The organism is Kitasatospora sp. NPDC018619, from assembly GCF_044391605.1.
Lineage (GTDB): Bacteria > Actinomycetota > Actinomycetes > Streptomycetales > Streptomycetaceae > Kitasatospora.
On record NZ_JBISAI010000022.1, the window covers coordinates 1 to 48,226 of the forward strand.

General features: G+C 75.3%; 40 protein-coding genes and 1 pseudogene. 20 read left to right on the plus strand and 21 right to left on the minus strand.

The genetic code is table 11. The features are described from left to right. A pseudogene (locus ACH5AR_RS28210) lies at window positions 1–2,532 on the plus strand (internalin); the annotation flags it as partial. An 885-nt stretch (window positions 2,533–3,417) separates the two neighbouring features. Next, window positions 3,418–6,120 (plus strand): LuxR C-terminal-related transcriptional regulator, encoded by a 2,703-nt coding sequence (locus ACH5AR_RS28215; RefSeq protein WP_396304336.1) that lies wholly within the window; start codon window positions 3,418–3,420, stop codon window positions 6,118–6,120. A 75-nt stretch (window positions 6,121–6,195) separates the two neighbouring features. Here ACH5AR_RS28215 and ACH5AR_RS28220 read toward each other — a convergent pair whose 3' ends face one another. After that, window positions 6,196–7,134 (minus strand): aegerolysin family protein, encoded by a 939-nt coding sequence (locus ACH5AR_RS28220; RefSeq protein ID WP_396304337.1) that lies wholly within the window; start codon window positions 7,132–7,134, stop codon window positions 6,196–6,198. A gap of 99 nt (window positions 7,135–7,233) precedes the next feature. Further along, the gene (locus ACH5AR_RS28225; protein WP_396304338.1) at window positions 7,234–7,542 is read right to left on the minus strand and encodes a hypothetical protein; all 309 of its coding nucleotides are present in this window, start codon (window positions 7,540–7,542) and stop codon (window positions 7,234–7,236) included. Between the two features lie 284 nt (window positions 7,543–7,826). On the opposite strand from ACH5AR_RS28225, the gene ACH5AR_RS28230 reads away from it, so the two are divergent. Then, entirely contained in the window at window positions 7,827–8,804 is a 978-nt protein-coding gene (locus tag ACH5AR_RS28230; RefSeq protein ID WP_396304339.1) for a LuxR family transcriptional regulator, read from the plus strand. A gap of 63 nt (window positions 8,805–8,867) precedes the next feature. Here the strand turns inward: ACH5AR_RS28230 and ACH5AR_RS28235 are convergent, their stop codons facing one another. The 10 genes from ACH5AR_RS28235 to ACH5AR_RS28280 all read right to left on the minus strand — a co-directional run bounded on the left by ACH5AR_RS28235 (window position 8,868) and on the right by ACH5AR_RS28280 (window position 18,349). Continuing rightward, window positions 8,868–9,827 carry an aldo/keto reductase gene (locus tag ACH5AR_RS28235; RefSeq protein WP_396304340.1) on the minus strand — a complete coding sequence of 320 codons (960 nt, stop codon included), beginning with the start codon at window positions 9,825–9,827 and terminating at the stop codon, window positions 8,868–8,870. Beyond that, entirely contained in the window at window positions 9,802–10,791 is a 990-nt protein-coding gene (locus ACH5AR_RS28240) for a YbhN family protein (protein WP_396304341.1), read from the minus strand. The genes ACH5AR_RS28235 and ACH5AR_RS28240 overlap by 26 nt, the downstream gene beginning before the upstream one ends. After that, window positions 10,788–11,786: a glycosyltransferase family 2 protein gene (locus ACH5AR_RS28245; RefSeq protein ID WP_396304342.1), complete on the minus strand. Its 999-nt coding sequence runs from the start codon at window positions 11,784–11,786 to the stop codon at window positions 10,788–10,790. Before ACH5AR_RS28245 ends, ACH5AR_RS28240 begins: the two co-directional genes overlap by 4 nt. Beyond that, window positions 11,779–12,957, minus strand: coding sequence for an endonuclease/exonuclease/phosphatase family protein (locus tag ACH5AR_RS28250; RefSeq protein WP_396304343.1), 1,179 nt, complete (start codon window positions 12,955–12,957; stop codon window positions 11,779–11,781). Before ACH5AR_RS28250 ends, ACH5AR_RS28245 begins: the two co-directional genes overlap by 8 nt. Next, complete coding sequence (locus tag ACH5AR_RS28255; protein ID WP_396304344.1) at window positions 12,951–13,943, minus strand: decaprenyl-phosphate phosphoribosyltransferase; 993 nt, start codon at window positions 13,941–13,943, stop codon at window positions 12,951–12,953. Before ACH5AR_RS28255 ends, ACH5AR_RS28250 begins: the two co-directional genes overlap by 7 nt. A 20-nt stretch (window positions 13,944–13,963) precedes the next feature. Then, window positions 13,964–15,049, minus strand: coding sequence for an NAD-dependent epimerase/dehydratase family protein (locus ACH5AR_RS28260; protein WP_396304345.1), 1,086 nt, complete (start codon window positions 15,047–15,049; stop codon window positions 13,964–13,966). Continuing rightward, on the minus strand, window positions 15,046–16,080 hold the full coding sequence (locus ACH5AR_RS28265; RefSeq protein ID WP_396304346.1) for a glycosyltransferase family A protein: 1,035 nt from the start codon (window positions 16,078–16,080) through the stop codon (window positions 15,046–15,048). Before ACH5AR_RS28265 ends, ACH5AR_RS28260 begins: the two co-directional genes overlap by 4 nt. An 11-nt stretch (window positions 16,081–16,091) precedes the next feature. Next, entirely contained in the window at window positions 16,092–17,696 is a 1,605-nt protein-coding gene (locus ACH5AR_RS28270; RefSeq protein WP_396304347.1) for a Rieske 2Fe-2S domain-containing protein, read from the minus strand. Window positions 17,697–17,835: 139 nt separating this feature from the next. Continuing rightward, complete coding sequence (locus ACH5AR_RS28275) at window positions 17,836–18,174, minus strand: hypothetical protein (protein ID WP_396304348.1); 339 nt, start codon at window positions 18,172–18,174, stop codon at window positions 17,836–17,838. Window positions 18,175–18,208: 34 nt separating this feature from the next. Then, a complete protein-coding gene (locus ACH5AR_RS28280) occupies window positions 18,209–18,349 on the minus strand; it encodes a hypothetical protein (protein ID WP_396304349.1) in 141 nt (46 codons plus the stop codon). 340 nt (window positions 18,350–18,689) lie between these two features. Between ACH5AR_RS28280 and ACH5AR_RS28285 the strand changes: the two genes are divergently transcribed. From ACH5AR_RS28285 to ACH5AR_RS28295, 3 genes are all read left to right on the plus strand, one after another. After that, on the plus strand, window positions 18,690–19,139 hold the full coding sequence (locus tag ACH5AR_RS28285) for a hypothetical protein (RefSeq protein ID WP_396304350.1): 450 nt from the start codon (window positions 18,690–18,692) through the stop codon (window positions 19,137–19,139). Between the two features lie 165 nt (window positions 19,140–19,304). Beyond that, entirely contained in the window at window positions 19,305–20,960 is a 1,656-nt protein-coding gene (locus ACH5AR_RS28290; RefSeq protein ID WP_396304351.1) for a multicopper oxidase family protein, read from the plus strand. 255 nt (window positions 20,961–21,215) lie between these two features. After that, complete coding sequence (locus ACH5AR_RS28295) at window positions 21,216–23,225, plus strand: amino acid transporter (protein ID WP_396304352.1); 2,010 nt, start codon at window positions 21,216–21,218, stop codon at window positions 23,223–23,225. A 68-nt stretch (window positions 23,226–23,293) separates the two neighbouring features. On the opposite strand, the gene ACH5AR_RS28300 is transcribed toward ACH5AR_RS28295, so the two are convergent. Then, window positions 23,294–23,896, minus strand: a complete 603-nt coding sequence (locus tag ACH5AR_RS28300) for a transglycosylase family protein (protein ID WP_396304353.1) — start codon at window positions 23,894–23,896, stop codon at window positions 23,294–23,296. Between the two features lie 423 nt (window positions 23,897–24,319). Between ACH5AR_RS28300 and ACH5AR_RS28305 the strand changes: the two genes are divergently transcribed. Further along, complete coding sequence (locus ACH5AR_RS28305; RefSeq protein ID WP_396304354.1) at window positions 24,320–25,927, plus strand: purple acid phosphatase family protein; 1,608 nt, start codon at window positions 24,320–24,322, stop codon at window positions 25,925–25,927. Between the two features lie 283 nt (window positions 25,928–26,210). After that, on the plus strand, window positions 26,211–28,373 hold the full coding sequence (locus ACH5AR_RS28310; RefSeq protein WP_396304355.1) for a glycoside hydrolase domain-containing protein: 2,163 nt from the start codon (window positions 26,211–26,213) through the stop codon (window positions 28,371–28,373). A 100-nt stretch (window positions 28,374–28,473) separates the two neighbouring features. Here the strand turns inward: ACH5AR_RS28310 and ACH5AR_RS28315 are convergent, their stop codons facing one another. Next, complete coding sequence (locus tag ACH5AR_RS28315) at window positions 28,474–28,887, minus strand: peptidase inhibitor family I36 protein (RefSeq protein ID WP_396304356.1); 414 nt, start codon at window positions 28,885–28,887, stop codon at window positions 28,474–28,476. A gap of 363 nt (window positions 28,888–29,250) precedes the next feature. Between ACH5AR_RS28315 and ACH5AR_RS28320 the strand changes: the two genes are divergently transcribed. Then, a complete protein-coding gene (locus tag ACH5AR_RS28320) occupies window positions 29,251–29,877 on the plus strand; it encodes a hypothetical protein (protein ID WP_396304357.1) in 627 nt (208 codons plus the stop codon). Here ACH5AR_RS28320 and ACH5AR_RS28325 read toward each other — a convergent pair. Further along, window positions 29,865–30,329, minus strand: coding sequence for a hypothetical protein (locus ACH5AR_RS28325; RefSeq protein WP_396304358.1), 465 nt, complete (start codon window positions 30,327–30,329; stop codon window positions 29,865–29,867). The two genes, ACH5AR_RS28320 and ACH5AR_RS28325, sit on opposite strands and share 13 nt — an antisense overlap. 586 nt (window positions 30,330–30,915) lie before the next feature. Beyond that, entirely contained in the window at window positions 30,916–31,401 is a 486-nt protein-coding gene (locus tag ACH5AR_RS28330) for a universal stress protein (protein WP_396304359.1), read from the minus strand. A gap of 431 nt (window positions 31,402–31,832) precedes the next feature. On the opposite strand from ACH5AR_RS28330, the gene ACH5AR_RS28335 reads away from it, so the two are divergent. The 6 genes from ACH5AR_RS28335 (at window position 31,833) to ACH5AR_RS28360 (ending at window position 37,053) form a co-directional block, all read left to right on the plus strand. Then, entirely contained in the window at window positions 31,833–32,027 is a 195-nt protein-coding gene (locus ACH5AR_RS28335) for a hypothetical protein (protein WP_396304360.1), read from the plus strand. A 62-nt stretch (window positions 32,028–32,089) separates the two neighbouring features. Further along, a complete protein-coding gene (gene lysA, locus ACH5AR_RS28340; protein ID WP_396304361.1) occupies window positions 32,090–33,448 on the plus strand; it encodes a diaminopimelate decarboxylase in 1,359 nt (452 codons plus the stop codon). Between the two features lie 93 nt (window positions 33,449–33,541). Next, window positions 33,542–34,327: a DUF2785 domain-containing protein gene (locus ACH5AR_RS28345; protein WP_396304362.1), complete on the plus strand. Its 786-nt coding sequence runs from the start codon at window positions 33,542–33,544 to the stop codon at window positions 34,325–34,327. A 251-nt stretch (window positions 34,328–34,578) separates the two neighbouring features. Continuing rightward, window positions 34,579–35,361: a hypothetical protein gene (locus ACH5AR_RS28350; RefSeq protein ID WP_396304363.1), complete on the plus strand. Its 783-nt coding sequence runs from the start codon at window positions 34,579–34,581 to the stop codon at window positions 35,359–35,361. Window positions 35,362–35,408: 47 nt separating this feature from the next. Next, window positions 35,409–36,668: a radical SAM protein gene (locus ACH5AR_RS28355; protein WP_396304364.1), complete on the plus strand. Its 1,260-nt coding sequence runs from the start codon at window positions 35,409–35,411 to the stop codon at window positions 36,666–36,668. A 28-nt stretch (window positions 36,669–36,696) separates the two neighbouring features. After that, entirely contained in the window at window positions 36,697–37,053 is a 357-nt protein-coding gene (locus tag ACH5AR_RS28360) for a substrate-binding domain-containing protein (RefSeq protein ID WP_396304365.1), read from the plus strand. A 6-nt stretch (window positions 37,054–37,059) separates the two neighbouring features. Here ACH5AR_RS28360 and ACH5AR_RS28365 read toward each other — a convergent pair whose 3' ends face one another. Next, on the minus strand, window positions 37,060–37,896 hold the full coding sequence (locus tag ACH5AR_RS28365) for a DeoR/GlpR family DNA-binding transcription regulator (RefSeq protein WP_396304366.1): 837 nt from the start codon (window positions 37,894–37,896) through the stop codon (window positions 37,060–37,062). Between the two features lie 161 nt (window positions 37,897–38,057). On the opposite strand from ACH5AR_RS28365, the gene galT reads away from it, so the two are divergent. Beyond that, the gene (gene galT / locus ACH5AR_RS28370; protein WP_396304367.1) at window positions 38,058–39,164 is read left to right on the plus strand and encodes a galactose-1-phosphate uridylyltransferase; all 1,107 of its coding nucleotides are present in this window, start codon (window positions 38,058–38,060) and stop codon (window positions 39,162–39,164) included. Next, a complete protein-coding gene (gene galK / locus ACH5AR_RS28375; protein WP_396304368.1) occupies window positions 39,161–40,288 on the plus strand; it encodes a galactokinase in 1,128 nt (375 codons plus the stop codon). The genes galT and galK overlap by 4 nt, the downstream gene beginning before the upstream one ends. A 6-nt stretch (window positions 40,289–40,294) precedes the next feature. Here galK and ACH5AR_RS28380 read toward each other — a convergent pair whose 3' ends face one another. Then, entirely contained in the window at window positions 40,295–40,957 is a 663-nt protein-coding gene (locus ACH5AR_RS28380) for an NADPH-dependent F420 reductase (RefSeq protein WP_396304369.1), read from the minus strand. A gap of 153 nt (window positions 40,958–41,110) precedes the next feature. Here ACH5AR_RS28380 and ACH5AR_RS28385 point away from each other — a divergent pair, with 153 nt between their 5' ends. Together ACH5AR_RS28385 and ACH5AR_RS28390 are read left to right on the plus strand one after the other, a co-directional pair. Further along, complete coding sequence (locus ACH5AR_RS28385; RefSeq protein WP_396304370.1) at window positions 41,111–41,881, plus strand: SDR family NAD(P)-dependent oxidoreductase; 771 nt, start codon at window positions 41,111–41,113, stop codon at window positions 41,879–41,881. A 103-nt stretch (window positions 41,882–41,984) separates the two neighbouring features. Further along, window positions 41,985–42,830, plus strand: coding sequence for a helix-turn-helix domain-containing protein (locus ACH5AR_RS28390; protein ID WP_396304422.1), 846 nt, complete (start codon window positions 41,985–41,987; stop codon window positions 42,828–42,830). 199 nt (window positions 42,831–43,029) lie between these two features. On the opposite strand, the gene ACH5AR_RS28395 is transcribed toward ACH5AR_RS28390, so the two are convergent. The 3 genes from ACH5AR_RS28395 to ACH5AR_RS28405 all read right to left on the minus strand — a co-directional run bounded on the left by ACH5AR_RS28395 (window position 43,030) and on the right by ACH5AR_RS28405 (window position 45,627). Next, on the minus strand, window positions 43,030–43,239 hold the full coding sequence (locus ACH5AR_RS28395) for a hypothetical protein (RefSeq protein WP_396304371.1): 210 nt from the start codon (window positions 43,237–43,239) through the stop codon (window positions 43,030–43,032). 310 nt (window positions 43,240–43,549) lie between these two features. Beyond that, on the minus strand, window positions 43,550–44,224 hold the full coding sequence (locus tag ACH5AR_RS28400; protein WP_396304423.1) for a response regulator: 675 nt from the start codon (window positions 44,222–44,224) through the stop codon (window positions 43,550–43,552). A 53-nt stretch (window positions 44,225–44,277) separates the two neighbouring features. Next, on the minus strand, window positions 44,278–45,627 hold the full coding sequence (locus tag ACH5AR_RS28405; RefSeq protein ID WP_396304372.1) for a sensor histidine kinase: 1,350 nt from the start codon (window positions 45,625–45,627) through the stop codon (window positions 44,278–44,280). A 221-nt stretch (window positions 45,628–45,848) separates the two neighbouring features. Here ACH5AR_RS28405 and ACH5AR_RS28410 point away from each other — a divergent pair, with 221 nt between their 5' ends. After that, on the plus strand, window positions 45,849–48,059 hold the full coding sequence (locus ACH5AR_RS28410; RefSeq protein WP_396304373.1) for an MMPL family transporter: 2,211 nt from the start codon (window positions 45,849–45,851) through the stop codon (window positions 48,057–48,059). The last annotated feature ends 167 nt before the right edge of the window (window positions 48,060–48,226 follow it).

Below are 48,226 nucleotides of genomic sequence, written 5' to 3' on the forward strand. Positions count from 1 at the left end.
CACGAGACGGGCTGGTACACGTTCTCCAAGGCCGCGGACCCCACGTCCGGCTCGACCGTGCAGGTCGGTGACAAGGTCACCTACACCGTCACCGTGAACCAGCACGGCGCGGGCGCCGTCACCGGCGCGACCGTCACGGACGACCTGGCGAAGGTCCTGGACGACGCCACCTACAACGGCGACGTCAAGGCCAGCACCGGCACGGCCGAGGTCAAGGACGGCAGGCTCACCTGGACCGGCGACCTGTCGGCCGGCGGCACCGCCACGATCACCTACTCCGTGACCGTCACCGGCGGTGGAGACGGCAAGCTGCACAACTCCGTCTCTTCCACCGACCGGCGCGGCACCTGCGAGCAGCAGACCGGCTGCGAGACCGACCACACCTACGGGACGTACGTCTTCGGCAAGTCCGCGGACCCGAAGTCGGGTTCGACGGTGCAGGTCGGTGACAAGGTCACCTACACCGTCACCGTGAAGCAGCAGGGCGCGGGCGCCGTCACCGGCGCGACCGTCACGGACGACCTGGCGAAGGTGCTGGACGACGCCGCCTACAACGGCGACGTCAAGGCCAGCACCGGCACGGCCGAGGTGACGGACGGCAGGCTCGCCTGGACCGGTGACCTGCCGGTCGGCGGCACCGCCACGATCACCTACTCCGTGACCGTGACGGGCGGTGGTGACGGCAGGCTCGGCAACGCCGTCACCACGCCGGACGGCAAGCGCGGCACCTGCGACACCGCCGTCGGCTGCACGACCGAGCACACCTACGGGACCTACGTCTTCGGCAAGTCCGCGGACCCGAGGTCGGGGTCGACGGTGCAGGTGGGTGACAAGGTCACCTACACCGTCACCGTCGCCCAGAAGGGCGCGGGCGCCGTCACCGGCGCCACCGTCACCGACGACCTGGCGAAGGTCCTCGACGACGCCACCTACAACGGCGACGTCAAGGCGTCGTCGGGCACGGCCGAGGTGAAGGACGGCAGGCTCGCCTGGACCGGTGACCTGCCGGTCGGCGGCACCGCCACGATCACCTACTCCGTGACCGTGACGGGCGGTGGTGACGGCAGGCTCGGCAACGCCGTCACCACCCCCGACGGCAAGCGCGGCCACTGCGAGGCCGACAAGGCCTGCGAGACCGAGCACGCCTACGGGACGTACGTCTTCGCCAAGTCCGCGGACCCCGCGTCGGGTTCTGCGGTGAAGACCGGTGACAAGGTCACCTACACCGTCACCGTCGCCCAGAAGGGCGCGGGCGCCGTCACCGGCGCCACCGTGACCGACGACCTGTCGAAGGTGCTGGACGACGCCACGTACAACGGCGACGCCAAGGCCAGCACCGGCACGGCCGAGGTCAAGGACGGCAGGCTCGCCTGGACCGGTGACCTGCCGGTCGGCGGCACCGCCACCGTCACCTACTCCGTGACCGTCACCGGCACCGGTGACGGCAGGCTGCACAACGTCGTCACCACCCCCGACGACAAGCGCGGCACCTGCGACACCGGGAAGGCCTGCGAGACCGACCACCCCTACGGCTCGTACGTCTTCGCCAAGGCCGCCGACCCCACGTCCGGCTCGACCGTGCAGGTCGGTGACAAGGTCACCTACACCGTCACCGTCACCCAGCACGGCAAGGCCGCGATCCAGGGCGCGACCGTCACCGACGACCTGTCGAAGGTCCTGGACGACGCCACGTACAACGGCGACGCCAAGGCCAGCACCGGCAAGGCCGAGGTCAAGGACGGCAGGCTCACCTGGACCGGCGACCTGCCGGCCGGCGGCACCGCCACCGTCACCTACTCCGTGACCGTCACCGGCACCGGTGACGGCAAGCTCCACAACTCCGTCACCTCCACCGACCAGCGCGGCCACTGCGAGCAGCAGACCGGCTGCGAGACCGACCACACCTACGGGACGTACGTCTTCGGCAAGTCCGCGGACCCGAAGTCGGGTTCGACGGTGCAGGTCGGTGACAAGGTCACCTACACCGTCACCGTGAAGCAGCAGGGCGCCGGCGCCGTCACCGGCGCGACCGTCACCGACGACCTGTCGAAGGTCCTGGACGACGCCACGTACAACGGCGACGCCAAGGCCAGCACTGGCACGGCCGAGGTCAAGGACGGCAGGCTCACCTGGACCGGTGACCTGCCGGTCGGCGGTACCGCCACGATCACCTACTCCGTGACCGTCACCGGCAGCGGTGACGCCCGGCTGCACAACGTCGTCACCACCCCCGACGACAAGCGCGGCCACTGCGAGGCCGACAAGGCCTGCGAGACCGACCACCCGCTGCCCGGGGCCACCCCGCCGCCCACCGAGCCCCCGGCTCCCGGCAACCCCGAGCCCGGCAACCCCGAGCCCGGCAACCCCGAGCCCGGCCCGCAGAACCCGGCGGCCCCCGCGCCGAGCGGACCCTCGGGCATCCTCGCCCGCACCGGTACCGCCGTCCTCGCCGCAGCAGGCACCGGCGCAGCCCTGCTGATCCTCGGCGCACTCGCCCTCACCCTCAGCAGGCGCCGCCGCAACAACAGCTGAGGCAGCAGCACCACCCGACAGGGGTGTCCGTGGCAGCCAGCCACGGACACCCCTTCGCCTTTTTCGCGGCACCCGCCGCCGGCCGGGCCGCCTCGTCCCTCACCAGGTCTCCTGCCGGGCGCCTTTCCGGTCCCTTCCGCGGCAGGCCCTTCTTGCAGCCCCGCCAGGGCACACCCGGTCCCAGCGGGGACCTTGCGATCGGCGATGGACGGCAGACCGCGGAGTGGCGGGTACTCTGTCCCGCCGTGCACCGACCACCCCTTGCCGTTGCCAGCCGTTCGACGGCGGCCAGGGCGCCCCTGCGGTCCCGGTCCAGCGCAGGGCTCGCTGAACACGAGGACCGGGGCGGCGTGTCCCGGACTCCCGGTTCCGCCACCACGAGCGGCGTGGCTGTGAGTGATGTCCAGGCCCGGGGGTGACGGGCCCATGGAGGATCAGCAGTCGGCCGCCACGGGCCCGCAGCAGCTCCATCCGCAGCAGGCGCGGTGATGGGCGCCGAGCCTCGGACCGGTCCCCGGAATACGCCACGGCCCATGCCGATCATTTCCGCGAGCCCGCAGGAAACGGGTGAGTAGGGGACGTCGAGGATGAGCTTCACAACCGCAGGCGGGCCCGGAGCGGCAGGGCCGCCTCGCCGAGGGCGGATAGTTCGTGTGTGAAACGTGATAAAAGCGGCGGGATCAGGCTCCCGGACGATCGTGATCGCGCCGTTTTCGGTGCGGCGAGTCGGTTCGTGTCGATACTGGGTGAGGATCGAGACGGGAAGGGTCGGTGCGGCTTTTCCCCCGCGAATCCGGCTCCGGTGAATGCCGGCGGGACGTGTCCGGACGGGGAGGCGGGCCCGGGTGGGGCCCGCCGGACGGAACAGGGTGGGAAGGGGAACGGATGCTCCTTGAGCGCGACGAGGTATTTGACATGGCCGCGTCGGCAGGAGAATCGGCGCGGGCGGGCGGCGGGCGCTGGCTCCTGCTCTCGGCGCCGGTGCCCGGCATGGGACGGACCAGCGCGCTGGAGGCGATCGTCCGCCGGCAGGCCGCCGACGGTGCCATGCGCGTCATCCGGGCGCGCGGCGTACCGGAGGAGAGCGCGTTCCCGTTCGGGCTCGTCCGGCAGCTCTTCGCCGACGGGGCCGTGCCCTTCTCCGCTCCGGCCGGGCCGGAGGAACAGCGGCTGTTCCACCGGCTGGTGACGCGGCTGGCCCGCTCGGCCGCCGAGCGGCCGGTCCTGCTCGCGGTGGACGACCTCCAGCACGCCGACGCGCCGTCCCGGCGCTGGATCGGCTACCTCGCCCGCCGCCTCGCCGAACTCCCCGTCCTGCTGCTGGCCACCGAGCGCGCCGACCCGAGCGGTGCGGCTGCCCTCCCGCCCGCCACCGGCGCGTCCGCCACCCTCCGACCGCTCAGCGCCCGCGCGGTGCTGCGGATCGCCCGGGCCGCGGGCCTGGACCAGCGGTCCGCCGCGACCTGCGTCGAGGCGGGCGTCGGCAACCCGGCCCTGGTGCGGGCGCTCGTCGCCGACCTCGGCGGCGACCGGCCGCCCGGCCCGCCGTCCGCCCGGGCGCACCACCACTACCGCGCCACCATCGCCGACTGGCTGCGGCGGGCGGATCCGTGCCTGCGCCAGGCCTGCCTGGCCCTCGCCGTCGCGGCCGGGGAGGGCCTGCCGGCCGGCCCGGACCTGCGGCGGCACCTCCCGCGGCTGTGCCCGTCCCGGCGCTCCCCGGGCGAACGGTCGGTGCGCCGGGCGGCCAGGCTGCTGGGCCACCCCCTCGCCCGGGAGGCCGTCCTGGCCGCCGCGGCCCCGGAGGAGGTCGCCGCACTGCACGGCCGCGTCGCGGAACTGCTCGACGAGAGCGGCGCGCCGGCCACGGCCGTGGCCGCCCGGCTGCTGCTGGTGGACCGGCCCGGCGAGGTGTGGATGGTCCGCGCGCTGGCCGACGCCGCCGAGGAGGCGGTGCGGGCCGGCCGCGTCGCGGAGTCCGCCGCCTACCTGCGCCACGCGCTGAGCGGCCCGCTCGACCCGCAGCGGCGCGCCGACCTCGCCCTGCGCCTCGGTGCCCTGGAGCTCCCGAACAACGCGACCGCCGGGATCCGCAGGCTCCACACCGGCCTGGAGCTGCACACCGACCTCCGGGACCGGGCCGGCGCCGCGGCGGCGCTCAGCGCGGCCCTCGTCGCGCGGCGGGACGCGGACGGCGCCCTGCGGGTGCTGCGCCGGGCCGGCCGGGCCGCCGACGACGAGCAGCTCGTCCAGGTGCTGGAGGTCCTCGGCGCGCTCGTCTCCTCGCACGACAACGACGCGTGGCGCGCCGCCGTGGCCGGCCTGCGCGCGCTCGCCCCGACGGCGCCCCCGTCCGTCGAACCGCTGGTGTGCGGGCTGATCACCGAGTACGAGGCGGGCGCCGGCCTCTGCTCGGCGCAGGAGGCGCTCGCCCGGATCCGGCCGCGGCTGGCGGCGCCGGTGGACCCGCGCCTGCGCACCGCCTGGCTCGGCAGCGCGGCCACCCTGCTGCAGTGGGCGGACCGCCTGGAGGAGGCCCGCGAGCTGGCCGGCCTGTGCCTGCCCGCCCCGCCCGTCCCCCCGGACCTGACGGACGTCGGCGTGCAGTGCCTGCTCAGCGTCCGCGCGGAGGCGGCGCTGTGGGCGGGGCAGTTCGAGCGCGTCATCGCCGAGAACGCCCCGCTGGTGGAGGGGACCGCCGGGCAGGGCGTCCGACTGCCGCACCTGGCGGCCATGGTGGCGACGGCCCGGTGCGAGAGCGGCCGGCGCGCCGCCGCCTGGGAGGCCGTGGCCCTGGTCGGCCCGTCCGGCGGCGACGACTCCTGGGAGTGGAACGAACTCGGCTACACCCGCGCCCTGTTGCACGCGGCGGACGGCAACTGGCAGGCGGCGCTGGACGAGTACCTGGCCTGCGGGGCCGGCCAGGGCGCCCACGACTTCGTCAGCCCCGTCGCCACGCCGTGGCGTTCCGGGGCGGCGCTCGCCCTGGTGCGGCTCGGGCGGCGGGAGGAGGCCCGCGGACTCGCCGAGGAGGAGCTGCGCCACGCCCGGACCTGGGGCACCGCGCGCACCGTCGGCCGGGCGCTGCGGGCGTACGCCGCGGCCGTGGGCGGCAGGCTGGCGCTGGGCGCGCTGGTCGAGGGCGCCGAACTGCTCAGGCCGGGCACCGCGCCGGTGGAGCTCGCGGAGGTCCTGGTCGACCTCGGCCGGGCCCACCTCGAAGCGGGCAACGGCCGCAAGGGCCGGGACTGCCTGCGCGAGGCGCACGCCGTGGCCCTGCGGCTGGCCGTGCCCGCCGTGCCCGCCGTGCCCGCCGCGCCGGGCGTCGGGCCGGGCGTCGGCGGCCGGCTGCTCGGCCTCACGGAGCGGGCGCTGCGCGAGGGCGGGGTGCGCAGCAGCGGCGGCGGGCGCCGACTCACCGCCGCCGAACGGCGGGTGGCCGAACTCGCGGCGGCCGGGCACACCAACGCCCAGATCTCCGCCGCGCTCTGCCTCACCCGCCGCACCGTGGAGACCCACCTCACCAGTGCCTACCGGAAGCTGCGGATCGCCCGGCGCACCCAACTGGTGTCCGTACTGGGCCGGTAGCGGGCCGCCCGCCCCCCGCCCGGGTGCGCGGCCACGCGGCCCGGGCGGGGGTTGCGCCGCTGCGGCGCGGTGCGATCAGGACTTGGACAGGGTGAAGGAGACCGAGGCGTTGTTGCCGCCGCCGCCCTGCCAGGTGCACGAGTACCCGGCCGGGGCGTCACAGCTGTAGCTGTTGCTGCCCGCGTACGGGTTGTTCCAGTGCACCCTCACCTTGTTCTGCTCCCCGAGCACGTCGAAGGTGACGGAGCCCTCCGTGCCGGTCATGAAGCCCTCCGACTCGCTGGCCCACTTCGCGGTGACGCCGGGCTGGACGATGGACGGCGGCATCCCGTTGTCGGACCAGATGCCCCACTGGAGGCTCGCACCCGAACGGGTGAGCAGCTTCCCGGAGTTGTTGGTCAGGTTGACGGACGTGCTGCGGGCGGCGGAGGTGAGGCTGGGCGCCTCGGCGGCGTCCGCGGCGGCGGCCCGGTACGCGTGACCGACGGTGAACGTCACCGAGGCGTTGTCCCCGCTGCCGCCGCTCCGGTAGCAGACGTACCCGGCCGGGACATCGCAGCTGTAGCCGTTGCTGCCCCAGTAGGGGTTGTTCCAGTGCAGCCTGACCTCGCCGGCGCCGTTCGCCAGCGCGTAGGTGAGGCTCCCCTCCGTCCCGGTCGCGAAGCCGCAGGACTCGCTCTGCCAGGTGGCCGACTTGCCGGCGGGCACGTAGTCGGAGGGCAGCATGTCGTTCGTCCAGCAGCCGTGGTCGAGCTTCTCCCACGTCTTCGTCAGGCCCGACCCGGTGGAGTTGGCGAGGGTGACGGAGGTGGAGCGCTGCGCGGCGAGCTGCGGCACGCCCGCCGACTCGCTCCCGGCGGCCGGCTGCTGCGCCGCGGAGGCCTGCGGCCCGGGCTGTCCGGTCGCGGCCTGCGCGGACGGGGCGAGGGCGACCGCACCGGCGGCCAGCAGCAGGGCGGTGAGGGCGCCGGCGGCCGTACGGCCCAGGGCTGTCGTGGAGGTCGTGCGCTGCATGTCTACCTGCTCTCTTCGAGGTCGGGCGGGCGGACGGGTGTCACGCTCGCCGGGCTTCCGTCCGGAGGGGCGTCGCGGCGCGGGGCCGCCGCCCGGGGGTCACTGGATGTACAGGTCGTACTGCCATCCCCGGTCGATCCAGACCTGCTCGATCTTGTTCTGAACGGCGCCCCCGAGGCCGTAGAGCACCCAGTACGCCGCCTGCGCCGCCGCGTACGACTCGTACCGGCCGGCCCACCGCCAGATGTCGATCGCCTGCGCCGACGCGCCCTCCTGGACGGCCGGTGCGGTGGCGGCGCGCGCCGGGGCGGGAGAGGCCGCGGCGGCGTTGGCCTGGGTGGTGGCGCCGACGAGGATCGCGGCGGCGAGGGCGGCGCAGAGCGAAGCCGCACCGATTCTCCTGTTCATGACAATCTCCTCCTGGTGGACGCTCCCCGTGGACGGCCGTTCGCCCGGGGCGGACCGGTCCGCCCGGGCCGGGCGGCGGGGGTGCGGTGTTGGTCACAGACTGGCACGCGGCCACCACGCCCGGGCATCGTGGAAAACCGTGAACTTGGCACGGTGCGCGCCCCCGTCGGGACGGGCGGGATCCGGCCGGCCCGGCGGAAGTCCCCGAAAATTGGTATAGACCTAGTCCGCGAGCTGGCTTAGCCTCCCTGAGGGATCGAGCAGGATCACACGGGGGAAGTGCTGTGCTTGAGGTGCTGGGCATCGAACCGTCGGCCGAGGCGGTGTACCGGTTGCTGGTGGACGAACCGGGGTTCCGGGTCGCCGACATGGCCGAACGGCTGGGATGGAGCGAGGAGAGGGTGCGTTCGGCACTGAACCAGCTGGCCGAACTGGACCTGGTGGACCTGGCGGACGGCTGCGTGGACGCGGTGCCGTTCAACCCGGACGTCGGCTTCGGGTTCCTGCTCTCGCGGGCCACCGCGGACCTCAGCCGGCGCCAGCGGCAGATCGAGTCCGCCGAGCAGGCGGTGACGGCGCTGAGCGCCCGGTTCAACGCCAACCGGGCCTCGCGGCACGAGATCATCCACCGGCTGGAGGGGCTGGACGCCGTCCGCGGACGGCTGGAGGACCTGGCCTCCACCGCCGCGCGCGAGTGCCTGTCCCTGCTGCCCGGCGGCGCCCAGCTGCCGGACACCATGGACGCCAGCGAGCCGTTGGACCGTCAGGCGCTGGAGCGCGGGGTGCGGATCAGGAGCGTGTACCAGGAGAGCTTCCGCAACGACCCGGCGACGCTGGACTACGTCCGCTGGTTCACCCGCCTCGGCGGCGAGGCCCGTACGGTGCCCGTCCTGCCGCTGCTGCTGGTCGTGGTGGACCGGGAGACGGCGCTGGTGCCGATCGACCCGCGGGACGGCCGCGCGGGCGCGCTGGAGGTCCGGACCCCGGGGGTGGTGGGCGCGCTGGCCCTGCTGTTCGAGGAGTTCTGGGCGGCGGGCACGCCGTTCGGCCAGGAGCCGACCCGCGACGAGCACGACCTGACGCCCCAGGAGAGGGAGTTGCTGCTCCTGCTCAGCATCGGCTGCACCGACGAGGTGGCCTCCCGGCGCCTCGGGCTGTCGCTGCGCACGACGCGCCGGATGAGCTCCCAGCTGATGAACCGGCTGGGCGCGCGCAGCCGCTTCGAGGCGGGGGTGCGCGCGGCGAAGGAGGGCTGGCTCTGAGCCGGCCGGCCACGGGGGTCGGGGCCTGTCCCGCACGACAGGCCCCGGCGGCCGGGCGCGGGGTCAGCCCGCGGTGTCCAGCCGCCGGCGCTGCTCCTCGTCCAGGACGAGGTCCAACGCGCCCAGGCTCTCCTCCAGTTGGGCGACCGAACTGGCGCCGACGACCGGCACGGTCGGCACCGGGTGGCCGATCAGCCAGGCCAGCACGACCTGGTTGACGGTGGCGCCGGTCTCCTCGGCGACCTCCGCCAGTACGGCCAGCCGGGCCTTCGCCGCCGGCCACTCGTACTGCTCGCGCAGCGGCCGGTCGGCGCGGCAGTAGGACCCGCCGAGCAGCGGCGAGTAGGCGAGCAGCGTCATCGCGGGCCGGGCCGCGACGTACGAGAGCAGGGCCTCGTCGGCGTGCTTCTGGACGCCGAAGTCGGCGCCGGGGCGCGGCTGGAGGTAGCTGTGGCGCTGCTGGACGCACCGGTAGCCGGGCCAGTCGCGCCCGGCGGCCAGGTCGTTGGCGGCGGCCAGTTCGGCGGCGCTGTGGTTGCTGCAGCCGAGCACGTCGACCGTGCCGTCGGCGACCAGCCCGGCGAAGGCGCCCATGGTCTCCTCGACCGGCGTCCCCGGGTCGGCCATGTGCGCGTAGTACACGTCCAGCCGGTCGGTGCCGAGCCGGCGCAGGCTGCCCTCCGCGGCCTCGCGCAGCGCGCGGGCGGACAGGCCCTCGAAGTGCTCGGGGAAGGGCAGTCCGGGCACCGGGCGGGCGCCCGCCTTGGTGGCGAGCACCAGCTCGTCGCGGTTGCCGCGGCGGGCCGACCAGCGGCCGAGCAGCTCCTCGCTCTCGAAGCCGTCGGCGCCGGGTGCCCAGAAGGCGTAGTTGTTCGACGTGTCGATGAACGTCCCACCGGCTTCGGTGAACCGGTCGAGGATCGCCGTCGCGGTCTCCTCGTCGACGGTGGTGCCGAAGGTCATCGCGCCGAGGCAGAGCGCGCTGACCGACCGGCCGTCAACTCCGAGGCTGCGGTAGTGCATCAGTCTTCCCTTCAGGGGGGTTGGCAGCGGTGTCGCCGGCCGCCGGCGGGGGTGCTCCCCGCCGGGACCGGGTCAGCAGAATCATTACCCCGGCGGTGCCCAGTTCGGCTACCGTGCAGACCAGCCGGGAGAGGATCGCGGCGGCGCCGGCCTCGGTGACCGGGACGACCGTCGACAGCGACAGCACCAGGACCATCTCCCGGGCGCCCAGGCCGTCCGGGAGGACGACGGTCAGCGTGCCGGCGACGGTGGCGAGCGCGAAGCCCCCGACGCAGGCCGCCAGCGAGCGGGCGGGCGGCCCGTCGAGCGCGACCACGACCAGCCACAGGTGCAGGCCGGCCGAGAACCAGGACAGCAGGGCCAGCGCCAGCGAGGCCCGCACCGCCCGGGGCGAGGTGCGCCCGGCCGGCGGCGGCCGGCGGAACAGCCGCGCGCCGCGCTCCACCGCCGCGCCGATCAGCCCGGGGCGGACCACGAAGCAGAGCAGCACCAGCACCGGCAGGGCCAGCCACCAGGTGTTCCCGCCGAGCACGGCGGGCGCGATGCCCAGCGCGGCGAGGCAGGCGGTCAGCATGGTGATGCCCAGGCTGACCACGTAGGTCGTGACCATCCGCCCGGCCGTGGCCCCGTACTCGGCGCCCAGCTGGATGTGCGCGAGCAGCCCGAACACCGGTGTCGGGAGGAACTTGCCGAGCAGCCCGCAGAAGAAGATCCGGGCGCTGCCGAACAGCCCGACGGGCGGCCCCAGGTCGTCCAGGACGACCCGCCAGGACAGCAGGCCGAGCAGCAGCCCGCCGACGTTCGTCAGCACGGACAGCGCCAGCAGGGCCAGCGAGCGCCCGTCCGCCATCCTGGTCACCAGGCTCCAGGCCTCGTTGCGGGCGACCGCGGCCAGGCCCGCGACGCCGGCCAGCAGCAGGACGGCGGTCAGCAGGCGCCGGCGCCCGGCGGGCGGGGCCGTCACGACGCCGCGGGCCGCGGCCGGCGGAAGCCGCGCTCGGTGAGCGCCCGCACCGCGCCGCGGGCGACGCCCGCCACCAGCGCGGTGTGCAGCAGGAAGTGGTAGCCGACGAAGACCGGGTAGTACCGCAGCCCCTGGTCGCGGACCACGAACCGGGCCAGCCCCGGGTCCGCCACCGCGAACCAGGCCACGCCGAGCGCGGGCAGGACGGCCGCCCTGGGTGTGAGCAGCAGCAGCGGCAGGCTGCCCCAGGTGGCGGCGGTGGCGAGCACGCCCGGCATCCGGTTCGCCTTGAGCGCCCCGGGGCTGAAGCGGTGGGCCCCGGCGAAGGCCACCAGCAGCTGCGAGCGCCGGTACTGCTCGGCGAGCAGTGCGCCCAGCCGCTCCACGTCGTCGTGCCGGCCGGTGATCCGCTCGGTCAGCAGGATCGGGTACTTCGCCGCCAGCCGCTCGCTGTACTCCACGTCCTCGGACTCCCGCAGGGTCTCGTCCAGCGGGCCGACCTCCTCGTACACCGACCGCCGGATCGCGCACATGGCGAAGAAGACGGTGCGCACCCGGCCGGTGGCGCGCCGGCGCCACCAGTACTCGTGCAGGACGCGGTAGCGCTCGACCGGGCCGTCGTCGAACAGCGCCCGCTTGCCGACCACGCCGTGGACGCAGCCGAGGTCGGGCTGCTCCTCCAGCAGGGCGACGGCGTTGCCGACGGCGTCCCGGTCCAGCGCGATGTCGGAGTCCAGGAAGAACAGGATCTCCCCGGTGCTCTCGGCCGCGCCGCGGTTGCGGGCGACGGACACCCCGCCGTTGCGCTGGGTGATCAGCCGTACGGGGTAGCGCCGGACGATCTCCGGGGAGCGGTCCGAGCTGCCGTCGTCCACCACCAGCACCTCGTGCACGGGGTAGCTCTGTGCCAGGGCGGACTCGACGACCGCCGCGATGGTCTTCTCGTAGTTGTAGTTGGGGATGATCACCGACACCGTGGGTCGTGCGTCAGCCATGGGTGCCTCCCGATGCCGGCCCGGAGATCCAGGCGTCCTGGCGGAGATGGTCGGATGTGCCTTCGGGGCTGCTCAGCCCGTAGCGGTGGGTCCGGGCGCCGTGCGCGGTGAACGCCCAGTCGAAGCGCCACCAGTCGTGCCAGCTGCCGGCGTCCCAGGACATCGGCAGGACGGTGTCGCCCGCGTCCGCCGCGTCCTGGGCGAGGCCGCGCAGCCCGTTGAGGTCGCCCATGCCGGCGTTGGTGTTGAAGTCGCCGGCGATGAACAGCGGGGCGGGGTTGGTCCGGACGTCCTGGAGCAGCCCGTCGAACTGCTGCCGGCGCTCGCGCTGCCGGCGGTGCACGTCGGCCGGGAAGTCCCCGAGGGGCATCCCGTGGGCGACGGGCACGAGCATGTGGACGTTGTAGAAGGAGAGCACCGAGCCGTTCACCGCCAGGTCGGTGCGCAGCACCTTGGCCCCGGCGAAGACCCGCGACCAGTCGGCCTCCCCGTCGGCCCGCAGCTGCCGGTCCGGGCCGACCGGCGGCTGCGCGACCACGGGGAAGCGCGAGAGGGTCACCAACTCGCCCCGGGTGACGACCTGGTAGCCCGGGAACTCGCGCTTCAGCCGGGCGGTGTCGTCCACCTCGCGGGCGCCGTCCGCGCCGGCCGCGTCGTCCCAGTGCAGGTACTCCTGGAGCAGGTACACGTCGGCGTGCTGGGCCTTGAGGTAGGCGTAGAACCGGTCCGGGTCCACGTCGGAGCCCCAGTACTCGGTGTTCTGCGCGACGACGTGGACGGCGCCCGGCGGCACGGTGCGGTCGGCCGTCACCGCGGCCAGGGTCAGCCCCGACTGGTCCAGCCCGACGGCGAGCGACAGCGCGCCCATGACGGCGGGCCAGCGCACCCGGCTGCGGCTGCGGCGCAGCCGGACGGCCAGCGCGGCGAGCAGCACCAGCAGGGGGACGCCGAGCAGGACCGGCGGCGGCGCGGCCCCGGGGACGACCCAGAACCAGGCCCGGCCGGTCAGCGCCTCCTGGAGGGCGCAGAAGAGCAGCCAGCCGCCGCTCGCCGCGGCCAGCAGCCGGACCGGCCAGGTGGCCGCCCGGTCGGCGAGGAACCAGGAGCGCCGGGGCCGGGGCAGCCGCGCCCGGGCGGAGGCGGGGGCGGGGCGCCGGGGGAGCGTCACCATGACTGCACCACCAGCAGCAGGCCGAAGCCGGCCAGCCACAGCCCGCCGACCACCAGCATGATCCGGTCCGTGAAGAGCGTCCGGGTGGGTTCGCCGCCGCCCTCGCTGACCAGCAGGATCTGGAGGTAGCGGGCGATCGCGAAGACCGCCAGCGGGGTGGAGAGCAGGATCCGCAGCTGGCGCATGCTGCCGGCCGCGGCGTCGCTCTGCAGGAAGGACACGTAGGCGAGCACCGTCACCGAGGCGGCGAAGGTGACCATGCTGTCCAGGAACGGGACGGAGTAGGAGCGCAGGGCCGGCCGGTGCAGTTCGGCGGGGCCGCCCTGGACCGAGCTGAGCTCGTGCCGGCGCTTGCCGAAGCCGAGCAGGATGCAGACCGAGAAGACGCAGAGCAGGAACCACGAGGAGATCGGGACGGAGGCCGCCGTGGCGCCCGCGCAGACCCGCAGCACGAAGCCGGTGGCGATGACGAACACGTCGACCACCGACACGTGCTTGAGCACGAAGCTGTACAGGACGTTGGTGACGGCGTAGGCCAGCACCGGCACGGCGGCGGCCCCCGCCGTCGCCGAGCCGGCCAGCAGGGCGAGGTAGAGCAGGGCGCCGAGCACCACGGCGGCCGGCACGGGGACGGCGCCGGAGGCGATCGGGCGGTGGCGCTTGACCGGGTGGCGGCGGTCCCGCTCCCGGTCGGCGAGGTCGTTGACGACGTAGGTGGCCGAGGACGCCAGGACGAACAGCACCAGGACGGGCAGGGCGGCGGCGACGGCCGGCCACGGCGAGGCGCCGGAGGCCAGCAGGGGCAGCACCAGGACGACGGCGTTCTTCGCCCACTGGTGCGGTCTGACCAGGCGGACCAGCCCGCGCACCAGCGAGCCGCGGCCGGGCTCCTCGGGCCGCTCGGCGGGCGGGGGGCCGGTGTCCCCGTCGGGCGGGTGGACCGGCGGGCCGACGAGGCCCTTGCGGTACTCGCTCGCAGTACTCACTTCCGTTCCCTTCGCTGCTGTCAGAACAGGACCTTGACCGTGCGCAGGGCACCTTCGCGCCAGCGGTCGGAGTGCGTCCGGCCGGTGGTGCCGGCCACCGCGGACCGGTTCGCGCGGTACCAGGTGAAGCTGCGCTCGATGGCGGTCGCGTTGGAGTGGCGGGGGGTGAAACCGAGCACCTCGCGGGCGTCGGTGATGTCGACGCAGGAGTCCCGGGTGAGCTTCTGGACGAGGCGGCCGTAGACCGGGGACAGCCGCAGCGCGGCCAGTGCCCGCAGCGCCGCCCTGGCCGGGCCGAGCGGCAGCGGGACGACCCGCTTGCCGTGCCCGGCGAGGTCCAGGACGACCTGGCAGTCCTCGCGGAACGAGCCGTACTCCGCCGCGCCGACGTTGAACTCCCGGTTGATCCGCTCGCCCGGCATGGTGAGCATCGCGACGACCAGGTCGCACAGGTCCTCGACGTCCAGCATCTGGTTGAGGGTGTGGCCGCCGCCGAGGACGGGGAAGCCCCGGCCGTCCAGCGCCCAGTCGAAGAGCATCGCGAACACGCCGAGGCGGCCCGGGCCGATGAAGGTCTTCGGGCGCAGGACGGGTACGCACATGCCCCGCTCGCGGTGGTCGGCGCAGATCCGCTCGGCCGCGATCTTCGCCGCGTTGTACGGGTCGACCGCCACGAGCGGGTGCGACTCCGGGGTCGGCGTGCGCTCGGGCAGGCCGTACACGGCGGTGGAGGAGATGTGCAGCACCCGGTCGGTGCCGGCCTGCCGGGCGGCGTCCAGGACGGTGCGGGTGCCGTCCACGTCCACCGAGCGGATCTCGGCCGCCGGGTGGCTCGGCAGCGCGGCGGCGCCGTGCACCACCACGTCCGCCTCGGCGGCCAGCCGGCCGAGCAGCGTGCGGTCCCGGACGTCGCCGAGCACCGCCTCCACGGAGGGCAGGGCGGCGAGCCCGGGCGGCAGCGGGCGGCGGTCGAGGGCGACCACCCGGTGGGCGGGCGAGTCGCCGAGCCTGCGGACCAGGGCGCTGCCGAGGAAGCCGGCCGCGCCGGTGAGCAGGACGCGCTGGGGGCGGGCCGGGTACGGGGGCCCGGGGTGCTCGGCGGTCACGGGCGGCCTGCCGGCGGGGTGGGGAGCGCGGCCGCCGCCGGGCGCCGGTACAGCCGGCGGAACCGCGGGCTGAGCAGCCACTGGCCGGCCCCGACCGCCGCGCCCGCGGTCACCGCGGTGCCCGCGGCGAAGTGCAGGGCGGTGTACGCGACCGCCGTCGGCAGGCCGCGCTCGCGCACCAGGAAGCCGTGGAAGCCGCGGTCGGCGAGCACGGCGCCGGCCGCCAGGGCGGCGGTGGCCGGCAGGGTCCGGCGGGACACCAGCGCCAGCGGGAGCGAGGCCACCGCGCCGGCCGCGGCGAGCGCGGCGACGGCCCGGGAGCGGGTCTCGAAGCCGCGCATGAAGCCCCGGTGGTCGACGTAGAGCGGCACCCGCAGGCGGGCCCGCCGGAACAGCTTGCGGACCAGCCCGGACAGCTGCTCCTCGTCGTTGTGCCGCCCGACCAGCGCGGAGCTGAGCTCGATCCGGTGGGTGGCCGACAGCCGGACGCCGAAGTCGATCTCCTCGGTCTGGCGCAGGGCCGGGTTCAGCCCGCCGGAGTCCAGGAACAGCGAGCGGCGGATGGCCGCCAGCGCCGAGAACCAGGGGGTGACGGTGCCTTCGGAGCTGATCCGCCAGTAGTAGGACTGGAGGATCCGGTAGTCGCCGACCCGGGTGGTCGGCAGCAGCGGCTCCTTGGCGGTGATGCCGCACACCGACCCGATCCCGGGGTCGGCGGTGAGCCGCTCCACCGCGGCGGCGACCGAGGTCGGGGAGAGGCCGACGTCGGCGTCCAGGAAGAACACGATCTCGCCGCGGGCCTCCCGGGCGCCGCGGTTGCGGGTCTCGGCCGGGCCCGCGTTGCGCTCCTGGCGGACCAGCCGGCAGGGGTACTTCTCCGCGACGAGGGCGGAGTCGTCGGTGCTGGCGTCGTCGACCACGACGATCTCGAGGTTGGGGTAGGTCTGGGCGGTCACCGCGTCCAGGCAGGCGGGCAGCGTGCGGGCGTCGTTGTAGAGCGGGATGACCACCGACACCAGGGGAAGGGGCATGTCAGTCCTGTTCAGGCCGCGGGGATCTCGGGCAGGTCCGGGTCGTCGTCGGAGGCACGCACCCGCGCCTCGCTGATGATCTTCCGGTCGTCACTGGTCAGGCAGCGGCCGGTGGCCATGTCGAACTCCCAGTCGTGCAGCCGGCAGGTGAGGACGCCGTCCCGGTGGGAGCCGAACCGGACCAGGTCGGCCTTGAGGTGCGGGCAGAGCCGCTGGACGACGTAGTCGCCGGCCCGGGCGCGCTCCTCGGTCTGGCTCAACTCCGCGTAGTAGCCCTCGACATAGGCCATCCGCTCGGTCGAGAGGGAGGCGAAGAAGGTGGTCACGAACTCGTTGAAGGGGCCCTTGCGGGCGGCCTTGAACCGGCAGGACAGGAACAGCTCGTTGGCCCAGTCGGGGCAGCGCTCGGCGACCATCCGCTCGACCAGCGGGCGGGGCAGCTCGAAGCGGTAGCGGCACTCCTCGCCGGCCCAGCGGGCCACCCGGCGCTCCAGGAAGTCGAACAGGATCTGCTCGGCGGGCGCGGCCGCGCCCGCTCCCGCCGGGTCCACCACCTCGACCAGGATCCGGCCGTTGATGCCCGCGCAGGTGTGGTCGGCGAACCGCAGCAGCGGCTCCACCCACTCCCGCAGGGCCGTCAGCAGGTCGGTGCGGCCGGTCGGCCAGGCGGCCTTCTCCGCGCTGATCCGCTCGGCCCGGCGGCCCTGGTAGTCGCGCAGGTAGCCGGTGCGGTCGTCGCGGATCCGGGCGACCGTCCGCTCGTCGACCTGCTCCAGCCGGCAGCTGCGGTCCGGGCCCAACTCGGCGACGGTGCCCGGCAGCAGGAGGTGGGTGTTGGTCACCCCGTGCTCGCGCAGGAAGTCGAGGAAGACCCACTGGTCGGGGAAGATGTTGGCGTCGTCCCGGGCCAGGTCGTTCAGGTGGAAGAGCTCCTCGTCCAGGAAGCAGGGCGGCCCGGCGAACGGGAAGACGTGCTCGGCGCCGTACTGCTCCACGTAGTTGAGCGCGCGGGCCATGCCGTTGCGGCGCTTGCGGCGGCCGACGGTCTGCTTCATCCGGGCGGGGAAGTCGTACACCATCGGGTACCAGATCGCCCCGGAGTACTGGAGGAAGTGCCCGGCGAGCGGCCCGAAGGCCCTGATCCGGGGCTCGTCGACGGGGCGGGCGTCGTTCTGGTTGAGGATCCTGGTGCCGTTGTCGTCGATCAGGATCGCGGAGTCGCCGATCGGCCCGTCGGTCGGCGAGGTGAGGGCGTTGACCATCACCCGCACGCCGCCGTCCAGCGTCGTCGGTTCGAGGTCCCGGGTCTGGACGAAGTGGCGGAAGCCGAGGTCCTCCAGGGCGGTCCGCAGGTCGCGGACCGGGTAGTCCGGCAGCAGGACCACGGTGTCCTTGGACATCCGGGTCCGCAGCCACTCGGCGTCGAAGTGGTCGTGGTGGAGGTGGGAGACGTACAGGTACTCCGCGGTGTGCAGCTGGGCCGTGTCCATCGCCTCGTTGTCGGGGAAGGGGAACCACGAGGCGAAGAACGCGGGGTTGAACCAGGGGTCGCACAGGATGCGCCCGGCGCTGGTCTCCACGAGCAGGCCGGCATGGCCGACGGATGTGATGCGCATGAGTCTCCGATGACGGTCGAGCGACTTCAGGAGGGGGCGGGCCGGGGCGGCGACGGCCGTGGGGGCGCCGTCGCCGTGGGGCGGCCGCGGTGTGGTGCGGAAGGGGAGGCGGGGGAAGGGGTGTGGGAGGGGGCGGACGTCAGCGGGCGTCGTGCGGCGGGCCGGAGGGCCGGCCGAGCACGTTGAAGTCCGCGACGGTGAACCGGGCGAGCGCCGTCGGGCCGGCGGCCGCCCGGTGGGCGGTCGCGAGGGCGCGGTGGGTGATCGCGATGGCGCGGCCGACGGCGTCGATCAGGTCGCAGTCGGCCAGGTAGAAGGTCAACCGCACGCCCCGGGGGGTGATGTGGACGTGGAGGTGCTCGACGCCGTCGCGGGCGGACGTCACGGCGTCCAGGGCCGACCGGACGGCCCCGGCGGTCGGCCGGGTGTCCGTCGGACCGGCCGCGGCGGCGGTCAGCAGCACGCCGACGAGGTGCACCGCGAGTCCCGGGAGCGTTGGGGGAGCCGGCCGGTCAGCCCCAGGAGAAGCCGTCGCCCGCCGCGGCCGGGGCGGCCCAGGTGAGCGGCACGGCGGCGAGCGGGGCGGCCGGCGCGGTGGGGAGCGCGGTCGTGGTCCGGCGGGCGGAGCCGCCGGAACGCGCGGAGGTGGGCATGGGGAAGTCCTCCGGATCGTCGGGGGTTTCGGGCCGCTCACGGGTCGTCCGCGGCCTCGGCGGTCCCAAGATTCGCACGGGCCCCGCACGCTCACACGGTTTCAGGGGTGACACCAAGCGCGTGGCCGCTTCGGGCCAGGACCGGCAGGGCGCGCCGACCCCGGATGAGCTGCGGGGGAGCCGCCTTGGCAGGTTTCGGTCAGGCGGAAGCTGTCAGGTACCGACCACGGATCATCCCGCGATGTGGACGGCCGGCGCCGCTCGGGGCCCTGGCGGTGTGCCGGGTGGGTCGGGATACCCTGTGGGGGTACGAGTGGGCGACGGTGGACGGGAGGCGGGGATGGTGCGGTCGTGGCCGTCCGGTCCGTCGGCGCCCCGGGTGCCGCGCCTGCTGCTGCTTGCCGCGCTGCTGCTCGGCATCGTCACCATGCACACGCTCGGCCACCCGGGCGGCGGGCACGGCGGGAACCGGGGGCCGGCGGCGCACGCCGCCGCGCCGTACGGACCGGGCGCCGTGCACCACGGCGCGGCCGTCGAACCCATGGCCGCCGCCGCCCCCGCCGCCACCGCGGCCGACCCTGCCGACCCCGGCGGCACGGACCCGATGGCGGTCTGCCTCGCCGTCCTGGCCGGCTGGGCCGTGGTGCTGCTGCTCGCCGGCCCGCTGCTGCGCCGCGGCGGCGACGCCGCCGCCGAACTGCGGGCCCGGCTGCTGCGGGCCGTGCGCGCGCTGCCCCCGCCCGGGGGCGGACGGACACTCCTCACCCGGCTTTCGGTGCTGCGTCAGTAGGCGCGCGCCCGCCGTCCCCTGCCCGCGCCCGATCGGGAGCGCCCGCCGTACGTCCACGTGCCCTGTCGCACGTCCGCGTGCCCGCGTGCGCCCCGCAGCGCCCGCGCACGGAACGGCCGACGCGCCGTCCTGCCCACCCAACACCCGCACGAGGTGCACTCCGCCATGCGCACACCCACCCGTCGTACCGTCCTCGGCGCCGCGCTCGCCGCCGCCGGGACCGGCCTGCTCGCCGCCTGTTCCTCCGGCCCCATGAAGGGCATGGACCACGGCTCGATGGACCACGGCTCCACCGGAGCCCCGAACGGCCCGTCCGCCGCCCCGTCCACCCCGGGCGCCACCCCGGCCGGCTACCTCGCCCCGAACGGCCCCGAGGTCGCCGCCGCCGAGGCCCGGCGCAACCCCGGCCCGGAGCGCAGGGTCGCGCTCACCGCCACCGAGACCACCCTCGACCTCGGCGGCCGCACCGTCCGCAGCTGGGCGTACGGCGACCGCCTGCCCGGCCGGGAGGTGCGGGCCACCCTCGGCGACACGCTCGCCGTCACCCTCGCCAACCACCTGCCGCAGGCCACCTCGCTGCACTGGCACGGCCTCGCGCTGCGCAACGACATGGACGGTGTGCCGGGCGTGACCCAGGCCGACGTCAGGCCCGGCGCCTCCTTCGAGTACCGCTTCGCGCTCGGCCACCCGGGCACCTACTGGTTCCACCCGCACTCCGGCGTCCAGCAGGACCGCGGCCTGTACGCCCCGCTGATCGTGGAGGACCCGAAGGAGCCGCTCGCCTACGACCGGGAGTGGGTCGTCGTCCTGGACGACTGGGTGGACGGCGTCGACGGCAGCACCCCGGACGCCGTCCTCGCCGAACTCGCCCGGGGCATGGGTGCGATGGACCACGCGGGCGGCGCCCCGGGCGGCTCCGGGCACGACATGTCCGCGATGCCCGGCCACGACGCGGCGGCGTCCGGTAGCGGCGGCCGCGCGGGCGCCACCGGCCCGTCCCGGATGCTGATGGGCGCCCGGAGCCCGCTGCTGGGCGGTGACGCGGGGGACGTGGCGTACCCGTTCCACCTGGTGAACGGCAGGCTCGCCGGCGCGCCGGAGACCTTCACCGCCAAGCCGGGGGATCGGATCCGGATCCGGCTGGTCAACGCGGGCGGCGACACCGCCTACCGGGTCGCCCTCGGCGGCCACGAGCTGACCGTCACCCACACCGACGGCTTCCCGGTCGAGCCGGCCACCACCCAGGCGCTGCTGCTCGGCATGGGCGAGCGCTACGACGTGCTGGTCACCGCGAAGGACGGCGCCTTCCCGCTGACGGCGCTGGCCGAAGGCAAGAACGCCACCGCCCTGGCGGTGCTGCGCACCGGCGGCGGCGCCGCACCCGACGCCGCCGTCCGCCCCGCGGAGCTGGACGGGCGGCTGCTCACCGCCGGGCAGCTGAAGGCCGCCCCGGAGGTCCGGCTGCCCGCCCGGGCGCCGGACCGCACGGTGAGGCTGGAGCTCACCGGCGGGATGGCGCGGGCCGACTGGGCCTTCGACGGCCGCCGGTACGACCCGGCGCAGCGCCACCCGGTGGCGGCGGGGGAGCGGGTGCGGCTGGAGTTCCGCAACAGCACCGCCATGTGGCACCCCGTCCACCTGCACGGGCACAGCTTCGCGCTGCCCGGGGACGGCCCGCGCAAGGACACCGCGATCGTGCTGCCGGGCACGACCCTGGCCGTCGACTTCGACGCCGACAACCCGGGCCTGTGGATGGTGCACTGCCACAACGTCTACCACGCGGAGACGGGCATGATGACCGTCCTCGGCTACCGGGCCTGACACCGGGGCTCCCCCCCCCCCCCCGCGAAAAGTACCCCGGGTTTCTTGCCCACCGGACCCCGGACCGCTCGGACGGTCCGGGGTCCGTGCGCCCCGGAACCCGGCCCGCCCCGGTGTGCCGGCCGCGCCGACCTGCGGGGCCATGACGTTTTCTTAACGCGGGCCGGTGGCGGAACCCCGGCGCCCGTCGCATAGCGTGTCGCCCTGCCGTCGCCCGACGGCGTTTTTACGGGGTCTTTAAACAAGAGGTGCAAGGTGGTTTCGTCGGGTTCGACGGGGACGGCGGAGTCGGACGCGCCGTCGGCGCGAATACGCCTCCGCAACTGGCTGCTGGAGGACGTGACCGCGGAGAAGCCCGCCGCGGAGGACGCCCCCGGGGCGCCGGGCGGGGGCGCGGCGGCGGGGGACTCCGCCGCGCACGGCGGGCAGGCGGGCCAGCGCTGGTGGCGGGTGATGTGCCTGACCGGCCTGGACTACTTCTCGACGCTCGGCTACCAGCCGGGCATCGCCGCCCTCGCCGCGGGCGTGCTGTCGCCGATCGCCACGATCGTGCTGGTGGTGGTCACCCTGCTGGGCGCCCTGCCGGTCTACCGCCGGGTGGCCAAGGAGAGCCCGCACGGCGAGGGGTCGATCGCGATGCTGGAGCGGCTGCTGTCGTTCTGGAAGGGCAAGCTGTTCGTCCTCGCGCTGCTCGGCTTCGCGGCCACGGACTTCCTGATCACCATCACGCTCTCCGCCGCCGACGCGAGCGCCCACCTGGTGGAGAACCCGCACCTGACCGGCTTCCTCGGCGGCAGGCAGGTGCTGATCACCCTGGTCCTGGTGGCCCTGCTCGGCGCGGTCTTCCTCAAGGGCTTCAGCGAGGCGATCGGCCTGGCGGTCTTCCTGGTCGGGACGTACCTGCTGCTGAACGTGGTCGTGGTGGCCGTCGGCCTCTGGAAGATCGTCGAGGCGCCGCACGTCGTCACCGACTGGACGGACGCGCTGACCGCCCAGCACGGCAACCCGGTCGTCATGGTCGGCGTGGCCCTGGTGACCTTCCCGAAGCTCGCGCTCGGCCTGTCCGGCTTCGAGACCGGCGTCGCCGTGATGCCGCACATCAAGGGCGACCCGACCGACACCGAGGCCGCCCCGGCCGGCCGGATCCGCGGCACCCGCAAGCTGCTGACCACCGCCGCCGTGATCATGAGCTGCTTCCTGATCGCCACCAGCTTCATCACCACGCTGCTCATCCCGGCCGACCAGTTCAGGACCGGCGGCGAGGCCAACGGCCGCGCCCTGGCCTACCTGGCCCACGAGTACCTGGGCGGCGCGTTCGGCAGCGTCTACGACCTCTCCACCATCGCGATCCTCTGGTTCGCCGGCGCCTCCGCCATGGCGGGCATGCTCAACCTGCTGCCCCGCTACCTGCCGCGCTACGGCATGGCCCCGCACTGGGCGCGCGCGGTGCGGCCGATGGTGATCGTGCTGACCCTGGTCGGCTTCCTGGTCACCTGGATCTTCGACGCCAACGTGGACGCCCAGGGCGGCGCCTACGCGACCGGGGTGCTGGTGCTGATCAGCTCGGCCGCCATCGCGGTGACCATCGCGGCGTACCGCAAGCGCGAGCGCGGCTGGACCGTCGCCTTCGCGGTGATCGCGGCGATCTTCCTCTACACCACCGTGCTGAACGTGCTGGAGCGGCCGGACGGCCTGAAGATCGGCGCCTGCTTCATCGCCGGGATCATCCTCGTCTCGCTGCTCTCCCGGCTGCGCCGCGCCTTCGAGCTGCGCGTCACCAGCGTGGCCCTGGACGATGTGGCGGAACGTTTCATCAGGGACTACGCGCACCGGCCGCTGCGGCTGATCGCCAACGAGCCGAACCGCCGGGACCTCGCGGAGTACCGCGACAAGATCCACCAGATCCGCGCCGACAACGACATCCCCGGCGAGGACGACCTGGTCTTCGTCGAGGTGACCGTCCGCGACGCCTCCGACTTCGAGGCCGAACTGAGCGTCCGCGGCGAGGTGCTGCACGGCCGCTACCGGGTGCTCACCCTGGAGAGCTCCAGCATCCCGAACGCGCTGGCCGCGCTGGCGCTGAACATCCGGGACCGCACCGGGCAGCAGCCGCACCTGTACTTCGAGTGGACGGAGGGCAGCCCCTTCGCGCAGTTCCTGCGGTTCTTCCTGTTCGGGCAGGGCGAGGTCGCCCCGGTCACCCGGGAGGTGCTGCGCGAGGCCGAGCCGGACCGCTCGCGCCGTCCGCGGGTGCACGTCGGCTGATCCACCCGGGCACGCCCCGGCCCGGCCGCCCGTCGGGAGCGGCCGGGCCGGGGCGTGCCCGTCGGGGGTCAGGAGGGGAGTTCGAGGACCAGGCCGGGCTCGATGAGGTCCGGGTCCTCGCCGACGGCGGCGCGGTTGAGCTCGTAGAGCGCGGGCCAGCCGCCGGGGACGTCCAGGGCCTCGGCGAGGTCGGCGAGGGTGTCGTACCTCCGGACGGTCCAGGTGCCGTCCTCCGGCGCGCCCGGGGTGTGGGCGGTGCTCGGAGGCGGCTGGACGGACCCGCGGCCCTGGCCGCGGGCGGCCCGGGCGCCGCAGACCGGCCAGGGGGAGAGGCCGCGGCGGTCGGCGAGGTGCTGGGCGACGGCGATCTGCTGCTCGCGGCTGGCGAGGTCGGCGCGCGGGGCGTAGTCGAGGCCGCCGTTCTCCCGCCAGGTGGGCTGGTCGAACTGGAGGCCGCCGTAGTAGCCGTTGCCGGTGTTGATGCGCCAGTTGCCGCTGCTCTCGCAGGCTGCCACGCGGTCCCAGTCGTAGGAGCCGCCGTCCGCCTTCCCGGGGTCGGAGCCGGTGCCCCGGCCCGGTGGCGCGGCGTGGGCCGCGGGGGCGGCGAGGGCCACGGACAGGGCGCAGAGCGCGGTCGGGACGATGCGGCGCAGACGGGCGGTGGCAGGCATGGGCGGCTCTCAGACTCGGGGACAAGGACCCGCGCCGTCCGCGGACGGCGCACTCCCACCCATGCACGCCGGACGGGGTGTTCCGGCGCCGACACGAGCAGGGGGTCACCCGCACGGCGGCCCGGGAGCACCCCGGTGGCCCGCGGCCGATCGGCCGTCACCCCCGCCGCCCGGGGCGCGGGGCCCTGCCGGCTCCGCGGGAGACCGGCCGGGCCGGCGGCCACGGCGGCGACACGCCGTCCCCGGGCCGAACCGCCCGCCTCCTGCGGCCTGCCCGCCGCCCGGCCGACCAGGGGGCGGGCCGCGCCCCGGGCGGAGCCCGGCGGTCGCGCCAACTGCCTCCCGGTGAAGGGGAATCGAACGGAACAACCGAGGGTGACGGGCCTCTTGTCAAAGGTTAGGGAAGTTTCCTAACTTTATGTCATGTCCGAGACCGAGACCCCATGGCACTCCCGGCGTGACCTCCTCCGAGCCGGCGCGGCGGGCGGTGCGGCCCTCGCGGCCGGCGGCCTGCTGCTGCCGGGCACCGCCCTGGCCGCCCCGCTCCCGACCGCCCTCGCCACCCCGACCGTCCCGGCGCCCGGGGCGGCGACCCTCCCCGCCACCCCGACCGTCCCCGCGGCCCGTGGCGAGCGCACCGCCGGCTCCGCGCTGCGCCCCTTCGGCCGGCACCTCGCCTACGGGGCCGACCCGTCCCAGCAGGTCGTCGTCTCCTGGCAGGTGCCGGACGCGGTGACCGCGCCGTTCGTCCGGATCGGCGTCCAGCCCGGCGACTTCGGCTCCCCGGTCGCCGCCGAGGTCCGCACCCTGGTCAGCAAGCTGTCCTGGCAGCACCCCGTCGAGGACCAGCCCCTGGTCAAGCCCACCACCGTCACCCAGTACTACCTGCACGCGCGGCTGGACCAGCTGGTCCCGGACACCACCTACTACTACGTCGTCGGCCACCAGGGCTACGACCCGGCCGGCCAGGGCGCCCGCCTCGGCGACGTGGCGAGCTTCCGCACCGCACCCGCCCCCGGCCGCGGCGGAGGGTTCACCTTCACCGCCTTCGGCGACCAGGGCATCGGGTACAACGCGGCCGCCACCGGAAACCTCATCGCCGGCCTGGACCCCGCCTTCCACCTCCACATGGGCGACCTCTCCTACGCCAACGCCGGCGGCAGCGGCAAGACCAGCGACGCGTACGACGCCCGGCTGTGGGACTCCTTCTTCGTGCAGAACGACCCCGTCGCCTCCCGGACCCCGTGGATGCCGGCGATCGGCAACCACGAGATGGAGCCCTGGTACGGGGGCGACGGCTACGGGGGCATGCGGGCCCGGTTCACCACGCCCGACAACGCCTGGAGCCAGTCCACCGGCATCTACTCCTGGCGGTACCAGAACGTCGGCCTGATCAGCCTCGACGGCAACGACGTCTGCTACAACACCCCGGCCAACCTCGACCACACCAAGGGCAAGCAGAAGAAGTGGCTGGAGAGCCAGCTCGCCGCGCTCCGCGCCGACACCGGCATCGACTTCATCGTCGTCTACCTCCACCAGTGCACGTACTCCACCTGCCACGACAACGGGGCCGAACTCGGCGCGCAGCAGGACTGGGCCCCGCTGTTCGACAAGTACCAGGTGGACCTGGTGCTCAGCGGCCACAACCACGTCTACGAGCGGACGGACCCGATCCGGGCCGGCAAGGCCACCCGCAAGGCCGCCTCGGGCGACACCGTCGACCCGAGGAAGGACGGCACCACCTACGTCGTCGCGGGCGGCGGGGGCGGCGGGCTCTACTCCTTCCCGGTCGCCGACACCTACCTCGGGCACGAGACGGCCAACGACAAGCCGGTCCCGATGGTGGTCGCCGACCGGAGCGGCCACAACCAGACCGTCAAGGTCACCTGGTCCAGGGTCCGGTACACCGGCTACTGCCTGGTCGCCGTCGACGTCACCCCCGCCGCCGCGGGCCGGCCCGCCCGCCTGGAGCTGCGCTCGCTCACCGAGGACGGCACGGCCGTGGACCGGCTCACCGTGCAGCGCGGCTGAGCCGGCCGCCGGGGCGGCCGGCGGCGGTGCTCGGCCCGCCCGCCGCCGGCCCCTGGCCCGGTGCCCGGGGCGGGGCGGGGCGGTCGGGGCAGGCCCCGGCTTCCGCTGGAGGGCCTTTCATCTATACCTTCTACCAGCCGGGATGACGCGCCGTCCGACGGCTGTCCCGGGGGCCGAAAGGTGATCGAGGCGGGGGAAGGCGGTCCGTCGTCGTGGCGTACCGCCTTTCGTCATGTCAGGAGATCACCGGGTGAAGCCCCGCATATCCGTATTCCTACGATCCGTGGTCGCGGCCGCCGCCGCGGTCGCGGTGCCGCTCGCCGCCGCCGGCTCGGCGCAGGCCGCGGCGCCGTCCGCGACACCGTCCGCAGCGCCTGCCAAGGCGCCGGCCCCGGACACCAGGGCCGTGTCGTACCAGGGCCGCGTGTTCCACGTCCCGGCGAGCTGGCCGGTGGTCGACCTGGCCGCGGACCCGCGCGCCTGCGTGCGGTTCGACCAGCACGCCGTCTACCTGGGGCACCCCGGGGACCAGCAGGAGTGCCCGCCCCGGCTGGTGGGCCGCACCGAGGCGCTGCTCGTGGAGCCCGCCGCCGGGGCCGCGCCGGCCGCGGCGGAGTCCGAGCCGGTCTCCCGCGTGCTCCGCGCCACCGACGGCACCGTCGCGGTGACCGGTACGTACGACACCGACCAGCGCCTGGTCCAGGGGATCGTCACGGGCGCCGGCCTGGCCGTCGCGTCGCCCGCCCGCCGCACGGGCCCGGCCGCCGCTCCCCGGGCGACGGCCACCGCCCCGGCGGCGCAGCCGAGGGCCGCCGCCGCGCCGGCCGCCCTCCCCGCCTCCGTCACCAACCACACCGGCAAGGGCTTCGACGCCTGCACCGCACCGTCCAGCGGCGCGATGAACGCCTGGCGGGCCAACTCGCCCTACCAGGCGGTCGGCATCTACATCGGCGGGTCGAACCGGGCCTGCAGCCAGCCGAACCTGACGGCGGGCTGGGTCCAGCAGCAGAGCGCCAACGGGTGGCACTTCATGCCGCTGTACGTGGGCGTCCAGGCCGGCCAGATCAGGTACCCCGCCACGGAGGGGGCCGACGCCGCCGACGACGCGGTGAAGCAGGCCCAGGCCCTCGGCTTCGGCGCCGGCGCGGTGCTCTACTACGACATGGAGAGCTACGCCCCGCAGTACACCGGCGCGGTGCTCGCCTTCCTCACCGCGTGGACCAACGAGCTGCACGCCTGGGGCTACAACTCCGGTGTCTACAGCAGCTCCTCCTCCGGGATGAAGGACCTGGTGGCCAACGCGGGCAACAGCGCCTACGCCATGCCCGACGTCGTCTTCGCGGCCAACTGGAACGGCGTGGCCGACACCAGCGACCCGTACATCCCGGCCGGCTACTGGTCCAACCACCAGCGCGCCCACCAGTACGCCTCGCCGGGCAACGAGACCTGGGGCAACGTCACGATCGGCATCGACCAGGACTACCTCGACGTCCAGCTCACCGGCACCCCGCCGTCCCAGTCCTCCCAGTTCTTCCTCGGCGTCCGGCAGAGCTCCGGGGCCTGGCCGGGCTTCGCGGTGATGCCGGGGGTCGGCGGCGCCGGCGTGTTCAAGGGCTCCGAGGCCGCCGTCACCGGCCTGCCGGACGGCTCCTCGCAGCAGGTGGGCGTCGGCCTCGACGGCAACCTGTACCACGCCACCCGGTCCGCCACCGGCACGCTCAGCGGCTTCTCGGCCCTCAACGGCGTCGGCACGGCGACCATGTCGGCCCGCCGGGCGGGCATCGCGGGCATGGCGGACGGCTCCTCGCAGCTGGTGGCGATCGGCAACGACGGCAACGTCTACCACAGGATCCGTTTCTCCGACGGCAGTTGGTCCGGCTTCGCCCCGCTGCCGGGTGTCGGTACGCCGGCCATGGCCGCCTCGGACGTCGCCGTCGCCGCGCTGCCGGACGGCTCGGTGCAGGTGCTGGCGATCGGCAACGACGGCAACGTCTACCACGAGAGCCGCTTCTCCGACGGCACCTGGTCCGGCTTCGCCCCGCTGCCGGGTGTCGGCACGCCGACCATGGCCGCCTCCAGGGTCGCCATCGCGGGCCTGCCGGACGGCTCCTCCCAGGTGCTGGCGATCGGTGGCGACAGCAACGTCTACCACGAGAGCCGGTTCGCCAACGGCAGTTGGAGCGGCTTCGCCGCGCTGCCCGGCGTCCGGACCCCGACCATGCCCGCGCGCACGGTCGGCATCGCCGGGATGGGCGACGGCTCGGCGCAGGTGGCGGTGATCGGCGGCGACGGCAACGTCTACCACGAGACCCGCTTCTCCGACGGCGGTTGGAGCGGCTTCGGTGCCGTCCAGGGCCCGTACGGGTCCAGCACCTTCCCGGCCCAGCGCGCCGCGATCGCGGCCCTGCCGGACGGGTCCAGCCAGCTGGTCGCGATCCGGGGCTGACCCGGGCGGCTCCGCGGCCTGCGCCCGCCGGGCGGTGGACCGCGGAGCCGCCGAAGGGCCCCGCCTGGTGCGGGGCCCTTCGGGGGTGCCGAGCGGGGCGTCAGGAGTACGGGCGCGCGTCGTTGTTCGCGGCGGCGTTGAGCGAGCCCGCGTACCCGTTGTCGAAGGGGACCCAGAGGCCGTCGCTGATCTTGCTGACGTACACCGTGTGGCCGGTGTTGTTCACGATCGAGGCGGCGTTCTGGTACATCGTCACCCCGTAGCCGGAGCCGTTCCCGTAGCGGGCGAAGGTGTAGTTGTGCAGGTCGAGGTTCTGGTTCGGCGAGAAGTTGTCGAACGATCCCCAGCCGGCTCCCGGTGAGTTGTAGTACAGGCAGACGCTGCCGTTGGGGCACGCCTCCGCCCCGCCCGGCCCCGCGGCGTAGGCGTTCCCGGTGGCCATGGCCACCGCGCCGGCCGTCATCACGGCCACCGCCGCGATGCCGGCGGTGCGCCGTCCGATCGTGATGCGCATTCCGTACTCCCGTCCCGGTCGACAGTGCAGGAAGGCCGGGCGGGCGGCCCGGTCCGTTCCGGACCACCGCCCCCGAGGCCTCGAACAGGCTGGCACGGGCGGCCCGGCGGCGCCATGGTTTCGCCCGGTTCCGCTTGTGGACGGTTGCGCAGACGCGGGCCCGGGGGCCGCCGCCGAGCGGGACGGGCGGCTCACCCGCCGCCTCCTTGCGCCTGACGCGCCCACCCCGCGTCCCACCCCTCGCCCGCATCCCCCGGCAGACCCCGCCGGAGCCGGCGAATCCGTCCGTGAACAGGGCTGCTGCGGACGGCGGTGTTGTTCTACAGTTCTGTAGAACAACACGGGTGACGATCGGGGACGAGCATGGACAGGCCGCTTCGGCTGCCGCAGCAGGATCGGGCGGACTTCGAGACGGAGCTCGGGCGGGCCCTGGCGGATCCGCAGGTGCGGGCCGCGTTGCGGGCCCGGGGGGAGGAGGCCCGGGGAGTGGAGCGGTTGCGGCGGACGGCGCGGGAGAACGCGGAGTTCGTGCTGGCCGCGGCGGCGCCGGAGTACGAGCGGTACGCGGCGCTGCGGGCGGACGCCGACGCGGTGGCGCGGCTTCCGGTGGACGCGCCCGCGCGGGAGCGGGCGTCGGGCTGGTGGGGCGTGCTGGGGGTGGTCGTGCCGATCATCGCGGTGACGGCGGCGGTGGTCTTCCTGGTGCTGGGCTCCGTCCTGGGGCTGGTCGAGGACCTGGAGGTGCTGGCGGGTGCGCTGGTGGACGCCGGGTGGGTGGCGGCCGGGGCGGGCGCGGTGGGTCTGCTGGTGGGCGGGCTGGGGCTGCTGGGGGCGGCCCGGTCGAAGGGGGCGGAGGCCGGGGAAGCGGCGGACGGGCCGGGGGAGTTGGTGCTGGCGCGGAACGCCTGGCGCTCGGCGCTGGCGGAGCGCGGGCTGGTGCCGTACCTGGTGGCACAGGCGGCCGCGGCGCCCGGTGGTCAGCGGCGCTGATCGAGTCCCGCCGCGCGGGCGGCGTCGACCAGGAGCTGGGCGGCGTCCGGGGGGATGGCCAGGCGGCGGGCGATCCAGGGCGCGGGGCGGCCGGCGCGGGCGAGCATCCAGGCGGAGTAGAGGTGGCCGAGCTGGGGCGCGTCGGCGGACAGCAGCAGGGGGCGGACGGCCTCCATCGGGAAGCCTTCGAGGGCGCGGGCGCTGTACTCGCGGCCGTTGGGGCCGGGCGGGGGCAGCGGGAGCGGGCGGCGGAGGTCGATCCAGCGGCTGAACAGCACCGCGCCGACGACCAGCAGACCGGTGCCGGAGGCGCCGATCAGGATGCCGCCGATGACGGGGCGGTCCTCCTCCTCGGCCATGGCCAGGGCGATCTCCTCCAGGACGAGCAGGCCGAGCACGGTGAGCAGCACGGCGGCTTCGGCGGGGCGCGGGTGGGTCCGGGACGTCGTCATGCGGAACCTCTTCCTCGGCGGGGCGGCCGGGGGTTTCGGGCGGGCGCGGCGATTCACCTTCCGTACAACGGGCGGCGGGTGGCGCGGGGCACGCGCCACGGTCCGGGCGGTGAAATCGCGGACGGGAATTGACGAACCGTCAAGAAGTCGCTGCGGGCGGCCGGTTGGCCGCCCGGCGGAGGTTGCGGATCGCACCTCCTTCCGGTCGGGCGCGCCTGGCGGTGCGTTCGTCGACGGGGCGAGGGGCCCGGGCTGCGGGTGGGCTCCGGCTCAGCATAGCCCGGGCATGCCAACTTCGACAGGCTTGTCGAAGTCGTGGGGCCCAGGGGCGGGAGCGGTGTGTCCGACGGTGCCGGGGCGGCTGCTCCGGGTGCGGACGACTGCTGTTCCTGGTGCGGACGGTTCCTGCTCGGAGCCCGAACGGCCCGCAGCGCCGGCCCGGGTCCGCCCCGGCCGGCGCTGCGGGCCGTCGTCCGATCCTGCTGTCGGGATCCCGGCGTCGGGATCCCGCCGCCGAGTCCTGCCGTCGAGTCCTGTCGTCGAGTCCTGTCGTCGAACCGCGTGGTCGAGCCCTGCTGCCGGCCCGTCAGCGCGCCGGCAGCGGGAGCGGGGCGCCGGTGCGGGCCGGGAGCTCCAGGCGGGTGAGGAGGGCGGAGGGCGAGACCTCGACCACCCGGCAGCCCGCCCGGTGGCGGCAGTGGCGGGCGACGGAGCCGTGCCGCAGGCGGTCCAGGCGGCGGCGGGTGGCGGCGCCGAGGACGAGCAGGTCCTGCGGGCCGGTGACGGCGCCGACGAGCGCGGGGCCGGGCTCGCCGTGGACCACCAGCGGATGGATGACCAGGTCGGACGGGTAGCCGCCGTAGGCCTGCTCGAAGGCGACGTCGAGGCGGCGGCGGGCGGCGTGCTCCGGTTCGGTGGGCGGGCGCAGGCCGTCCCGCCCGTGCGAGCTCCAGGCCGCGACGGGCACCAGCACGGCCTGCTGCCGGGCGGCCTCGCCGACGGCGTGGTAGAGCGCGGCCAGACTGCTCAGTGATCCGCTCAGGCCGACGATCACTCGGGTGGTCCCGGTCACGGCGGTCGCCTCCGTCTCTTCCGGCGGCACGCTCCATCGGGCCCCGCCGGTTCGGCACTCCTTGCTTCGGACGCTCCAGTCAACCCCGGAACGGCTGCCTCCGTACCGCTGCTGACACCCCCATGACGCAGGTCGCGCCCATCTTGACGGCGTGCTGACGGGCCGCCCGGGCCCCTCGGCCGCCCGCTCGGCCCCGCCTCGGCGCGGCTCGGGCGCCGCGCCGGCCCGGCAAGCCGCTCCTGACAGAGGACCGGCGGTGCGGCGGCCGTCCCTGACGCCTTCCTGGCACCGCCGCCGGGCCCCTGTCAGGAAGGTGTCAAGAACGGCCACCGGGTCGTACGCCCTGTGTCAAGGAGGGGCGCGGCCGGCCCGCGGCGGGGCTCCACTGGAGGGGTACGGCCGTACGGGCCGCCGGGTGAAGGGACCCCGCCATGAGCACTGTCACCGCCCTCGTCGCCGCCGACGAACCACTGCCGCGGACGGTCCGGCCGCTGCCGCCCGCGCGGCGCCGGGAGCGCCCCGGGCCGCCGGAGGCACCGGAGCCCGGCCCGCTCGCCGCCCCGGCCGCCGCCCCGGAGCGGGGGCGCCCGGCGCACTGCCGGTTCGCGATGCACTACGAGGACTGACCGAGGCCCCCCGAGGACCGACCCGCCGCTCATTTCGCCCCGTCACCACAGGAGCAGCCGCCATGACCCAGCTCGTCTCCCCGCCCGTCCCCGGCGCCCCCGCCCCCAGCGCCCCCGCCGACGGCCTCGGCGGCCCCTGGCCCGCCTCCGCGCGGCCCGGCCGGGGAGCCGATCTGCTGGTCGGCGGGGTGGGCCTGGCCGAGGCCGCCGAGAGGTTCGGCACCCCGCTGTACGTGCTGGACGAGGCCGAGGTCCGCAGGCGGGCCCGGGCCTACCGCCGGGCGCTGCCGCACGCCGAGGTGCTGTACGCGGCCAAGGCCTTCCTGTGCAGCGCGATGGCCGACTGGGCCGAGCAGGAGGGGCTGGGCCTGGACGTCTGCTCCTCGGGCGAGCTGTGGCTGGCGGTCTCGGCGGGCTTCCCGGCGCAGCGGATCCTGCTGCACGGCAACGCCAAGTCCCCGGAGGAGCTGCGGCTGGCCCGGCGGCTGAGGGTCGGCCGGATCGTCATCGACGGCCCGGCCGAGATCGCCCGGCTGGCCGCCCTGGTGGCCGCCGACACCCCGCAGAAGGTGCTGGTCCGGGTCGTCCCGGGGATCGCCGCCGGGCACCACGTGGCGGTGCGCACCGGGGTCGGCGGGCAGAAGTTCGGCTTCCCCGTCGAGGGCGGCGACGCGGCGGACGCGATCGCCCGGGTGCTCGACCAGCCGGGGCTCGAACTGTCCGGCCTGCACTGCCACCTGGGCTCGCAGATCACCGCGGTCGAGCCGTACCTGGAGGCGGTGGACGCGCTGGTGCGGCTGCTCGCGCAGACCCGGGAGCGGCACGGCGTCGACCTGCCCGAGCTGGACCTCGGCGGCGGCCACGGCATCCGCTACCTGGACGGGGACGAGGAGTTGGACCTCGCCGAGTTCGCCGTCCGGGTGACCGACCGGCTGGCGGTGCGCTGCGCCGAGGCCGGGCTGGAGGTGCCCCGGCTGATCGTCGAGCCAGGCCGCGCGATCGCCGGACCGGCCGCCGTGGCGGTCTACCGGGTGCTGTCGGTGAAGCACTCGGCAGGCGGCCGCTGCTTCGTCGCGGTGGACGGCGGGATGAGCGACAACCCGCGCCCGGCCCTCTACGGATCGCCGTACACGGTGCGGCTGGTCGGCCGCCGCTCGGAGGCGGGGCGGGCGCGGGTCGACGTGGTCGGCCGGCACTGCGAGGCCGGGGACGTCCTGGTGCGGGACGCCGCGCTGCCCGCCGACCTGCGCCCGGGCGACCTGCTGGCGGTGCCGGCGGCCGGCGCCTACCAGCTGTCCATGGCCTCCGGCTACAACCTGGTCGGCCGTCCGGCCGTGGTCGCGGTGCGGGACGGCCGGGCGCGGCTGCTGATCCGGCGGGAGACGGTCGAGGACTTCCGGCTGCGGGAGGTCGGCCGCTGAGGGCGGACGGCGGACGCGGGGGTGGTCGGGCCGGCGTCCCACGGGGAAACAAACCAGGTGGGAGGCCCTGCCCGCGGTCGGTACGATCCGCGGATGACGGACTGGCGTGAGATCTACGAGAAGGACGGTGCGCTTCCTCCGGGGCGCGGGCTGGACGACCTGACGGCGGAGCTGGCGGAGGCCCTGGGGGACCCGGACCCGGAGGTCAGGGACGGGTACCCGTACGCCGTGCTGGACGCCTGGATACGGAGCGGGGTGATCGACGGCGAGCGGTGCCTGGCGCTCGGGGACCTGATGGCGGAGCGCTTCACCGATCCGCGGATCGAGGCGAGGACGTTCGCGCCGCTCGTGCTGAGGATGATCGTGGGCCGGGGGGTGCTCAGGGCCGAGTGGTTCGACGCGTTCGCCGCCTGGTACCGCTCGGAGGCGGACCTGCGGGGCCGTGACGACAAGCTCGGCTGGCTGCACGCCGTGGCGCACGGCGCGGACCTGCTGGGGGCCTTCGGTCTGCGGCCCGAGTTCGACCCGGAGCCGCTGTTCGCGCTCGCGGCCGTGCGCCTGCTCGCACCGACGGAGTACCTGTTCGCGGAGCGGGAGGACGACCGGCTCGCCCGGGCCGTGGCCCTCGTCCAGACCCGCCCCGACCTGGCCCCGGAGCGGTCGACGGCCTGGCTGGCGCCGGTCGCCGAGGCCCTCGCCCCGTACGGGCGCGGGCCGATGCCGGTCTGGGCCTCCAACACCGTCCGCACCCTGCGGGCCCTGTACGTGCTCGCGGACCTCGGTGTCGCGCTCGAGCGCGGGGGCCCGCTCGTCCCGCTCGTCCACGGTGAGGTGCTCAAGGCCCGGGTGGCCGAGGTCCTGCGCCCGGTGCTTCCGTAGCGCCGCACGGCCGGGAGCGCGAGCGGCCGGCCCGGCCCACGGGCGTCGGACGGCCTTCGGTTGACCGGATGTGACCGGTTCTGCTGCCCCGTCCGTCGTGACGGGCACGGCAGTTGGTGCGAACGTGACCATGTGTGGCGAGTCGCTGTTAGGCTGCGCGCCTGAATGCGAACTCTCCACCATGTAAAGGGCCTTGGAAGGGAGCGTGAAGCTCTCGTCCGCGCCGTCGCCGCCGACACCGGAGGAGCCACGTGAGACCCGAAGACGTCCCCCTGCTGTTCCAGGAGCTGGCCCGGGAGTTCGCGGACGCGGCCGACATGTCGGTGGCGGCGACCGGCTCGCTGGCCAGGGGCGACCACCGCACCGGGCCGGGCGGCGACGTCGTCTCCAACCTGGACCTGGTCCACGTCGTGGCCGAGGACGCGGACGTGCCGGAGGTCCGTGGCGCGGTGGGGCGCAGGATGCGGCGGATCTCCGACGCCTTCCGGATCGAGACGACCTCCGTCATCGCCCGGCTCCCGGTGTTCCGGTCCGCGGGCCACGCCCACTACCGGATCAGCATGCGGCGCGAATGGTTCGGCGACGGTCTCGGGCTCGGCCCCGAGGGCTTCGAACTGCCCGGCGGCGAGGACGGCGAGGACGGCGAGGACGGCGACCGGAAGACGGCGCTGGCCTGGATGGTGCAGCCCGTGCCCTACTACCTGGCGAAGGCGACCGCCGTGGACCCGGAGACCAACCTGGCCAAGGCCCGCCGGGCGGCGCTGCGGCTGGCCGACCGGTTCGACCTGCCGGAGGTGCGCGAGGACCTGGACAACCTCCCGCGCGCCCTGCGCGTCCTGATCACCGAGCGCGGCATCACCCCGCTCGAGTCCACCGCGCGCTACCTCGAAGCCCCCACCCACCCGGCCGTCGCACAGCTCGTCCGGGACGCGGTGTTCGTCGAGGGGATGGGCCTGTCGTCCGCCGACTCGATGGTCGTGCTGCTGCCGTCCGCCTCGAAGCGACCGCCCCGTACCGGGACCGCCACGAACTGACCGCCCCGTACCGGGACCGCCCCGAACCGACCGCCCCGGAGGGCACCGTGTCCACTCGGCAGCACGTGGAGATCCTGCCCCCGCACCCGTTGCGGGCCGGCTACGACCGGGCCCTGGAGCGCGGATCGGTCGCCGACGACTTCCAACGGCGCCTGGAACCCGCCAACTTCACCCCCGGCTACCTGGCCGCCCTGACCGCGCGGGTCGAGCGGGACCTGCTCCGGGATCCGGCGGACGAGACCACGCGGTGGCGGCTGGCCTTCCTCCTGCTCCAGAACAACGCCACCGCGGCCGCCGTGGAGCGGGCCGAGGGCCTGCTCGCCGGTGCCACCCTGCCGCAGTCCCGGCGCCTGGCCCAGCTGGTGGCCGGGATCCGGAGCCGGGCCGGCCGGCCGCGCGCGGGGCGGCGCGTCCGGCGGGTCAACTGGTCGATCAACAACCGCTGTCCGATGTCCTGCCAGGGCTGCTACAACCCGTTCGCCGCGGAGCAGATCGACCTCGCCCAGGCGGAGCTGATCATCGCGAAGCTGGCCGCGCACGGCACCACCGACCTCGTCCTGGCCGGCGGCGACCCGCTGCTGTGGCCGCCGGTCTTCGACGTGGTCGACCGTGCGGTGGCCGCCGGCCTCAAGGTCGGCCTGGACACCACCGGCTACACGCTCACCGCCGAGAAGCTCGACCGCCTGCGCGGGCTGTCCTCGCTGCGGCTGCCGCTGGACGCCGTCACGCCGGAGGTGCAGCGCGCCTTCCGCCGCAGCCCGGACGCCCGGCTGCTCGACGCGCTGCGGGAGTCCCTCGCGCTGTGCGACGCCGAGGGCTTCGACCGGGTGCGGGTGCACACCGTGGCGAGCGCCGGGAACCTGCACCAGCTGCCGGAGCTGGCGGCCGAGGTGCTGGCCCATCCCTCGGTCGCCCAGTGGGTGGTCTTCCAGTGGTGGGGCCGGCGGGCCTCGCCGGCCACCGTCCGCCGGCTCGGGGTGGCGGTGGAGGAGGTCCGGGAGGTGGTGGAGGGGATCCGGCGGGAGCACCCCGGCCGGGAGATCCACCTCGCCGAGAGCAGTGAGCGGGAGCTGTTGAACTGGATGATCCAGTCCAGCGGCCAGGTCGTCACCTTCGGTTCGGGGGCGGAGGAGGAGTTCATCCTGGGAAACCTCCTGACCGACGAGGTCGAGGAGATCCTGACCCACCCGATCCTGGACTTCGAGGCGATGTCCCGCGGGATCCCGGTCACCCCGGGGACGGCGTTCGGGCCGCCGGACGCCGCGGCCGCGAAGCCGCCGTCAGGCACCGCGGCCTCCACCGGATGACGGAACGGTTGCGGAGCCCGCCGTTCCCGTGCCCGGGGGCCTGTCCGCGGTGGCCGCCGTACGGGTGCTGCTGCGCGGGCCCGACCGGCCCACCGCCGTCGCGACCGGCAGCGACCTGCTGGCGCTGGAGGCGGACGAGGCGGTCCGGGCGGAGGGGCTGGTGGTCGGGCCCGGCGGCGTGGCCGTCACCGGGTTCCACGACACGCCGCTCTGCCGCCACCGCCACCCCGCGCTGACCTCGGTGCGGCTGCCGCTGCGGGCGATCACCACGGCGCTGGTCGAACGGCTGCTGGCGCGGGTGCGCGGGGAGGCTGCGCCGGGGGAGGGGCCGGAAATGGCCACCGAGCTGGTGGTGCGGGGGAGTTCGGGCCGGCCCGGACGGTAGCCCCGGTCACTCCGGCCGCTCGGCGCGGTCCGGCCGGTCCGCCGTCGCCGCCACGACCAGCTCGCCGACCAGCCCGGCCGCGGCCGCCCGCTGCTCGGCGGGCAGCGCGTCGTCGGTGACCAGGACGTCCAGCTGGTCCAGGTCGGCGAAGGAGGCCAGGCCGACCGCGTTCCACTTGGTGTGGTCGGCCACCACGACCACCCGCCGGGCCGAGCGCAGGAAGGCGCGGTTGGTCTCCGCCTCGGCCAGGTTCGGGGTGGTCAGCCCGGCCTCGGGGGAGAGGCCGTGGCAGCCCAGGACCAGCAGGTTGACGTGCAGGGAGCGGATCGCCTGGTCGGCCACCGGCCCGACCAGGGCGTCCGAGGGCGTCCGCACGCCGCCGGTGCGGATCACCGTGGCGGTGGACGGCGTGCCGTCCTCGGCGGGCTGCTCCAGCAGTTCGGCGATCCGCAGCGAGTTGGTCACCACGGTGAGGCCCTCGACCGTGCGCAGCCGCCGGGCGACCGCGAAGGTGGTCGTCCCGCCGGCCAGCCCGACCGCCGAACCCGGCGGCACCAGCGCGGCCGCGGCCCGGGCGATCGCCTCCTTGGCGGGCAGCTCCCAGCGCGCCTTGGTCTCGAACCCGGGCTCCCCGGTGGCCGGGGCCTCCACCCGGACCGCGCCGCCGTGCACCTTGTGCACCAGTCCGCGGCGGGCCAGCGCGTCCAGGTCGCGGCGGACCGTCATGTCGGAGACCCCGAGGTCGCGGACCAGTTCGGTGACCCGGACCCCGCCGCGCGCGCGGACCTGCTCCAGGATCAGCACGCGGCGCTGTCCGGCGAGCGGTTGGGCGCTGTCAGCCATCGGGGGCCCCCTTCGACCACGGTCCGCCCGTGGTGTCCTGGTGGATAATGTTCGAGATTGTAGCTTTCTGTTGATTCCCGTGCTCCACTCCGACCGGAGCGCTCGGTGAACCGGAGCACCCGGCGCACCGGAGCGCTCAGTGACCCAGAGGAAGAAGGGCCATGCCCGGGACGTCCCTGACCCAGCCCGCCGTCAGGACCGTGACCACCCTCGCGGACGGCCGGCAGCTGATCTACTACGACAGCGGCGCGGCCGCCCCCCGCGCCGCCGTGGACCGACGGCCGCTCGACCCGCAGACCCCCGGCTCCCAGGTCCGGCTGGACCCGGTCACCGGCGACTGGGTGACCATCGCGGCCCACCGCCAGGCGCGCACCTACCAGCCGCCGCCCGAGGAGTGCCCGCTCTGCCCGTCCCGGGACGGGCGGCTGAGCGAGATCCCGGCCGAGGACTATCAGGTGGCCGTCTTCGAGAACCGCTTCCCCTCGCTGGCCGGCCCGCCCGCCGAGCCCGTCCGCGCCGCCGAGGGCCTGTGGACCAGCGCCCCCGGGGCCGGCCGCTGTGAGGTCGTCTGCTTCACCGCCGACCACGACGCCTCCTTCGCCGACCTCGCCCCCGAACGGGCCCGGCTGGTCCTGGACGCCTGGACCGACCGCACCGCCGAACTCTCCGCCCTGCCCGGCGTGCGGCAGGTCTACTGCTTCGAGAACCGCGGCGCCGAGATCGGCGTCACCCTCGCCCACCCGCACGGCCAGGTCTACGCCCTGCCCTTCACCACCCCGCGCACCGCCCGGATGGCCGCCCGCGCCGCCGCCCACCGCTCCGCCACCGGCCGCAACCTCTTCGACGACCTGCTCGCCGCCGAACGCGCCCACGGCGAACGCGTCGTCCTCGCCGGGGCGCACTGGACCGCCTTCGTCCCCTTCGCCGCCCGCTGGCCGTACGAGGTGCACCTGTACCCGCACCGCCGGGTGCCCGACCTGACCGGGCTGGACGCCGGGCAGCGGGACGAGTTCCCCGCCCTCTACCTGGAGCTGCTGCGCCGCTTCGACCGGCTCTTCGGCACCGGCCGCACCCCGTACATCTCCGCCTGGCACCAGGCGCCCGCCGGGCAGCGCGACGAACTCGCCCTGCACCTGGAGCTGTTCACGGTCCGCCGGGCCGCCGACAAGCTCAAGTACCTGGCCGGGGTGGAGTCCGGCATGGACGCCTTCGTCAACGACATCACCCCCGAGGACGCGGCCCGCCGGCTGCGGGAGGCCACCGCATGAACGACTTCGCCCAGCTGTACGGCCGTCCGTCCGAGGGGGAGTGGGCCGCCCCCGGCCGGGTCAACCTGATCGGCGAACACACCGACTACAACCTCGGGTTCGTCCTCCCGATCGCCCTGCCGCAGACCGTCCGGGCCCGGGCCGCGCGCCGCGCGGACGGGCTGCTGCGGCTCTGGTCCGCCCAGGGCCGGGAGCTCGTCGAGCTCCGGGTCGAGGACCTCGCCCCCGGCTCGGTGCCCGGCTGGGCCGGCTATCCGGCCGGGGTGGTCTGGGCGCTGCGCGAGGCCGGGCACCCGGTCGGCGGGGCGGACCTGCGGCTGGACAGCGACGTGCCCAGCGGCGCCGGGCTGTCCTCCTCCGCCGCGCTGGAGTGCGCCGTCGCCACCGCCTACAACGACCTGTACGGGCTGGGGCTCCCGGCCGCGGACCTGGCGGTGCTGGCCCAGCGGGCCGAGAACGCCTTCGTCGGCGTGCCCTGCGGGATCATGGACCAGATGGCCTCGATGTGCTGCCGCCCCGGGGCCGCGCTGTTCCTGGACAGCCGGGACCTGGCGACGCGTCAGGTCCCGGTCGACCTCGCGGGGGCGGGCCTCGCCCTGCTGGTCCTGGACACCCGGGTGAAGCACGACCTCGGCGACGGCGCCTACGCCGCGCTGCGGGCCGGCTGCGAACGGGCCGCCGCCCTGCTCGGGCTGCCCGCGCTGCGCGGGCTCCGGCCCTCCGGGCTCGCCGACGCGCTCGCCCGACTCCCCTCGGAGCTGCGGCCGTTGGTGCGGCACGTGGTCACCGAGAACGCCCGGGTGGAAGCCGCCGTCGCCCTGCTGGACGCCGGCCGCCCGGCCGCGCTCGGCCCGGTCCTCACCGCGGGGCACGCCTCACTGCGCGACGACTACCGGGTCTCCTGCCCGGAGACCGACCTCGCCGTCGAGGCCGCCCTGGCCGCCGGCGCCCACGGCGCGCGGATGACCGGCGGCGGCTTCGGCGGCTCGGTCATCGCCCTGGTGGACGCGGCCTCTGCCGAGCACGTCGCCGCCGCCGTCACCGCGGCGTTCCGCGCGGCCGGGTACACCGAGCCGCGCACCCTCACCGCCGTCCCGGCGGAGGGGGCGCGCCGGCTCGGGTGAGCCGCCCTACGCCCGGTGGGCGGCCGGGCGCTCCGGGGAAGCCTCCGCGAGCGCCCGGGTCACCCCCTCGACACCGGCGCGCAGCCCGTACACCGGGGTGGCCGGCTGCTGACGCCAGGAGTCGTCGATGCCGCCCGCGTCCACGGTGTCGAAGCCCAGCTCGTCGACCAGCGCCCGGACCACCCGCTTGGCCTCCTCGTCGTCCGAGGCGACCGGCACGGCGATCCGCTCCGGGTCGCCCGCCGGGCGCGGGCGCTCCAGCAGGTCCTGGGCGTAGGTGCCGTTGAACACCTTCACCACCGGGTGCCCGAGGTGCTGCTCCGTCCAGCGGCTCTCGGTGAGCCCGCCGTCCTCGATCGCGTCGATCCGCCCGTCGCGCTCCTTCGGGTAGTAGTTGCCGGTGTCGATCACCGCGAAGCCCTCGGCGGCGCCGTCGAACAGCCCGGAGGGGAGGTCCGGCACGTTCTTCAGCGGTACCGTCACCACCACGACCTGCGCCCCGCGGGCGGCCTCGGAGACCGTCACCGCCTTCGCGCCGGTCTCCTCGACCAGGTCCTTGAGCGTCTCCGGGCCGCGGGAGTTGGCCACCGAGACCTCGTGCCCGAGCGCGGTCAGCCGCCGCGTCAGGTTGCCGCCGATGTTGCCCGCGCCGATGATGCCGATCTTCATGGGAAGTCCTTCTCCGCGAGTGCCGTAGGGGCCGTCGCCTTGGCCCAACCCCCGGCCGGCCGTTCCGATTCCCGGTCGGCAGGGTGGTTCTGCCGGACCCACGGTCGGGGCGGGCCTGGTGCCGCCCCGGCGCCCGTCGCCAGGGTGGACGCCATGAACCGCACTTCCTCCGACACCACCGTCCTCGTCACCGGCGGCACCAGCGGCATGGGCTTCGCCACCGCCCGTCACCTCCTCGCCGGCGGCGCCCGGGTCGTCGTCACCGGCCGCGACGACGACCGGCTCGCCCGCGCCGCGGCGCGGCTCGACGCCGGCGACCGCCTGCTCACCGTCCGCGCCGACGCCTCCGTACCCGCCGACCTCGCCCGGCTGGCCGACACCGTGCGTGAGCGCCACGGCCGGCTCGACGGCGTGTTCGCCAACGCGGGCGTGGCCGTCTTCCAGCCGGTGGGCGAGGTCACCGAGGCCGACTTCACCCGGCTCGTGGACACCAACCTCAAGGGCGTCTTCTTCACCGTCCAGCACACCCTGCCGCTGCTGGACGCGGCCGGCGGCGGGTCGGTCGTCCTCAACGCCTCCTGGACCCCGCACCGCGGCCTGCCCGGCGCCGCCGTCTACGCCGCCACCAAGGCCGCCGTCCTCAGCCTCGCCCGCACCCTCGGCAGCGAACTCGCCGGGCGCGGCATCCGGGTCAACTCGGTCAGCCCCGGCTTCATCGTCACCGAGATGTTCCACGAGGTCATCCCGGACCCGGCCGACCACGAGCCGATCCGCGGCCACGTCCCGCTCCGGCGGCTGGGCACCGCCGAGGACGTCGCCGAGACGGTCGCCTTCCTGCTCTCCGACCGCTCCTCGTACATCACCGGGCAGGACGTCGTGATCGACGGCGGGCTCGTCCCGGCCTTCCCGCCGTTCACCGGCTGACCGGGCTGACCGGGCTGACCGGGCTGACCGGCCGACCGCCCGGGCGGCCCCGCCGTGCCTGGTCCTGCCAGGGCCAGGCACGGCGGGGCCCGCCCGGGTGAGAATCCATGGCGTGAACCCGAGCAGCGCCCTGAGCGAATTCCTCCGCACCCGCCGCGCCGGCCTGCGGCCCGAGGACGTCGACCTCCCGGACTACGGCGGCCGCCGGAGGGTCGCCGGACTGCGCCGCGAGGAACTCGCCCACCTCGCCAGGGTCAGCGTCGACTACTACACCCGCCTCGAACAGGGCCGCGTCGGCAACCCGTCCGACGCCGTCCTCGACGCCGTCGCCCGCGCCCTGCGCCTGGCCCCCGACGAGTCCGGCCACCTCCACCGCCTCGCCCGCCCCGCGGCCCGCCCCCGCCGGCCCGCCGAACGCCAGCGGCCGCGCCCCTCCCTGCTGCACCTGCTGGACCAGCTCCGGCACACGCCCGCCGTGGTGATGGGCCACCGGATGGACGTCCTCGCCTGGAACCGCGCCGCGGCCGCCCTCTTCGGCGACTACGGCGCCCTGCCCGCCGAGGAGCGCAACATCGCCCGGATCACCTTCCTCGACCCCGCCTCCCGCGAGCTGTACGCCGACTGGGCCGCCTGCGCCCGGGAGAACGTCGCCTTCCTCCACCTCGAAGCCGGCCGCCGCCCCGACGACCCGCTGCTCGCCGAGCTGGTCGGCCGGCTCTGCCTGGGCAGCGAGGAGTTCCGGCGGATGTGGGCCGAACACCCCGTCGCCGACAAGACCTCCGGCCGGAAGGCCTTCCACCACCCGCTCGCCGGGCCCCTCGACCTCGCCTACGACACCCTGCGCCCCGCCGACGACCCCGGTCAGGCCCTGGTCACCTACACCGCCGCCCCGGGCTCGCCCTCGGACGACGGGCTGCGGCTGCTGCTCTCCTGGGCGGCGTCGGGCTGACGGAGCCTTCCGGCGCCGCCGTGCCGCCCGGAAACGGCGCCGCCGTGCCGCCCGGAAACGGCGCCGCCGTGCCGCCCGGAGTCCGGGCGGCACGGCGGCGGTTCGGGACCCGTGCCGGGGACGTGCAGCCGAGCGGGCGGAGTCCAGCGGGGAGCCCACGGACCGTGCCACGGACAACCGACCGCTGGTCAGGCACGCCTCAGCAGTACGGGCGGGCCTCCCGGCGCCGGCTGCCGCCGAGCGTCCGCGCCGTCTCGTCCTCGGCGTGCGGCACGGAGCGCGGGGCGCCTCCCGGTGCGGGCAGGGCGTGGCCCGCGGGGGCCTCGCCGGCCGCCGGGCAGTCCCAGGGTGCGCGGCTGCCGTCGAGGCAGCGGTCGTTCGGGCCGGCCATCCCACTGAACTCGAACACTTTTCACCGTCCATGACATCGAGGTGGCTCTGCCGTACCACCCGTCCGTATGACCTTCGACCAGGTGTACGTGCACCAGATCTTCCTCCCGGACGCCCCCGGCCACCGCCTTCCTGACGAACTCTTTCGGAAACTCCGCGAATCCGTACCCGTCCGTTGGGCCGGGAGCCGCCCGCGGCGGACGGCGGCCCCCTCGCGCGGCGGGCGGTTCGCTACCGTGAGCCACTCGCCGAGGAGGCCGGCACCTGGACGCCGGCGGACCGGATCGACAGCTGTTCCCGACCTCGCCGGGTGACGGCCCCGGCGGACCCTAGCCGGTCTGGTCGCCGTTGCCCGTACGGGCGGTGACCAGGCCTGACTCGTAGGCCGCGATGACCGCCTGGGCGCGGTCCCGGACCTCCAGCTTGCCGAAGATGCTGGTGATGTAGTTCTTCACGGTCGACACGCTGATGTCCAGGGCCAGCGCGATGGCCGTGTTGTCGAGGCCGGTGGCGATCAGCCGCCACACCTCGACCTCCCGGGGCGTGAGCTCGCCCGTCCCGACGGCGGCCGGCGCGGCGGAGGCGGGCGCCGGCGCCCGGACGTAGGCGGAGATCAGCCGGGTGAGCAGGCGCGGGGCGACCACGGCCTCCCCGGCGTGCACCGTCCGGATCGCCGCACCCAGGTCCTCCGGGGAGACGTCCTTGGGCAGGAACCCGTGGGCACCGGCGCGCAGCGCCGCCACCACATACTCGTCCATGTCGAAGGTGCTGAGGGCGAGCACGCGGCAGCCGGGCAGGACGCGGGCGAGCTCCTGCGTCGCGCCGACGCCGTCCAGGACGGGCATCCGGATGTCCATCACCACGACGTCGGGCCGCAGCCGCAGGGCGGCGGCCACGGCCTGCTCCCCGTCCTCGGCCTCGCCGACCACCGCCAGGGCGGGATCAGGGGAGAGGATCAGGGACAGGCCGCGGCGGACCAGCGGCTGGTCGTCCACGATGAGCACCCTGATCGCCGGAGCGGGCCCGGCACCGCCCGCCGCACCGTCCACCGGGCCGCTCACCGGGCAGCCCCGCCGTGCTGGAGGGCGGCCTCGGCCGATTCGGCGGGGGACAGCGGCAGTTCGGCCACCACGGCGAAGCCGCCGCCCGGCTGGGGCCCGGTCTCCAGGGTGCCGCCGTGCAGGGCGACGCGCTCGCGCATGCCGATCAGTCCGTACCCCGCCCGGCCCGCGTCCTGGGCGCCCTCCGGCGCGGGCGCGCCGCCGCCGTCGTCCCGCACCTCGACGGTGACCCGGTCGGGGAGGTAGGCGAGCCGGACGGACGCCCGGGCCGGGCCGGCGTGCTTGCGGGCGTTGGTGAGGCCCTCCTGGACGATCCGGAAGACGGTCAGGCCCACGGTCGGCGGCAGCGGGCGCCGCGGCCCCTCGACGGTGTACTCGGTCGGCAGCCCGGCCAGGCAGGACTCGTCCACCAGCCGGTCGACCTCCTCCGCCGCGGGCTGGGGCAGCGGCGGCGCGGCGTCGGGTTCGTCACCGGCCCGCAGGACGTTCAGCAGCTGGCGCATCTCCCGCAGCGCCAGCCGCCCCGAGGACTCCAGCGTCACCAGGGCGTCCTGGACCACCTCGGGGTTGGCGAGGTTGGCCCGGGCGCCGCCGGCCATCAGCTGCATGGTGGTGATGTGGTGGGCCACGATGTCGTGCAGCTCCCGCGCGATGCGGCGGCGCTCCTCGGCGACCGCGCGGTCGGCCAGCAGCCGGCGGTTGGCGGCGACCTCCCGCTGCCAGCGGGAGAGCGCCAGGCCGGCGCCGCCCACCAGGGCGGCGGACGCGGGCGCGGCGACCATCCCGTCCCAGGTGAGGTGCTGGAAGTGGCCCTGGCCGAGCGGCGTCGTCACGGCCGTCGCCACGACGGCGGCCGCGGTCACCGGGAGGGTCTGGGTGCGGCCGACGGAGAACAGGGCCACGGTCAGGACGGCGCCGAAGTGCGGGCCGAGCGGGGCGCTGGAGAGGTCGACGGCCATCCGCAGGAGCAGGACGGCGGCGAGCACCGGCAGCGGGTGGCTGCGCCGGGCGAGCAGCGGCAGGCCCGACAGGACGAGCAGGGCGAAGACCGGCACGGTGATGCCCCCGCCGTCGGCCACCTGGCTGAGCAGCAGGTGGGCGAGCAGGTCGAAGGTGCCGGCGCAGACGGCCACCAGGGCGTCGGCCTGGGTCCACGGCAGCCCGTCGGCCCACCGCCCCCGCAGCCTGCCCGTCCACCGCCCCGGCGGCCCGTCCGCCCGTACTCCCGGCGGCCCGTCGTCGTCGCTTTCCGTCCACCCCTTCGGCGGGCCGTCCGTGTCCACGGCCACCCCGGCGCGCTGACGCCCGTCCATCTGGTCCTCCCGGCTGATCACTGACGCAGCCATTCTGGCACCGGCCCGCCGGCCCGGACGTGGTCCCCGCGGCCGACGCCGGGGGGACGGACCAGGACCACGGTCCCGGTCCCGCCGCGGGCGGAGGACCCCGGGCCCCGGCACGGATCGTCCGCTGCCCGGACGCCCGGCGCCCCCTTCTCCTGATGGTCTTGAGGCACGCCGGGAACCCCCGGCGCCGACACCGACGTTCGCGTCCACCAGCCGGAGGAACAGTGATCCGCGCACTGACCGGGTTCTCCACCAGACACGCATGGAAGGTCATCGCCGTCTGGGCGGTGCTGGGCATGGGGCTCACCCTGCTGGCACCGATGCTGATGTCCCGGGTGACCGGGTCGCAGAGCGCGGACTTCCTGCCGCGCAGCTACGACTCGGCCGCCGCGCTGCGGATCGCCGAGGACAACTTCGGCGTGGACCCGGACGCCACCACGGTCACGGTGCTGGTCGCCCGGGCCGACGGCGGGCCGCTGACCGCCGCCGACCAGCAGCGGGTCGAGGACGAGGCGGCGAAGCTCGCCAAGCGCCGGGTCGTCATGCCGAGGAAGGAGGACGAGCCGGCCTTCCTGCTGCCCGACCGCTCGCAGACGCCCCGGATCGCGCCCGCCGTGGTGGCACCCGACCGGACCTTCGAGCTGCTCTCGGTCGAGCTGACCGGCAACGCGACGGACGAGGGGGTGCAGGGCGTCTACAAGGCCTTCCGGGACGACGCCCGCACGCGGTTCGCCGACCTCGGGATGCGCACCGGGTTCACCGGGGGCCTGGCCCAGACCTCCGACAGCACCGACGCCAACCGGACGGCGGCCACGGTCGGCAGCGCCCTGGTCATGGTGCTGATCGTGCTGCTCAACGTGCTGGTGTTCCGCAGTGTGCTCGCGGCCGTGCTGCCGCTGCTCGCGGTCGCCGTGATCGGCGGCGCGGCGGGCGGGGCCGTGGCCGGCGCCGCGGCGCTCACCGGACTGAAGCTGGACGCCTCCACTCCGGGCCTGATCTCCGTGGTCCTGCTCGGCATCGGCGTCGACTACCTGCTGTTCCTGCTCTTCCGGTTCCGCGAGCACCTGCGGGCACGCCCCGAGCAGCAGGCCCGGGAGGCCGCCGCCGAGGTGTCGGCCCGGGTGGGCACGGCGATCACCTCCGCCGCGCTGACCATCGTCGCGGCCTTCGCCACCCTCGGCGTGGCGACCTTCGGCCAGTTCCGTTCGCTGGGCCCGGCCATCGCCGTCGCCGTGCTGGTCATGCTGCTGGGCAGCCTCACCCTGATGCCCGCCCTGCTGGCGGCCTGCGGCCGCGGGATGTTCTGGCCCTCGCGCGGTCTGAAGCGCGTTCCGCGGGACGGCGTCGCCGCCCGCCTCGGCGGCCTCGTCGCCCGCCGGCCGCTGGCGCTGCTCGCGGGCTCCGTCGCCCTGCTCGGAGCACTGGCCGCCGGCACGGCCGGGCTCAGGATGGACTACAGCCTGGCGGACGGCACCAGGACGGCCGCCACGGCCACCGCCGCGGAGATCTCCCGCGCCCTGCCGGCCGGCGTGTCCGACCCGACGAGCGTCTACCTCGTCGCCCAGGGCGGCGGCACCCTCGACGCCGCACGGTTCGACGGCCTCTCCCGCGCCCTGGCGGGGGTGGAGGGCGTCGGCCAGGTCGGCCGGACCGTCCTGAGCGAGGACCGCCGCGCCGCCCGGATCGACCTCTACCTGAACGCCGACGCGCAGAGCCAGCGGGCCCGCGACCTGGCCTCCGGCCCGGTCCGTGCCGCGGTCGCCGCGCACACCCCGGCCGGGACGAGCGGCCACGTCGGGGGGACGGCGGCGGTCTTCGCCGACATCTCCACCGCCGTCGACCACGACCTGCGGGTGGTCTTCCCGGTCGCGGCCGCCCTGATCGCCCTGATCCTGCTGCTGCTCCTGCGCAGCCTGCTCGCCCCGGTGGTCCTGATGCTCGCCGTCGGCCTCGGTTTCGCCGCCACCCTCGGCGCGGCCGCGCTGCTGTTCCAGCACGGCCTGGGCAAGCCCGGCGTCGCGTTCACGCTCCCGCTGGTGCTGTTCCTGTTCGTCGTCGCCCTGGGCACCGACTACAACATCCTCGTCACCGACCGGATCCGCGAGGAGATGCGCCGCCCGGGCCCGCCGCGCGCCGCCGTGGCCCGTGCCGTCCGGCACACCGCGCCCGCCGTCGCCACGGCCGGCGTCGTGCTGGCCGGTTCGTTCGCCACCCTGGCCACCACCCCGGGCAGCGAGCAGATCGCCTTCTCGCTGACGCTCGGCATCCTGCTCTCCGCCCTGGTGCTCTCCCTGGCGGTGGTCCCGGCCCTGGCGGCGCTGCTCGGCCGCTCGCTGTGGTGGCCGGTACGGTCGGCCCCGGCCCCGGCGGCGGATGCCGTCGCGGCGCCGGTCGCCCCGCCGCGCCCCGCGCCGGACCACCTCGGCGTCCGCTGAGGCGGTCCGCTGAGGAGCCCGGTGAGGCTTCTGCGGTGACGTCCGCGAAGGTCGTCGGCCGGGGGGCCCCCCCCCCCGGGGGGCCCGCCCCCCCCCCCCCCCCCCCCCGGGGCCCCCCCGCCCCCCGCGGGGGGGGGGGCCCCCCCCGCGGCGGCTGCGCGCCCCCG

Coding starts and splice junctions, on each gene's coding strand:
- ACH5AR_RS28335 (WP_396304360.1), top strand. CDS start 31,833: ATGAGCACTGTCACCGCCCTCGTCGCCGCCGACGAACCACTGCCGCGG.
- ACH5AR_RS28285 (WP_396304350.1), top strand. CDS start 18,690: ATGGTGCGGTCGTGGCCGTCCGGTCCGTCGGCGCCCCGGGTGCCGCGC.
- lysA (WP_396304361.1), top strand. CDS start 32,090: ATGACCCAGCTCGTCTCCCCGCCCGTCCCCGGCGCCCCCGCCCCCAGC.
- ACH5AR_RS28405 (WP_396304372.1), bottom strand. CDS start 45,627: ATGGCTGCGTCAGTGATCAGCCGGGAGGACCAGATGGACGGGCGTCAG.
- ACH5AR_RS28320 (WP_396304357.1), top strand. CDS start 29,251: ATGGACAGGCCGCTTCGGCTGCCGCAGCAGGATCGGGCGGACTTCGAG.
- ACH5AR_RS28380 (WP_396304369.1), bottom strand. CDS start 40,957: ATGAAGATCGGCATCATCGGCGCGGGCAACATCGGCGGCAACCTGACG.
- ACH5AR_RS28365 (WP_396304366.1), bottom strand. CDS start 37,896: ATGGCTGACAGCGCCCAACCGCTCGCCGGACAGCGCCGCGTGCTGATC.
- ACH5AR_RS28290 (WP_396304351.1), top strand. CDS start 19,305: ATGCGCACACCCACCCGTCGTACCGTCCTCGGCGCCGCGCTCGCCGCC.
- galK (WP_396304368.1), top strand. CDS start 39,161: ATGAACGACTTCGCCCAGCTGTACGGCCGTCCGTCCGAGGGGGAGTGG.
- ACH5AR_RS28305 (WP_396304354.1), top strand. CDS start 24,320: ATGTCCGAGACCGAGACCCCATGGCACTCCCGGCGTGACCTCCTCCGA.
- ACH5AR_RS28325 (WP_396304358.1), bottom strand. CDS start 30,329: ATGACGACGTCCCGGACCCACCCGCGCCCCGCCGAAGCCGCCGTGCTG.
- ACH5AR_RS28345 (WP_396304362.1), top strand. CDS start 33,542: ATGACGGACTGGCGTGAGATCTACGAGAAGGACGGTGCGCTTCCTCCG.
- ACH5AR_RS28245 (WP_396304342.1), bottom strand. CDS start 11,786: ATGGCTGACGCACGACCCACGGTGTCGGTGATCATCCCCAACTACAAC.
- ACH5AR_RS28300 (WP_396304353.1), bottom strand. CDS start 23,896: ATGCCTGCCACCGCCCGTCTGCGCCGCATCGTCCCGACCGCGCTCTGC.
- ACH5AR_RS28235 (WP_396304340.1), bottom strand. CDS start 9,827: ATGCACTACCGCAGCCTCGGAGTTGACGGCCGGTCGGTCAGCGCGCTC.
- ACH5AR_RS28250 (WP_396304343.1), bottom strand. CDS start 12,957: ATGGTGACGCTCCCCCGGCGCCCCGCCCCCGCCTCCGCCCGGGCGCGG.
- ACH5AR_RS28215 (WP_396304336.1), top strand. CDS start 3,418: ATGCTCCTTGAGCGCGACGAGGTATTTGACATGGCCGCGTCGGCAGGA.
- ACH5AR_RS28225 (WP_396304338.1), bottom strand. CDS start 7,542: ATGAACAGGAGAATCGGTGCGGCTTCGCTCTGCGCCGCCCTCGCCGCC.
- ACH5AR_RS28265 (WP_396304346.1), bottom strand. CDS start 16,080: ATGCCCCTTCCCCTGGTGTCGGTGGTCATCCCGCTCTACAACGACGCC.
- ACH5AR_RS28315 (WP_396304356.1), bottom strand. CDS start 28,887: ATGCGCATCACGATCGGACGGCGCACCGCCGGCATCGCGGCGGTGGCC.
- ACH5AR_RS28270 (WP_396304347.1), bottom strand. CDS start 17,696: ATGCGCATCACATCCGTCGGCCATGCCGGCCTGCTCGTGGAGACCAGC.
- ACH5AR_RS28280 (WP_396304349.1), bottom strand. CDS start 18,349: ATGCCCACCTCCGCGCGTTCCGGCGGCTCCGCCCGCCGGACCACGACC.
- galT (WP_396304367.1), top strand. CDS start 38,058: ATGCCCGGGACGTCCCTGACCCAGCCCGCCGTCAGGACCGTGACCACC.
- ACH5AR_RS28385 (WP_396304370.1), top strand. CDS start 41,111: ATGAACCGCACTTCCTCCGACACCACCGTCCTCGTCACCGGCGGCACC.
- ACH5AR_RS28220 (WP_396304337.1), bottom strand. CDS start 7,134: ATGCAGCGCACGACCTCCACGACAGCCCTGGGCCGTACGGCCGCCGGC.